The sequence below is a fragment of the Polyangiaceae bacterium genome, from assembly GCA_020633205.1.
Taxonomy (GTDB): Bacteria; Myxococcota_A; Polyangia; order Polyangiales; family Polyangiaceae; genus JAHBVY01.
The window spans coordinates 1-56,577 of sequence record JACKEB010000027.1 but is presented as its reverse complement, the minus strand read 5'-3'; the positions used below and the strand labels follow the sequence as shown (position 1 = coordinate 56,577).

Sequence of the window (56,577 nt, the reverse complement as noted above, 5' to 3'; positions counted from 1 at the left end):
CGGCCGATTGAGGTTCCGAGCGTGGGCATTGCGGGCGCGGATGACCCGATCCTCGAGCCGTTTCGCTTCCATCAAGCTGCCCGGATGTTCCGAGCTGGCTACCGGGTGCTCTACGTTCCAGGGGGACATTTTGCCCATCGGGAGCACCCTGAGGCGTTTCTAGCGGCCTTGAACCGGGCGCTGGACTGGACGCCTGGCCAGCTCGATTGATTGATCGCCTGGGTGCTTATCGAACGGCCGTTTGGTATGCTGCCCAGGTGAGGCGACGATACGGCTTTTCTGCGGTTCTCTCGGTGCTTGCCCTGAGTTCGGGCCTGGTGGCTTGTGGGGAGGACGCGCCGAGTGCCCAGGAACCGAGCGTTGACGGTGGAGGCGATGCTGGTGAGGCGGAGCTGCCTCCCAAAGCCGATCTCGTTTCCGCGGTGAACCCAATGATCGGAACTGGAGGTGTTGGGTTCGGAGTCGGTTCTGCCTATCCCGGACCCACCCTGCCGTTCGCGATGATTCACGCAGGCCCCGACACGAATACGGCGAAGTTCGATGGCTTGGGCTTCTATCACTGCGCCGGCTACCACTACGGCGATCCCTTGATTGAGGCCTTCAGCCTGACCCACGCCTACGGCACCGGCGTGGCGGACTACGGGACCTTCGGGCTCATGCCGCTGGTGCTCACGAGCGGTGCGGCGCTTGGGGCCGAGGTGAGGTCCGAGGAGGGCTACGCGAGCACGTACTCTGGTGAAGTCGCTCAGCTCGGCTACTACTCCGTCGACCTGGAAGGTGGACGCAAGGTCGAGATCACGTCCACGCGCCGCGCGGCGCTGTTTCGCTTCAGCTTTCCTGAGTCGGGTGATCCGCTAGTCTTGCTCGACGCCGAACACACGGTGGGTGACGGCAAGAGCGCTGGTGGCGACGTCCAGCTGACCGGCTCGGACATTTCCGCCCGGATGCACAACCTGGGCGATCTAAGCGATCGCTTTGGGGGCTTCGAAGTCTACATGCGGGGCACCTTCGACGTCGCTCCAAGCGAGGTCGGCGTCTGGGACGAAGCGGGCATGCACCCAGCTGAGTCAAGCGCAGCGGGTATCGATGTCGGGGGCTGGGCGCGCTTCCCGGCGGGCACACGCGAAGTCTACCTGCGGGTCGCGATCAGCTTCGTCGACGCAGAAGGCGCGCAGAAGAACCTGCAAGCCGAGCTTCCGAATTTCGACTTCGATGGCGTGCGTACCCGCGCAGTGGAGGCTTGGCAGCCGATTTTCGACGGCTACGAGGTGTACACCGCTGACGCGACTGACACCGAGACCGTCGCCACGAGCGTCTATCACACGTTCACGATGCCCAGCCTGATGAGCGACGTCGACGGTCGAGCCCGGGGTGTGGCTACGGAAGCCGAGCCGCTCGGTCCCATCATTCAGCCAAGCGAAGAGCACTACAGCGATTTCTCCTTGTGGGACACGTACCGCACGTTTCACCCATGGTTCATGCTTGCGGAGCGGCCCGAAGCCGGGCTCTTCGCGCGCTCCCTGGTGCGCCTTGGAGAACAAGGCGGAGCCATCCCGCGTTGGGCGCTGGCGAACGGCGACGTGCACAGCATGATCGGATCCCCTGGGGAAATCGTGCTCGCGGAGAGCGCGCTCAAGGGCGTCGACTTCGACCAGGCGAAGGCTTACGCGCTGTCCCGAGTATCTGCCGTAGGGAAACAACCTGGCGCTATGGGCGGACGCGGTAGCATCGAGTCGTATATGCAGTATGGCTTCGTACCGTCGGATATGAGCAGCGGCTCTGTATCCCGCACCCAGGAGTACGCCACCGCCGACGCAGCGCTCGCTCATTGGGCGGAGGCCATGGGCAAGACCGAGGACGCCAGCACCTTCGCCGCCCGTGCTGATAGTTGGCGGGCTCTATATGACGCTGACAGTGGCTTCTTCCGCGGCAAGAACAGCGATGGCAGCTGGGCCGCGATGGGCCTGCCCACGGTACAGTCGGATATGTACACCGAGGGTAACGCCTGGCAGTACTTGTGGATGATCGGCCACGATCCGGCGGGGCTCGCGGAGCAGCTCGGAGGAGAAGAAGCCGCAAAGACGCGCCTACGCGAGTTCTACGATAGTAGCCGCGAGGAAACGCCTGTGCTCGGCGTGCGCAACTACTACTGGCACGGCAACGAACCGAATATCCTCGCTCCGTGGTTGTTTGCAGCCTGGGGTGACCGCACGTCCACCCGCGACTTCGTGCATTGGGTGATCGACGAGATGTACGGCACTGGTCCCGACGGACTGGCGGGCAATGACGACGCTGGTACGTTGTCTTCTTGGCTGCTGTTCGCCAGCGTGGGCCTCTACCCGGTGAGCGGCACCGATCGCTACATCGTGGGCGCACCCCGTTTCCAGAAGGTGGTGGTCCACCGTCCGGGAGGCGACCTCACGGTGGAGGCGAGCCGCGATCCGCGTCAAGGTGCGATCACCAGCGTGACCCTCGACGGTACGCCCATCGAGGGTCCCTTCGTGACCCACGGCGCGCTCCGCGGTGAACACGTGCTGCACTTCGAGGTCGGAGACTGAGACGCCCTAGTCGTTGTTCCACGCGGGGCCGGGTGGCACGGGCGTGTTCACTTTCACACCAGTGGCGACCTGGAGCACTTGGTTCAATTGATTCGTCAGGTACTCCGTCAGGAGCTCTTCCATTGCCGACAGATCTAGGTTGCCGGCGGCGTCGGCGGCGTCGGCCTGCTCGAGAGCGCGGTAGTACCGTCTCTTGTTGGCTGTGATCTGCTCAGGTATCGTTACCTTGCCGGGCAGCAGGTAGCCGGTCCGAACACACAACACGAGATAAGATGCAGCACGCGAAGTTCTACCGTTTCCGTCCGGGAACGGATGAATCCAGTTGAGCCGCCACATCACATACGAAGCGAGATGCAACGCGGAATCGCTGTCCCAGCGATCGTTGACATAGTCGCACATCTCTTCCATCAGACCCTGAACCTCAGGCCACGCGGGGGGCGCATGAGCGGAGCCTCGGATCTCGATATCTTTCGTCCGAAGTGCGCCAGGCGAGGGCATCAATCCTTCGATCGCGACCGCGTTGAGCTTGCTTAGCGTTGAGACACGTAACCTGAAGCGTGGCGGTGGGCTAAGCGCGTCACGCACCAAACTCTTAAGCAGATCGAACTGGGCGATCGCATTCTGTGCCTCAAGTGGAGCCTTCTGCTCCTCTGTGAGTTCCTGGAACGGCTCGTCCGGCTTGAGCTTGCTCTCTCGCTCAGTCATTGCGCGGCGGCGTCTGCGCTGCTGCTTCGCTCACAATCGCCCGAGTGACGAATTGGTTCTCAATGTTGGCGTTGCCGAACGCAAAACTCTCTCGTTGTTGTGCGTGGTCCTCGGCAGTCATCGTCACGGAACGGGCGGCTTCGATGAGTTGTTCTAGTTGATCAGACATATCGGCGGCTCTCCGGAGCAGTCAGTCTGACCTGAACGAGTGAGCAAGACCACAAATCACCAATGCCACTGCTAACTGGTTGAAATTCGGATCCATTTTGGAGACTGAGACGCTACTCCGCGCCGCCCAGCGGCAGGGTCACGTCAACGAACACGACGTCGTTGGTGGCTGGCAGCTCAAAATCCTGGGTGACGATGTACACGGGGCCGTCGTCGGTGTTCGGATCTGGAGTGGCATACAGCGGGACGCTGATGCGGTATTTCCCTGCGGGAGCGCTGTGCACGTCGTGGCAGGTGCAGCCATCAGGCGCATTGGAGAAGGTGTAGACGTTGCCCGCCCAGGTGTCCTCGAGAGAGTCGTTGCTCGTCACCTCCAGGCGACTCCAGGGGCACGCGCCACAGGCGATGCAGCCCTGGTAGTTGTCGCAAGAAGCCGTGCAATCGCCTGAGCGACTCAAAGCGTTCACGTAGCCGTCGCTACAACTCGAGAGTGAATAGTTCAGGCTGCAATCCTGCTGGATGTACACAGGATAACCCGGATCCGAGTTCGTGAAGACGAAGGTCACCGGGTACGGCCCTTGTCGCATAGTTTCCACGCGGCATTCATTCGGCATCCCACCAGCGCCGCCGCTAGCCCCGCTGCCGCCGACGGCGCCGCTGCCGCCCTCTGCCCCGCTGCCACCCTGGGCACCAGTGCCGCCGGAAGCTCCGTTGCCTCCAGTGGCGCCGCTGCCTCCCGAAGCACCGCTGCCGCCAGTGCCAGCGTCACCACCGCTGCCACCCTCTCCCCCACTAAAAGAACTGCCACCGCATGCGATGGCCAGGCACGCCGACGATACGAGAATGAACACACGCTTCATGAATGACTCCAAGCTTTCGTGGTGTGGAAAAGCAAGCGGTGTGCCGGTGACACGGACTCGCAGAAAGACGCCCTTTGCGCGGACATTCGCGACGGAGTGTGCCGCCAGGTGAGCCAGATCGCGCCATTCCGATCCTAGCCCTTGTGCGGCGCCCGTTCGCTTATTTGGAGGAAGACGGAGCTTCTGTCAGCTGCGTCGCCTGGCGCATCAAGAGGGGAGAGACGAGCGCGGCGCCGAGGTTCAGCATCACGAACCAGCTGAGCGTCGTGGCGGCGATCGCCGAGACACCGTGCTCTCCCGTTGCGAAGCCGGCCAAGAGTTCCAGCGCGACGGCGTCACGAGTACCAATGGCGCCTGGAGTGAGCGGCATCGCCGCCACCATCATCAGCACGGGTACGTAGGCCAGCGCCGCCCCGGGGGGGACCCACACCCCAAAGAACGAAAACACGAGCCAGGTGCTCAAGAACAGCAGGCCCACGTGGGGTATCCGCACGGCAATGGCCTTGAGGTGTCCCCTGACACCGATTTCGACCAACGGCGCCGTCGCTTGCCAGCGTGAGAGGAAGCGCGCGCCCCACTTCAGTAGCGCGAAGTACGCCAATCCGCCGAGAGCCGCCACGCCCACTACCGGCGCGAGCCAGGGCACTTGGTCCCCGTTGAACGGAAGCGCAAGAGCACACAACAAGAGCAGCCCTGCGAGGTTGGTCCCATAGACCAGCAGGGTTGCACCGGCCACGCGCCAGAGCGGCGCCGAGTAGCGCTTGGAGATCACGTAGGTCAGCCACGCCTGCCCCAGATTGTGGTTGAGCATCGACGGGAGGTAGCTTGCCCCGCGGATAATCAGCATCTCGCGGAAACGAATCGGGCACACCGTCTTGCGGTACACGTACGTCGTGGCGTAGCTATCAGCTACCAGGCTCAGCATCTGCATCACCCAGGAGAACAGGAAAAAGACGAAGAAATTCGTCTGTCCCAGCGCCCCCTTGAGCTGCTGCCAACCCGAGCGATGCAGCACCCATCCAAGCAACACGACTGCCAACCCGAAGGGCAGCGCCGTGCGCCACCACGGCTTCTTCGCTCCGCGAAATCCTCCTGGATTGGGAGCGTCTTCGGACTCGCCGGTCGAGGCTGGAACAGATTCGGACGGACTCATTTGCGGATCACGAGCGGCTGGGCAGTCTCTATAGCGCACCTGTAAGGCCATGACCCCCACCGTCTCCCCCGGATCAGCGCAGCGCGTCGTGGTCGTGGAGTGTTAGTCGAGGAGCGCGACGCGTGCGCTTCGCGTTTCACTGAAACGTCGTGAAGCGCCTGCGCGCGGAGACGCGATCCAGCCAAATCTAGCTTGAAACAACCAAGCTGCAGCATGCGGATTTTGGGGGGAGGAGCGCCGGCTGACACCTGGTGACAAAAAGTTCGAACTGTCGGCCGTTGCAGCTTCAACGAAACCAACAGTTCAAGTACCGTCGCTCACGATGCGCACAGTTTACGCGGGGTTGGTGGTCGCGGCGTGCACGTGGTCGGGCGCTGCGCACGCAACGGAGCCGTGGTCGGACCCGGATCCAAGGGCCGATCAGGAGCGGACGGAGTTTGGTGACTACGGGCTCAAGCTTGGAGCCGAGTACCGCGCGGTCGGTCTGTACATGAACCCCGTCGATCTCAACGGCACGAAGAATCGCCGCGCGTCTTGGGCGGAGCATCGCGGGCGTTTAGACACCAGCGTTGACTACAAAGAGAAGGTTCGCTTCGTGCTCTCCATGGACCTGCTGGATGGCACGCTGTGGGGCGACAACGGCACGTTCGGCGGAAGCCCCTCCACAGTCACGGGTTCCACCGTCGCCGCATCGAATCCCAACAACGCGAAGGTCGGAGTGGGTTTCCGCGGGGGAGACGATCAGCTCGATCCCGACAACTACGGTTACGTTCTGGTCCCCAACGATGCGGTGTTCGTCCGTCATGTGTATGGCGAGTTGAATCTGCCCATCGGTCTGTTGCGCATCGGTCGTCAGCCAACCAGCGACGGTGCGAACGTCCTCGTCAACAGCGGTCGCAGCTTCGCGAACCGCTTTGGCTACGCGAATCGGGGCGACTACACCGACCGCGTCTTGTTCGCGACGAAACCCCTTGAAGGGTTCAAACCTGAGGAGCAGCGAGACCGCAGTCGCGATCGAGGGCTGTTCTTCATCACCTTCTACGATCGCGTCGTGGGTCACGACCCGCAGCTGTTTGGCGACGACTATCACTCGCTCGGCTTCGTGGTGCGCATGCTGCGTCCCGAGCCGACGCAACGGCAGTCGCTTGAGGTGCAGGCGAACTATGCGCACCGCTGGAGCAGTGAGTACGACACGAACACCAACGTGCTCGGCTTGCGCACGATCTTCAACGTCGACAAGTTCACGATTGGCTTCGAGGGCAACGGCATCCTTGGGCGCACCCGTGAAGTCAGCGAAGCGTTGGCGCTGATCAACAGTGACCCGATCATTCGCCAGCGGGTGAGTCAGTGGGGCGGTCGCGCGGTTGCACGCTGGGACGAACCGAAGTGGACCGCCTATCTGGAGTTCGACTACGCGTCGGGAGATCGCGATCCCAACCCAGGCACGGATCTCACTCAGATGCTTTTCTCCGAGGATACGAATGTCGGCCTGCTGATGTTCGAGCGGATCTTGGCGTTCGAGAGCGCCCGGACGGCAGCTGCAGGTGTCGAGCTCCTACAGCGCCTTGGTGCATCGACGTTCCCGAGTGAGCGTACGGACACCGAGGGGTCATTCACCAACGCGCTGGCAATCTTCCCGCAGTTCGACCTGAAGCCGAAGGACAACCTGCTCTTCCGCGGCGGCGTCCTGATGGCTTGGGCGCCGGACGGTCTCGTGGATCCGATTCAGTCGCTGCGTTTCCGCGATGGCGTCGCGATCGAAGACGACTTGGTGAACTACAACGGTGGTAAGCCGGGCAACTTCTATGGCGTCGAGCTCGACGGTCGCTTCCAGTGGAAGTTCGAAGAGCATTTCTACTTCGATCTAGAGAGCGCCATCCTGTTCCCCGGGGATGCGTTCTACGACGAGAATGGCCAGGCGGCGCGCAGCGTCTTGGTTCAAGGTCGCAGCACGTTCCTGTTCTAGCAGGACGCCGAAAAACTACGGAGACGGGACACCAAGCCGACGTTGCTCGGAGTCATGACGCTCTCGGTCATGCTCAGCGGCGGAGGTGCGCTCGAGCAAACTTCTCGCGTTCCCCTTGCGCGTGGTTCTGCTTTGCTCCAGACTCCGCGGGCGTGCGCACGCGCACACGTATTGACCAAGGCAAGACCATGGCCCACATCCCAACCACCCACTCGAGTTCCCACCTCGAGTCGCCCTGTTGTCGCCTGCTAGGCGCACGGGCGGTTAGCGCTACCAGCCACGCGAGTGGTTCGGCGGAGCTCCATGCGGTGTTCGTTGGAGGGCTGAGCGGGTTCGACCGAGCCGGCATGCTGACTCTCAGCCGCCGTCCGAGCTACGCCAGCCTCTGCGTGTGGCCCGTATCGCTGTAACCGCGCGCCTGCGGTTCTTCGTATTTACTTGTAATCCTCGCTAGTTGGGCGCTTCGGCGCGCCTGCTGGCGCTGGTTCTGAAGCGAAGACCCAAGTGCCGCGCGGCATTGCGCTCGAGGACCCGGGATTGCGCTCGTCAGCGCGCCCGGCTCCCGTCTCTGGCGGCGCCCGAAAGGGCGCTGCGAGGCGGAGCTTTGTCCTTACAAATTATTTCTCTGTGGAATTTATGAAAATGGAGTCTTGTCATGACTCGTATCAAACAAAGGACGCCCACCAACAAGACGAGCCCCCTGGCTCGAGCCTCGAAGACTCGGAATTTTGGCATTGTCGCTCACGTTGACGCCGGCAAGACGACGCTCACCGAGCGTATCTTGTACCAGGCTGGGCTGCTTCACCGCGTGGGTGAGGTTCACGACGGAAACACCGTTACGGATTCGGATCCCCTCGAGCGCAAGAAGGGCATCACCATCAACGCCGCTAGCGTGAGTTGCGAGTGGCGGACGCATCGTCTGCAGCTCGTGGACACCCCGGGACACGTCGACTTCGGTGCTGAGGTAGAGCTCAGCCTGCGGGTGCTCGACTCTGCCGTTGTCGTGCTCGATGCCGTTGCTGGCGTGGAGCCGCAGACGGAGAGCGTTTGGCGGCAGGCGGATCGCTATCGGCTGCCGCGACTCTGCTTCGTCAACAAGCTGGACCGCGCCGGCTCCGACTTCGAACGCGCCGTGAGCGAGCTGGAAGCACACTTCGGGGTGCGGTGCGTCGTTGTCACCAAGCCCGAGCTTTTCCCCGATGGGATCTTCGCGCTCTACAAGGTGTTGGACGATGCGTGGGTTGGTCGACCGATTGGACCCGATCACCGCCCGCCCAGCATTCACCGCGAGCGTGCCATTGAAACCCTAGCAAACTTCGACGACGAAGTGGCGCGCCTCTACCTTGAGGAAACGGAGGTGCCGGGTGAAGTGTTGCGTCGCGCCTTGCGTGACGCGACGCTCGCCGGGCACGTCGTGCCGGTGCTAGGCGGCGCGGCGTACAAGAACCTGGGTGTGCCCGAACTCTTGGACGCCATCGTCGACTACCTGCCGGCACCTGACGAACGTCCGGCAGTCGTCGGCTCGGAGCCCTCCAGCGGCGCAAGCGCCAGTCGCGAGCGCAGTGATGAGGAACCCCTCGCGGGTCTGGTGTTGAAGAAGCTCCATGATGGTTTCGGACAGCTCGCGCTGGTCCGACTCTACGCTGGGCGACTTCGCGCTGGCGACAAGCTGTGGACTTCTCAGGCACCTCGAGGCGCTCGGGTGGGACGCTTGGTGCGCGTGTTTGCGGACCGCCAAACGCCGATCGAAGTCGCTCACGCGGGTGACATCGTCGGAGTCGGTGGGCTGGAGCTCGCGCCTGGGGACACGATCTCCAGCCTCGAGGCACCCATTGAGCTGCCCCGGCCTGTGCTGCCGGAGCCGGTCGTGCGCGTCGCGCTTTCGCCCAATCAGCAGAGCGACGTCGAACGTCTCGGCGTGACGCTCGCGCGGCTCACCCAAGAGGACCCAGCCCTGCGTCTGGAAACGGACCCGGAGACGGGTCAAACGCTGCTCGCCGGCATCGGTGAGCTACACATCGAAGTCGCCGTCGAGCGCCTTCGAGAACGCTACCGTACGGAAGTCAAAGTGGGACCACCTCGTGTGGCCTACCGCGAAGCCCTCACTCAGGAGGTGCGTCATGAGTTCAAACTCTCAAAACAGTCAGGCGGACCTGGTCAGTACGCTCACGTGGTACTCCTGGTGGGACCCGCTAGCCCCGGCACTGGGCTCGATTTCGAGGACCAATCTCGCGGCGGCGTGGTGCCGAGCCAGTATGTCCCTGCGGTGCGGGCTGGCGTTGAAGCGGCGATGACCTCGGGTCCCCTGCTCGGATACCCAATTGAAGACGCTCGCGTCGTGCTCGTCGATGGCTCGAGTCACAGCAACGACTCCAACGACTTCGCGTTTCGTTTGGCAGCGCAGAAGGCGTTCCGCGAGGCCGCAAGTCTCGCGGGGCCGGTGCTGCGTGAGCCCCTCATGCGCCTCGAGGTGCTCGTCCCGGAGAGCCACTTGGGAGACGTGATCGGAGATCTGAGTCGTCGTCGCGGTCAGGTGCTCGAGCTGGGAGAGAAGAGCGGAGTGCGCTGCGTCAGCGCAGTCGCTCCCCTCGCGGAGCTCTTCGGTTACGCCGGGAGCTTGCGGTCTCTCAGTCAGGGACGTGGCAGCTTCAACATGCGTCTCGACAGCTACGCGGAGGTTCCGGCGCTGCTTGGCGAGGCCCTGAAGAGGCGCGCCGTCTGACCTAATAACTAGTCGCCCCCGGTTTTCCGATGCCAGTTCGGGAACGCCGGGGGCGGCGCCTTTTGTTTGCCCGCTTTTGTTTGTTGGTGTTACCCGGCGGAAGCAGTGCTGTCGAATAGCAACCTGCCAACGATCAAGCCTTGGGAGAGTTCCAGGGTGACGCGCTCTCGGGTGCCCTCGATCTCGCCGTCGCGTATGACCACCACGCGATAGGTGTGCGCCTCCTTCGGCTCCTCCAAGAGCCAGGCTTCCAGCCACTCGAGCAGGCGCTCCTTGCTGGTAATGGGTTGGTCGTCGATGCTGAGCAAGATGTCGCCGTCGAGGAAGCGCAAACGCTCGAGCAGGCTTTCTCGCTTGATCTTGGACAGCTTCACGCCTTTGTGACCATCGCTGTCCTCAGCATCGCTGAGCTCCACGCCTTTGAGCAGCTTCTTGCCGCGGCTTTTCAGTGCCTTGACGGTGAACCCTTCTAGAGTTGCGCTGAGGGGTGAATCCACGCGGATCCCTTCCGCGATCTCCAGGGGCACCCCGCCGCCGGTAACTCCCTGCGGCGGCGCGTTCGGCTCAGGCGCCGGACGGCTGTTCTCACCCCCCTCGGCCAACTCGAGCGCACCGCCTTTGGAGCCGGCCTGGGATTCACGCACGCCCGGATTGATAGCGATCGAGCACACTCCGCCGCCGCTCGAAAACGTCACGCGGTCCCACTCGATCTTACTGACGCGGTAGCCGCCTATCGTCTCACCTACGTGTTTTATTTCCGCGGGGCTATCATAGTCGACCGCGACGCTGGTGGTGGGGTCCTCGTCGTCGTGGGTGATCGCCCGCACCACCAAGCCTCCGCAGGGCCCACTTGGCCGATGCTTGACTGAGCCGTGGCTCCGCTTGGGAGTGGGCGGAGCCGCAGTGGGTAGGTCGACCGCGGCGCGCTGCTTCGGCTGCAGCTCCGGATTGGGCCTCGCCTCCGGATTCGGCTTCGCCTCCTTGGGCGGCCAGGATTCATCGAGAGGCGACGCAGTGTGCGAGTCGCTTGCACCACTCGCGGAGACCTTTGTCTCGGAGCTAGGCGCTTCAGCTGGGCCTTCGGGCTCTTCAGGTTGACTCCGCGCGACGTAGCCGATCAGCAAGAGCACCGGGATAGCGCCCAGACTGACCCACTTGATCACGCGATCGAATCGGGCGGGAGAGAGCGGCATGGTGACTTCCTAGCTGCGCGCGTCGGCCCTGCGACTCATGAGCCGCGCCAGGCGTACTACGCCGCACCCAGCGATGCGAAGCGTGTGCCACTGAGCACGTTGTTCGGCAAGGGTCAGGGATGGATGGCGAAAGTCCACGGGTCTACGCAGGATTCTGGTTTCGACACAGTGTCGGTCCGCAGACCTACACCGTGTCCGCGACAGGGTTGGTTTGTCAGCTTGGCGGAAAGCTCCAGCCAACCCCACTGAGAGTGACAGTTTGGCCCTCAATTCGCGGGTGACTCCGCGCATTCGCGATGTAGGCTCCCGCCACCGTGACCGCCGAGGCAATCAAGCCAGGAGTGGTGCTGGTTGCGCGTTACCGAATCGACGGGGTCGATGAAGCGGAGAACGCGTTTCAGGCCACCGATCTGAGAACGAACTCCCCAGTCGTGCTTTATCGCATCGACGATCGTGAGGCCGACGCGTTGGAGAGCGTCGTCGGGTTCCACGGTCCCGATTTGCTCGAACTCGTGGAGGTCGTGCGCCTGGGCGCCGATCACCTGGCTGCGTGTGAGCCGGCCAGCGGCGCGACCTTGAGTGACGCGGTAAGCGAACGCGGCTCCCGCTCCGCGGTCGAAGGTGTCCGCTTGATGCTGCCGATCGCTGGCACCCTCGCACACCTTCATCGCAGCAACGCGATCCACGGCTCCGTTACCCCGCAAACCGTGCTGCTCGGCAAGCGCGCTCGTCTCGCTTTTCGGCCCGGCCGCCGCGGACCATCGGCGTTTCGTTGTCCGGAGCGCAACGCGGGGGGTGGTCCTTCCGCACGCGATGATGCGTGGGCTCTCGCAGCGTGCCTCTACTACACGCTGGTGGGAGAGCCCCCAACGCGCTCGGGGATCGGCGCGCCGGATGAACTGTATCTGGCCGGAATCGAAGATCAGCAGCTGCGGGCGATTCTGTTTCAAGGTCTTGCGACGGCGCGCGTTCAGCGCGTTGCCAGCGCCGAACCGCTGCGAGCTGCCCTTGAGCAGTGGCTTGCAGCTCAAGAAGGTGGCGGCGACGCCACCGCGAATCCTCTAGGCGGGAAGCTAACCGAACAGGTCGCTCCGAGCTCCGCGCATCGGCGCCCCTCGGCCGCTGACAGCTTCGTGAGTGCGTCCACTGAACGAGCCGGGGCGGGTGTTGCGGCACCGCCGGTTCCGCCCTCCAGTTCCCCAGGGAAATCACCTTCGCTGCCAGCACCACCCCCAGCGCGTCCGCGCATGCCGTCGGACGCGGCGACTCAGGAGAGCCCGGTCTACAACCCAGCGGCTGCCCCTGCGCGACGTCCGGACTCGGTTCGCCCGCCCATGATGACCTCGCCGGGGATCGCGCCGAGCGTGCGCCCTCCGGCGCCGATGCGGCCGTCGTCGGTGCGACCTCGGCCACCCGCGGTGAGCCGCAGCCGTGGCAGTGGCGTGACGCAGATTGGTCTTGGCTCGCTCAAACCTCCGGTGCCGCCGGCTCCAGCGCCGCCTGCGCCGCCCACATCGGCGCGACCGTCCGCCAGGGGTGGCACCCTGGAGTCGCCCAAGGTTCCCCCGCCGACGCCAGCGAAGCCCGATTCCTCGGGGAAAGCACCGCCGCCACGACCCGAAGTGGGCAAGCGCAAGCTCGGCGGCACACTGGTGATGCCAGACGGCGCGAAGCCAGCGCCGCCGAAGCGCGACGTGCGGGACCTGCCTGACTTCAGCGAGGGCGCTGATGACCAGACGATTCGAGCCGATTTGAGCACTCTTCTCGCTCAGATGCCGACCGCCGATGCGGCGGATTGGATGCCCCACGACGACGCAGAGCTCGACGACGACGAGACTCAGGTGATGTCCGATCCATCGCGCTTGCGCATGATGCGGCCAGATCCTGACGCGACCAATCGTCTCCCGGCGAGTCAGCCGCCTGGTCCCGCGAGCAGCGCACCGCCTCCGATCCGCAACCTGGCGCCGCCTTCGGTGCCACCGCGCCCGGTCAGCTCCGCTCCGCCGCCCGCGCCAGCCCCAGCGGTTGCGCCACCCGTCCCTGCCGCGGCCCCGCCTGCAGTTGCACCACCCCCTCCGTCTTCAGCGGCTGCTGCTGCTCCTGCTCCCCCTCCCCCTCCTCCCAGCGCTGCCGCGCCTCCGGCGCCTCCGCCACCCCCTGCGCCTGCGTCAGCCCCAAAGGGCTTTGGTGCGACGCAACCCCTCGCCATGTCGCCGTTTGAGGAGTCGAGTGCGGGCGCTTCAGCACCGCCGCCGCTCCCCGCCGTGGCGAGCCCGTCCTCGCTCGAGCTCTCTGCGACCGCACCGGCGCAGGCAAGTCCGATGCAATCAGCTTCGGTCGTCGCATCCCCGAGTCTCGGCAACATCGTTAGCCAGGCCCCGCCCTCAACTGGCGGGGGTGCGGGCCGCTGGATCGTGATGGTCGGCGGGTTGGCGGCCTTGGCCGCAGCGCTCGTAGCAGCGTGGTTCGTTTTCGCGCGGAAACCGGCGGTGGACGCTGTGGCGGCGAATACCGCGAACTCTTCGAAGCTCGTCGCTCAAAGCGCGGTGCCTGCGCCGAGCGCCGAGCCTGTCGCCAGTGCGGAACCCGTAGCCAGCAGCGAAGCAACCGCCGCGCCTTCGGCTGAGGCAGCGCCAGCCAACGCTGAGCCGAAGGCCGAGCCAGAGCCTAATGCGGAGCCACAGCCTAATGCGCAGCCACAGCCAAAAGCCGAGCCGAAGGCCGAACCAGAACCGAAAGCCGAGCCGACGCCGGAAGCGAAGGCCGAGCCTGTGGCCGCCGGCGACGTGAGCGCTTGCGTGCAGAAGTGGCTCCCCGCGGATACATTTCGCAAGCCACCGAACGTCAGCTTCATGTGCGAGGAGCGCGATCCGCGCAAGGGCGCCCTCGAGCTAAAGAAGCGCATCATCGTTGGAGCGGGCGGCAAGACCACCCAGGTCATGCGCCTGGTCGCTCGCTTGGGCTGGTACGAGATGGCGACGTACGCCACATTGCGCGACGCGTGTTGCAGCGCTCCCGAGCCGGTCTACCTTCCAAAGGCCGCCCCGCACTGTAAGGCGATGCCTGACGTGATTGCGGAGCTATCCAAGGCTGTGCGCGATCAGAGCGGGCTAGAGGGCGCGCTGGACGCGTTCGCCAAGAACGCGATGTGCGAGGCGGGCGCCGGCAAGGCTGGCGCCTACTGGATGCGCCGCGCGCCCGGGGGACAGGAGCGCGGCACCTTCGAGGCTTGGGTCAAAGCGCTCAGGCGCTAGCTTTCGCTGCTCGACTTTTTGGTGCCGCCGAGCTCTTCCCAGCTCACATCGGCGCAGCAGCGGAAGCCGATGGAGTAGTCGTGATACTCGAAGCCGTGCCCTGTGGTGCGGTAGTCACAGCCCTGTCCGTTCTGGAAGGTGTCCATGAAGAAGCCTCCGCGGAACGTGCCTTCGGCGTCAGCGACCCACTCGTGGAGGTTCCCCACCATGTCGTAGACGCCGTAGTCGTTGGTGCAGCCTTCCATGCTGCCGGTCTCCACGGTGGTGTGATCAAACAGTAGGAGCCGCTTGTCGTTCATGAACGACGGGTGCCACATCTTGATCGAGTCGTCGCTCGTAGGCGCCTTCTTCCACAGCCTGGGCACTGGGTGGTTGTCCAGCACCTTGAAGCGGTCGTTGCAGACGTTGGCCTTGCGAGTGTTGCCGTACGGATATCGCGTTAGCTTGGGTCCACGGCAAGCGGTGACCCACTCGTCGGCGGAGCACAGTCGCTTGCCGGCTGCGGCGCACACCACTGCGGCTTGCTCTCCGCTGATGTAGCCTTGAGGTCGCCGGCCCTTCACGCTCACCGCGACCATTTCGCGCTCGCGTCCGTCGATTTCCTCGTTGTGTGGCCAAGGCGTGCGCCCCTGCTTGGTCACGCGCTCCAGGGTGCCTTCCCAGCGATCCACGCAGTACGCGGCCTTGGTTCGCGTTACTAGTGCCATTTCCGCTGGGCAATTAGCTTGCCATGCGGGGGTCATCAGCATCGCCTCAGGTTCCGGCTTCACAGGCGTCGAACCGCTATCCACGGCAGGCTTCTGAGTATTCGTTGCTGAACTCTGCAGGGTTTGGGGGGGAGGGGCTCCAGGTGCCTCCGGGGTGCCGCTATTTTCGGCTGCAGCGCCTCCCGGCGCAGCAGGTCCCGCCGCAGCGCCTCCCGCTGCAGCGCAGCCAGCTGTGCCAAGACTCAATAGGAAGCCACTGAGGGCAGCCGGAGTCAGCCACTCGCTGAGTCGCTTCACTCCCAGCGCTCCTTGACTTCGATACCACGAGCGCGCACTGCGCTGAGAAACGGGCCGAGCGGCACGCAGAGCTCGCCCGGCAACACACCACGCTTCTCGATGGCGCCTGCGGCAAGCATGTAAGCGATCGCCGCTGCTGGATAGGCCGTGGTGCGTGCCATCGCGCTATGCCCCGTCTCGGCGTTATGGTGGTCGATGACCTCGTAGATCAAGCGGCGCTGTTCGCCGTCTTTCAGGCCCTCCACCGTCACGCGGACCAGCACCACGTCCGTGTCGTCGTCCATCAAGTGCCGCTCCAGCATGTCCTCCACGAACTTGCGCGGTTCGACGCCGTTCACTGGCTCTTCAGAGAACAAGCCGATCGACTGCATGCCAGCAAACGCAGCGCAGTGGCCGGGGTAGCGAATCGTCTTGTAGTTCAGGTTGCGCACCTTGCCACGCAGGGTCTTCGGCAGCGTCGAGCAGCCCCCCGAGGTGTTGAATGCTTCGAGTTCGCCGAAGGGCTCAGGAAAGCTGAGGCTCTCCACGTCGATCAGGGACGGAACGCGCTCGAGTTTGCCGTCTCGCAACACCTCGGCTGGTTCGAGGTATTCGTTGGTCAGGCCGCGTACGGAGAACACCAGTTTGTAGTTCAGTGGCGGCTTCGGGTGAGCCGGAAGGCCGCCGACCCTCAAGCGGAGGGTCTCGACGGAGTCGAAGTGCTCCACTCCCAACGCTCCAAACAGGCAGGCCATGCCTGGAGCCAGGCCGGTGTCTGGCACGACGCAAATCCCCGCACGTTCCGCCTCTTGGCTCATCGCCATCTGGCGCTCGACGACGAACAGGTTTCCGCCGAGGTCGCACATATGCGCTCCCGCCAGGATGCAGGCGCGGGTCACCGCCTCGTTGAAGCGGTAGTCGGCGGACGACAACACGACGGACGCCCCCTCGATGACCGGCACCAGCTCGGTTCCCTGCGGTCCAACTGAATCGAGATCGAAGGTCTGGCCCTCGATGCGCGCGGCGCGGCCTGCCTTCTGGCCGTCGCTGAGCAATGCTTCCAGTTCCTTGCCAGCGCGGGTCAGGAGATTCGCGTCGCGATCCACGAGCTTGACCGTTGTCATCCCCGGTTGGCGAGCCAGATCCCACGCAGCGGCTCTACCCATACGACCAGCACCCAGAACGACGGCTTTCATGCGCCCGTTGCTAGCAGCTCGCTTGGGCGATGGCGAGCCCGCTGAGCCGCCCGCCGACTGCAGCCAAGAAACGCCCCCTGCGTCACGCCGCATCCTCATGAACAATGCGCAAGGAAGCGGCCGCTCGAGTAGTCTCCAGGCCATGAGCGATCGTCCGATGCACACCGTTCCAGGGTTGTTTAGCAAGCTTCAGGCGCTCTACGCGGAGGGCGAGGCTCTGATCGAGCAGGGGGAACCCCAAGCCGCGGTCGACCGCTTCACCGAGATCATCGCCTTGGATGACCACTTCCGGCAGCGCTACATCACCGCCTACGCGCAGCGCGCGTTTGCCTATCATCGCATGGGTTGCCTCGCGGAAGCGATTTCTGACTACTCCAAGGCCATCGAGATGGAGCCGCCCGTCAATCAGGCTCAGTACTACTTTCAGCGGGGTATGGCCGAGGCCGCTCTGGGCCAGAACGAAGAGGCGCTGCGGGACTACAACGCCTCGATCGAGCTGCATCAAGGGCATCCTGGTCCCTACCACCTGCGGGGGAAGCTCCTAGCGGATGCGTTTGGGCGCTTCGATGAGGCGATCGCTGACTTCGATCGCCTGCTGGAGCTGAACCCGAATCCCGACGGATACCAGTACCGGGGGCTTTGCAAGGTTCAGGTGGGTGCGCACTCGGAAGCGATCCAGGACTTGGAGCAGTCCCTCGCGATGCACCCAGGCAACCACTACGTCGAGTACTTGCTCGCCTGTTGTGCCGCGGTGCTCGGCAACACTGAAGAGATGTATCGGCGCATGAGTAACGCGCTCACTGGCGACGACTGCTATCGCGAGTACTTCAGAGAAGATGATGAGTTTTCAAACTATCGGGCTGACGCTCGCTTTCAGCAGCTGGTTGGCTGATATCGCGCCCATCGCTCCTCCAGGCATGAACCCCGGCGCTTTCGTTGCCGGTGGCGGCGGCGACGGCGGTGGTGCTGGAGGCAAGGGCGGGAAGAACGGTATCGGCGAAGAAGACGTAGGAACCGGAGACGGGGACGACCACGCGAACGGCGATGGTAACTGCGGCGGCGCCACCGGAGCGAACTGTTAAATCCACGAGGATAATCTAGCTGCGGGTGACCGGGTCGAGCTATCCACCGGCAGAGTGTTTACCGTTCCCGTCGTTGACCTCTTCGTTCCCGGCCCGCTGTCCTTCGTATTTGAGCGGCAGTACAGAAGCGCTCTTGCCCCAACTGCGCCGCAGAACTGGAGCGCTTTGCAGAGCGGAACCAGATGAGGGTGGAGTATTCATCGGACGAAGACGACGACGACAGCGATCGTCTGGTGATCGATCACCGGCCAGGTCATTCGGAATCTAACCGGCCAGAATATAGTAGTAGAACGACGGCTGAGGTTCGGGCGGCAGCAGCAGCACGTCGTGCCGCCGCAGGGAGCTAGAACGGATCATGAAGGCACGGAGTATGAAGGAGGCGTCCGCCAATGCGGACAAGGTCACCGAGCTAGATCTTGGTGCCAAGGACATCAAGCGTCTGCCCGCGGGTTTGCGGAAGCTGACCAGGTCATCTCGCGAACTGCGACGTTGAAGCGTTTGGCGTTGGTCAACTTGACGTTAAGCGAACTACCGGAGTGGCTCAGAGGTCTTGAGCTCGATTCAATCCGGCTCAGTGATCTACCCTTGCGGGAGCTGTCTGGGTGGCTATTCGAAAAGGACCAGCGCGAGTTCACCCTTCAGGATATGGACGAGCTAGGTATCCCTGGGCCAATGGGTTCGGTTTGACGGACGTGTTGGCCTACCGTGAGTGGTGTACCGAGCAGGGGGAGCTGAGGGTCAAGGGTGGTGCGGCAGATCTGTACCCATGGCAGAGCTCCGAAGCCCTGCTGATGCTGCCAGCGTTGACTGAGCGGCCGGGTCGAGACGAGGTTGCCGGGTTTCGCTTGGTGTTCCGCTTCACGTAGGGCGGATCCCCGCTACCGATACCGCTTCGACCCCGGCGCGCTCCCTCGATCCTCGGTATTTTTCGCCGGGATTTGGGGGGGAGGCGCGCCGTCACTGCACTGCAGTCCGCCCGGGACGAAGAAGCAGCATACTGCCGATCTGAGCAGCCTTGCGGCGACCCTTTGCGGCAGCCAATCTCCCGCCCATGAAAACGACTCCTCAGGACAATGGGCATCTGTCGACGCTGATCGTGCCCAACGTGATTGATGGGCAGGAACGCGAGTCCAGCCACACGTACGCCAGCCGCAGCCCCTCCCAGCGGGATGACGTGGTCACCCTCGCACCGCTCTCCAGCAAGGAAGAGGTGCGCGAAGCTTGCCAGAAGTCTCGCGCCGCGCAGCGCGCTTGGGCGCGTACACCGGCTCCTGGCCGCGCGCAGATCATCGGGCGCCTGGGTCAGCTTTTGCGTGAGGAAAAAGAGAGTCTCTCTCGCTTCGTGAGCCGTGAAATGGGCAAGCCGATTCGTGAGGCTCGCGGCAGTGTGCAAGAGGCGATCGACACCTGCGACTTTTTCCAGAGCGAGGGTCGCCGCCTCTATGGTCAGACGGTGCCAAGCGAGCTTCCGAACAAGGAGCTCTTCACGTATCGGCGCCCGGTCGGGGTGGTCGGCGTGATCACCGCGGGCAACTTCCCCATCGCGGTCCCCAGCTGGAAGATCGTGCCGGCATTGCTTTGCGGAAACAGTGTCGTCTGGAAGCCTAGTGACGATGCGCCGGGCGTGGGTGCCCTGTTTGCGGACCTCTGGTACCGCGCTGGCCTGCCCCGGGGGGTGCTGAGCGTGGTCCACGGTGGTGGCAAGGACAGCGCTGGTCAGTTCTTGATCGAGATGATGGATGAGCAGCTGCTCGACAAGATCTCCTTCACCGGCTCCACCGAAGTTGGGCGCTTGGTGGGCGAGGCGTGCGGACGCAACTTGAAGCGCCCGTCCCTCGAGCTTGGCGGCAAGAACCCGTTGGTCATCTTGGCGGACGCCGACATCGAGCTGGCCGTGGAAGGCGCGCTGTGGTCGAGCTTTGGTACCGCAGGGCAACGCTGCACGAGCTGCGGGAACATCATCGTCGACCGCAAGGTGATGCCCCAGGTTCGCGACCTGCTAGTGAAGAAGGCTTCCGCGCTCAAGATCGGCGACCCCCTGGACGAGTCGATCGCCTACGGACCCTTCATCAACGAGCGCTTCCTCGAGCGCTGGGTCGCCCAGCGCTCCGTGGGTATCGAGGACGGCGCCAACCTGCTGCTCGATGGCAAGCGCATCACCCCTGGGAACGAGCCCGCGAACTTCGCTGGCAACGCGGAAAAGGGCCTCTACGCCACTCCGCGCATCTTTGACCATGTGAAGATGAACATGCGTGTGGCCCAGGAAGAGTGCTTTGGCCCGACGGTGAACTTGGTCGAGGTCGACGGCATCGATGAGGCAATCGAAGCGGCGAACGGCACGCAGTATGGGCTCTCGAGCGCCATCTACACCCGCGACGCGCGCGCGATGCTGCGCTTCAAGGAGGAGATCAGCGCGGGTATGACCAGCGTGAACAACTCCACCACCGGCGCGGAGGCGCACTTGCCCTTCGGCGGCAACGGCGCCAGCGGCAACGGCACGCGCGAGAGCGGCATCTGGGTGATCGAGGCGTACACCCGGTGGCACTCGGTGAACGTGGATCTCGCGGGCAAGCTACAGCTTGCACAGATGGACCTGGAAGAGGCAGCGCCGCCGCCGAAGCCCGACTGGTCCACGCTGGTGAGCTGAGCTACAGACTCTAGCGAAGCACGAGCCGGCCAGCGTTTCCTCGCGAAAACGCTGGCCGCAGTGATTTGGCTACTCGAGGGCGCGCTTGGCTAGATCGTGTGCCTGCCCCAGCGCTTCCTTGGCCTTCTCCAACTCGTGAGCCATCATTCCGTCGAACGCCGCGTGCTCGCCGACTTCCTTCACGACGTGTGCCACGCGAGCCGCCCGGCTCAGCTCGCCCGCGCCATGCGCTGCGCTGCCGGAGCCCAGCGCCATGCCGATGCCCGCCGCGACGGCGGACTCCAGGACTTCTAGCGCTGTGTGGACTACCTGGTGGTCGAACTCCTTGTTGGCGGCGGCGTACTGACTCGCGAGGTCGCGGAAGTCGGCTACCTGCTTGTCGACCCCCTTGGCTGCGGACTCGGCCCGCTTCTGCGCCGCGTTGGCGGCGAGCGTGTCTGGAGGTGCCTTGGAGAGCGCGCCGGCCATCTCCTCGTACGCCACCTGGATCGCGTTCAGAGTGCTGACGACCTTGAGGTAGGCAACGTCCGTGCGTCGCTGGAGATCCGTGACCTGCCCAGTGAGATACTGACCGGTGACGTGGACGTCGTGGGCGAAGCGATCGAAGGGCTCTGTACTTGGCTTCTCGGCGGTAGCGAGGCCTTCCTTGAAGGCTTTAGGTACCAGTAGCAGCGCCTTCGTGCCGCCCAGGTAGGCTTCTGCCCCGCGGGTGATGTGGGACAGCTGACGCCAGGCGTTGGCGATCTTCGCCCGCTCGGATGCAGCGCGTTTCGCCAAAGACTGGGCGCGCGCTATGGGTGCTTGCGCCTGAGACTTCACGGACTTCGGTGCGACGAAGGCGACTGGGAGCTTCAGCTCGGCCCGCTCCTGACGGATGGCCTCGCCGAGGGGCGTGCCGGCCTTGACCATTCCGGTGATGTCCTTGAGCTGTTCCTGACTGAAGCCTCGGAGTTCGCGGATCAGCCGGCAGCCGCGATCGTAAAGCTCCTTGCCGGAGTGGCGGGCGATGCCTTGCTCCACAAGTTGCCGCACGGCAGCACTCTCGTGCTTCAGATGATACTGCTGTAGTAGCTGCGTCGCCCGCTCGGGATGACTTGCGAGGGTCTTCTGTACGAATGCTTGGGTAGCTGCCAGCGTCTTGCCTTTGCCGGCGCGCGCCGCGAGCGGGCTCTGGGGTTGTCGCTGAGCGGCAGACTGACGGGCCTCCGCCTGCTGCCGAAGCTGATCCGCGCTGGGTTTCGAGGAACGCGCCCCTTCGCTGTGGGTTTCGTCGCGCGGCGCGTGGCGGCGTGTTCTGGCTTCGTTGACGTTCATGGCGGGCTCTTCGGGTCGCTCCGCCGCCAGTTGCTCGCTTCGTTGTTGGTCCGCACGGCCGCGACCGAACGTGCGAGAAGTTGTGGCTTGTTCGCCCCTCCCAGGCGCGAGTTCCATCGGGATTGACGATGGATTGCTCGGCTTCTACTCCTGAGGCGTGATTGACGTCGCTCAAGCGGTCGCTGAGTTCTCCCAGCTGTTTCCCGCGGTGTACCTGCGATTTCACCGCAGGAACCGCAAGCGCCCGCCGGTTGGGCCACAGGCCTGGGCGGCGCTCCAGCATTTGCAATGGACGGGCCCGGTGACCATCGGGGAAGCGACCAAGCACCTCCACCGCGCGCAGTCGGTGGTCAGTGAAATCGTGGAGGCGCTCGAGGCGAAGGGGCTCGTCACGCGCATGGATGACGTGCGGGACCGGCGTCGCAAGCTGATCTGGCTGACCGATGCTGGGCTCGAGCTGATCGAACGGCAGCAGGAGGTGCTGTCCCGCGAGTTGCTCAGTGAGGCCTTCGAGCGCCTCAGCCAGAAAGAACGCGCAGCGCTGCTGTCAGGGATGCGTGCTCTGAGCGAGGTCAAGTTGACCCCTCACCCCCAAATCCAGGAGGAAAAATAAGTCATGAACAAACTTCCGTGTGAGAGCTGTGGCATGCCGATCGAGTCAGGTCCGTACTGCCAGCATTGTGTGGACGAGCAAGGTGAGTTGCAGGATTTCGATGAGCGGCTGGAGCGTATGATCGGCTGGCAACAGCGACAGCAGCCAGCGCTTAGCCGGGAGGAAGCCGAGGCGGCCACGTTGCAGTACATGGCGCGTATGCCCGCATGGAAAGACCACCCGCGGGTCAAATCAGCGCGATCTTGAGTGACAGCTGACGGTGAGCGCGCCACCGTTGAGTCGACGCCTGGCTGGCCCAAGTTGAGTTGCCACAGGGAAAATGAGCGGCGTGCCAGGTGGGGAGAGGCAGGGCTCTGCTCGACGAAAGACCGGCGAATGTAGTCGGAAAGGAGCGCGTGTGGGAGCCCCGTTCTGTTCCCTTCGGGTGCTTGGCGCGGTGGTCAGGCACTGTGGGCGCGGTCGGCAGGTAAATGCGGTTTCTGCAGTTCAAGACCAACCGGGGCGACGAGGTCCGGAGTGTTTCGACACGCGTTCTTCACAAGGGGTCAGCCGAGGTCAGCTTACCTAGCCGGGCCTCGCCTCGCGGAAACGACCGGGCGTCGCTGATTGAGACATTTCAGATCTGAAGGACATCCCGCCCTCCAGATCTGAAGGACGAAAATTGTCACCCCCCACTTGGGAGACACATTTCGAGGGGTTGCCTCCGAAGGGACTTGGCACGATAGCTGCTTTGTTGGCGGCGACGGTTCCAGGCGCCCTCTGCCCAGACACCTCCTGGGCCGTCGCTCTCTCCTGTTCGAGTTCCAGCCGCCGACCCCCATATGAGTGACAAGCCCTCCGTGCCCCAGAGTGGACCCCGCCCCACCCGCCGCCCGCGGGTCCTGATCGCCGACGCCGACGTCGTCGCGAGGGGCTGGCTCAAGCCCATCGTGGCGCATCTGGACGCGGAAATCGTCGAGGTTGGCACCGGGCTCGAGCTGCAGCTGATGCTGACCCGCAAAGGTCCGTTCGATCTGGTGATCACCAACGCGAGATTGCCTGCCCCGAGCGGGCTCCAGGTGCTTGCGACGGTGCGGGCCGCTGGCTCCTCCACCCCGTTCATCGTCGTGACCTCTTTTCAGCAGAATGTGCTGAGGGTGTTCGTTAGCGACGCTGAGGGCACGGTGCTCTCCAGCCGGGTCGTGGACGCCGACAACCTGGGTGTGCTTGCCCGCAACCTGATCAGCGTGACCACGAACGGCTCCGACGGCGCCCGGAAGTTTGGCTGAACCAGCCGACCGCCCGCAGCTCTGTTAAGCTGTTCGGGATGGAGCCGAAGACGCAGGTCGAGATTCAGCTCGGCCACATGTGCAACAACCGTTGCGTCTTCTGTGTTTCAGGGCAGCAGACTGCCTTCGGGCGCGCGCGCCCGCTGCCCTTCGAGCCGCTGTTGACGAGTGTGCGCGAGGCCTACGCGAAGGGTCATCGCAAGCTGACGTTGCTTGGAGGAGAGCCGACTCTCCAGCCAGCGTTCAAGGACGTGGTGGCTGAAGCGGTGCAGCTTGGTTTCGAGGAAGTGGTGATCTTCACCAACGGGGTGAAGACCGCCCGCGAGGCATTCCTTGAGGAGATACTCGCGCTGGCTCCGCGGCGCGGCTTCTTCACTTGGCGTATCAGCATCCAGGGGGCGAACCAGCGGAGCCACGAGGGGACCACGCGCAAGCCGGGCTCGTTCACGCGCATCTTACGCACCATGGACAGCCTGAAGGCGCGTGGGGAACGCATCACGGTGAATATGTGCGTGGTGGGCTCGAACTTCGCGTCGGTGGACGAATTCCCCGCGCTGATTTCGCGCTACGGCGTGAAGCAGTTGCACCTCGACATGGTGCGCCCGATGGATGCGGGCGAGCGCACCGACGAAGAGTTCGCCGAGATGATGCCGAACTACCGCGAGATGGTGCCGCCGTTGACGCGTCTGTGTCGCGGCGTTCCGGCGGAGTTCGATCTGAACATCGGCAACTTTCCGTTCTGTTTCGCGCCGGAGCTGGCTCCCTGGATCCACCATGACGGCGAGGCGACGGAAACCATCGCGGTCGACGGTGAACAGGACTTGAGTCGTCCTTGGAACAAGTACTTCGTCAAGCGGCGCGACAAGTTCAAGCCGCCGCAGTGTGCGCAGTGTGCGTTCGAGCCGCGCTGCAGCGGGATCTTCCAGAAGTACGCGGAGCTCCACGGCACGGACGAGGTGGTGGCCGTGCCGACTGAGCGGCTACCTTCCCTCGACCCTGGACGTCGAGTCTTCTGGGCGCACCTGACCGACGTCGCGCGGCACTTGTCGTCTCTGAGAGACGGCGACGAGCAGCCCATGGTCTGGCTGTTTGGGGACAACGAGTTGCGCGTACGCTGGGCGTTGCCGCAAGGAAACGGTGAGTTGCTGTTGGCGCTGCGTCCTCCCGGCGGCGGCGTGGCCAGCACCGATGTGTTCAGCCTGCACGTGCTCGAGCTGCCGGCGGATTACGAGGTGGCGCAGCGTCTTTTAGAGCGCGTTTGGGAGTGCGCGAGTGAGAGTCAGCGGGTGCTTTACCCTTGCGGCCAGGATGCGCTGTCACGTGTCTCCCGTTTGCTTGGGGCTCGACTGACCCGCTTGCGGGCTGCAGCCCCGTTCAGTGGGCTGATGTGGGTCGCCACGCGCATCGTTGGCACCACCCGCGCAGAGGTCTCGTTCCGGGCGGATGATGGCGGAGAGGCGCTGCTCTGGCTCGATGAGGCTGATGGACGCGCAACCGGTGGCTATCAGCTACGCGGAGCGCCGACCCCAAATCTTCGGGATGGTCTGCGTGAAGTGCTGGGTTGCCTGAGTGCTAGACAGGCTCGCGAACCAACGCCGCTTAAAGTGGCTCCGTAGTCTGCCGTTCATGGGTTTGGTCGTTCAGCTTCGCTGGGCGAGGGAGCCATGGAGCAGCAGGACGAAGCAGACGAGATCGTTCAGGAGTTTCTCACCGAGAGCTTCGAGGGACTGGACCAGCTAGACCGCGAGCTGGTTGAGCTTGAAGAAGGAGGGGAGCCAACCTCTCGCCTCGCGTCCATCTTCCGGACGATTCACAGCATGAAGGGCACGGCGGGCTTCCTTGGCTACGAACGCCTGGAGAAGGTCGCTCACGCCGGGGAGACGCTGCTCGCGAAGCTCAGAGACGGGAAGCTCACTCTCAACAAGCCCATCGCCGACTCCTTGCTCCAGATGGTCGATGCGGTTCGGGACCTGCTGACTCAGGTCCAAGAATCCGGCGCCGAAACGGGGGGTGACTTCGACCAGCTCGTTGAACGTCTGCTGGCTCTGGCCGAGGGGAAGGCCGTCGACGCCAAGCCAGCCGCGGCCACGCCAGCCGCGGTCATGCCAGCGGTGAAGCCCGAGCTGATTGAGGAGCTGGTGCCCGACGGCCTGCTACCTCGCGCCACGACGTCGGCTCCGGTCCCAACGCCTGTCCAGAGCCAGCCCGCGGAACCCAAGCCTAGTGAACTCAAACCGAGTGAACCCAAGGCGCCCGCTGGCCGCACAGCGCCTGCTGTCATCGAAGCCAGCGTGCGCGTTGACGTCGGGCTTTTGGACCGCCTGATGAACTTGGTGGGTGAGCTCGTCCTCGCGCGCAACCAATTACTGACTTTCGCTGCGGGTGCTGATGATCCTTCTTTCCTTGCGGCAACGCAAGCGATCAATCACATCACCAGCGAGCTCCAGGAAGGCATCATGAAGACCCGCATGCAGCCGATCGGCAGCATCTGGGGACGCCTTCCGCGGGTCGTGCGCGACCTGGCGAGTGAGCTTGGCAAGCAGATCAAGCTCGATACGTCGGGAGCGGAGACCGAGCTCGACCGCACGATCATCGAAGCGATTCGCGATCCGCTCACCCACATCTTGCGCAACGCGGCCGACCACGGTGTGGAGATGCCTGACGATCGCGTGGCGAAGGGCAAACCCAGTCAGGGCACGATCCGTCTGCGCGCCTACCACGAGAGCGGCAAGGTCAACGTGGAGGTATCGGACGACGGGGCGGGGATCAACGTGGATCGCATTCGCGAACGCGCCATCGAACGCGGCATCATCACCCGCGACGCCGCCAAGCTGATGAACGATAGCAAGCTTGCAGGCCTGATCTTCGAGCCGGGGTTCTCCACGGCGCAGCAGGTAACGAACGTCTCTGGTCGCGGCGTAGGGATGGACGTCGTGAAGACGAACATCGAGCGCATCGGCGGGCGCGCTGAGGTGCTCCCCGGAGAAGGGGGCGGCACCACCGTGCGCCTGAAGATACCGCTCACCCTGGCCATCGTTTCCGCGCTGATCGTGAACGCCTCGAATCAGCGCTTCGCCATTCCGCAGGTGAACCTGGTCGAGCTGGTGTGGCTGGACCCAAACCAGATGGCCACGCAGGTCGACGAGGTCCGAGGCGAGTACCTATATCGGCTCCGCGGAAACCTCATCCCGCTCGTTCATCTGGGGCGCGTGCTCAACCTGCCGAGCGTGGAGCGCGACCCGGCGCTTGGGATGCACATCCTCGTGCTGCAGGCGGACGGGCGGAGATTTGGTTTGGTCGTGGACGACGTGCTCGACAACGAGGAGATCGTCGTCAAACCGTTGGGCCCTGAGCTGAAGTCCCTGCGCGTGTATGCAGGTGCGACCATTCGCGGCGACGGCCGGGTAGCGCTGATCCTCGATGTTTTGGGTTTGGCTCACGAGGCGCACGTGGTGCTCGAGTCCCAGCTGCGCGGGCGCGATGCCCTGCGACGCACCACCGGCCCCACCACCGCCGCGCGCGAGTCGGTGCTGCTCTGCCGAGCTCAGCAGGAGCGAGTGGCTATCCCGCTCCACATGGTCACGCGCCTCGAGGAGATCGATCAGCACGTAGTGGAGCGTGCAGCTGGCGCTGAGGTGGTTCAATACCACGGGGAAATAATGCCGCTCGTTCGCCTGGGCAAGCTGCTCGGCCAAGACGTGACGGCGGGGCACGGACCGATTCAGGTCGTGGTCTACTCCGAAGAAGAATCAAGCGTTGGCCTGGTTGTCGATGAAGTCGAGGACATCATCGACGAGGAAGGCATGTCCGTGCGGAAGGGTAAGCCGGGTTCGTTGTTCGATAGCGCCGTCGTGCGGGGCAAGGTCACGGACCTGCTAGATCTGCGCGCGCTGGCCGACGCGGGAGCCGAGACGCCATTCGCCGCAGTGGGGAGCTTCTGAATGGGACAGCTTTGCACGTTCTACCTCGATGGCTCCCGCTTCTGCATCGATGTGGCCATGGTCCAGGAGGTGTTGAAGCCTCAGCCCATGACCGAGGTCCCCCTGGCCTCAGCTCGCATTCAGGGGCTCATCAACTTACGCGGTCGCATCGTCTCGGCGATCAACCTGCGCAAGTGCTTTGGAATGGATCCGGGAGGAACTGATTCTCGTGACATGAACGTCGTCGTTCGCGTTGGGGAGTCGGTCGTTAGCCTGATCGTGGACCAAATCGGTGATGTAGTGGAGGTCGACGAGCAGCAATTCGAGCGTGTACCCGACACATTGAACGCAAAGTTCTGCGACCTCGTACAGCAAATCTGCAAGCTGCCCAATGACCTCTTGTTGGTACTGGACCCAGCGCGCGTGGTGGCGGGGATGGAATGACGAAGATGAGCACTACGACTCAAAGGAAACCGAGGGCCAAGAGCACCAAAGCCAGCGCAGAGGTCGAGCCTACGAGTGAGACGAAGATCAGCGTGTTTCCCCTCCAGCGTACGGCTCCGGAGTCGGCGCCGTCGGAGCTCGACGCTGTGCCCGTGCAGCTCATGCGGCTCACTCCGGAGCTCTCCACCAGCTATCTCAACGCAAGGTCGAGGCGCTGTGTGCGACGCGTGGACGCGCTGCTTGACGTCGCTGAAGAGGAGCTGTTTCGCGCCATCATTGAGCGCTACCACGAGGATCCAGCGGAGTGCTTCAGAAGGCTGCAAGACCCAGGGGAGCCCGCGTGTGAGTTCGTCTTGGTCGTAGAGCAAGAAGAGTGGGTGTGTAGCGTTAGCCGGCTGCCTGCGGAGTTCATCGTGGCGTGGCATGCGCGCACTCCCCAGCGAGACCTCGCGGAGCGCAGCAATCGGTTGAAGTCCGTGGTCGAGCACGCGCCGATACCGATGCTGCTCTGTTCGCCTGACTTGGTGGTCGAGTCGTTGAATGGCGCGGCGCGGGCTGGCTGGCTTGGCTTGACTCAAGGCACCGGGTTGACCTTCGACGAAGCTCCTGGCGCCTCACTCGATCGGGCGCTCGGCGCGTTGAGTGTTGATGTCAGGTCGCTAACGCTGCTCTCAGAGCTGCCGACCTCACGCGAGGTCACGTTGGGAGACCAACGCTACTCACTGCGTTTCACTCCCGTGCGAGACGGCGAGAGCTGGGTGGGTACGAGCGTGACGTGGGAGTCGAAGGGTGATGCTGTTTCCGTGGAGCAACGGATTTCCGAAGCTGTGGCGGCGGAACGCGCCGTGACTCGTCAACTCAGGGCCGACCTGGACACGATGGTCGGCGCCTTGAGCCGGGTAGCCGCTGGGGAGCTAGGCCTCGCCCTTCCTCACTTCGAAGAAGCAGCAGTTCAGCGCGTTGTGGACGCTGTAAATCACCTCGTCGCGGGCATGCGGCGGAGCGTCAACAGCTTGGAGTCGACAGCGGACACACTGGCGGCATCGGCAGATCAGTTGACCAACGTTGGGGAGCGTATGTTGAGCGGCGCCCACAACACTCGTGAGCGCAGTGAGGCCGCCTCGATTCGATCTCAAGACGTGCATGAGCACGTGCTCTCCGTCGCGACCAGCGCAGAAGAGATGGCTGCGAGCGCGCGCGAGATCGCCATCAGCGCGTCCAAGGCAGCGTCGGTTGCGACCCACGCAGTGGGTGTTGCGGAGTCCACGAGCACCACCGTGAATGAGCTTGCTGAGAGCAGCGAGGCGATCGGCAAGGTGGTCAAGGTCATCAACTCGATCGCAGAGCAGACGAACCTATTGGCACTCAACGCGACGATCGAAGCGGCTCGCGCCGGGGACGCCGGAAAGGGCTTCGCCGTGGTAGCGAATGAGGTGAAGGACCTCGCCAAAGAGACAGCCAAGGCGACGCTCGAGATCGGCGATCGCATCGAGGCGATCCAGTCCAACACTCAGCGCGTCGCTCGCGCGATCAGCGAAATCGGAAACGTGGTGAACCAAATCCACAACTTCCAAGCCACCATCGCAACGGCAGTCGAACAGCAGCACGCGGTCACCACAGAGATCAGCCAGCGTGCCCTGGGTGCCGCGGAATCCAGCGCTGACATCGCCGAAAACACTCGCAGCGTGCAGCACGCAGCATCGTCGACGGCGTCCAGTGCGCAGGAGACCCAAGTTGCCGCGCGAGCGGTCGCCTCAACTGCCTTCGAACTGAAGCGCATCGTCTCGAACTTCCGAGCCTGATCATGAGCCCGGCACCTCAGTCGTTGCGCTTGCTCGTCGCCGATCGCTCGGTGGCGCTGCGGCGATTGATCGCTGCCGAGCTGGACGGCGTGCCAGGCATCGAGGTCCTGAACATCGCCGCGACCGCGGAGCTGGCGATCGAACAAGTGGTGTCAACTACGCCCGACGTGCTGCTCTTGGACGTCAGGATGGGGGCCACGGAGGTGGTCGAGTCGCTGCGAGCGACAGCGGCCTTTCCCGCCGTGGTGCTGCTTGCAGACAGCGCGCCAGCAGATGTTGCTGCTTCATTGGAAGCGATTGAAGCGGGCGCCGCAGACGTCGTTACGAAGCTTCCTGCGGGAACCCTGGAGGCCGAGCTGAAGCGCTGGGTGCGTAGTACCCTCGCACCGCGTGTGCTGGAGGTGCGTCGAGTTCAGCCAGAGCACGGTGCGATAGACTCGCTGTTCACCGGGCGAGCGCGGCCGAAGCACACGGCTCCCACGCCCATTCTGGTCCCAGCGGGAGGCGAGGTCGAACGCGTGTCCCCCAGACGCTCAATCAACCTCGTAGCGATCGGTGCGTCTACCGGAGGCCCCAAGGCCCTCGCCCAGATCATTCCCGCGCTGCCCCTGGCATTCCCGACGCCAATCGTCGTGGTCCAGCACATGCCGGCCGCGTTCACGGGATTGCTAGCTTCGCGCCTCGCCACGGTTTCGAATCTGGAGGTGGTTGAGGCTAGCTCTGGACAGAAGCTCAGGCCAGGTTGTGTCTATATTGCCCCAGGGAATCGGCACCTGCTGGTGGTTGGTAGTGCAGACCAGCCGTCCATCGAGCTCTCCGACGCACCGCCGGAGAACTCTTGTCGCCCCTCGGTGGACGTGATGTTCCGTTCGGTGGCCAATGTCTATCGTGGTAGGGCGCTGGGCGTCGTGCTGACCGGCATGGGTCAAGACGGATTGCTCGGCGCTGAGGCGTTGCGAAAGCGCGGCTCGGAAGTGCTGGCTCAGGATGAAGCGAGCAGCATCGTCTGGGGCATGCCGGGGTTGGTGGTGAAGCGCGGACTGGCGGAACGTCAGGTGCCGCTCTTTCGTATGGCACAAGAGATCTGCGACGAGGTGCTCGGTCGTCCGCGCAGCTCGGCGGTGGGGTTGCCATGTCACTGACCGACCCGGACTTCGCGTTCGTACGCGATCTCGTGAAGAGGGAGAGCGCGATCGTGCTCGGCGCCGACAAGGACTACCTTGTCAAGGCACGCCTGACGTCGCTCGCCAGGGTCCAAGGCTTCGGCTCCCTCGAGCGCTTCATGTATGAAGTGAAGAACTCCGCTTCCGCCGAGCTGCGTTTCCGTGTGGTAGAAGCGCTGACCACCAACGAGACCAGCTTTTTCAGGGATCAAACCCCCTTTGACCTGCTGCGCGACGAGTTGTTGCCCTCCCTCCTGAGGGCGCGCCAGCAGGAGCGGAAGCTTCGGATCTGGTCGGCGGGCTGCTCCTCCGGCCAAGAGCTCTACTCTGTCGCGATGCTGCTGCACCGTGCGTTTCCACAACTCGAGAGCTGGAACGTCGAGCTCTTGGGAACAGACCTGAACGCTGAGATGGTGCGTCGCGCGGAGAGCGGTGTCTACAACGGCCTGGAGGTCAGTCGAGGGATTCCGTCCGAGTATCGAACCTACCTCTCTGCCTGTGGACGCGACTTCGAGATCGACGCGCAACTTCGGCGCCGGGTGCGCTTCATGCAGCTCAATCTGATTGAGCCCTGGCCGGACTTGGGGCTGTTCGATGTGATCCTGCTACGAAACGTGCTGATCTACTTCGATGTGAACAGCAAGGCTGAGGTCTTGTCGCGCATCGAGGGGCAGCTCAGGTCACCCGGCTACCTGTTTCTTGGCGGAACCGAGACTACGCTCAACGTGCATTGCGGCTTCGAGCGAGTGCAGGCCGAGCGCGCCAACTGCTACCGACTGCGAGAGGCACCATGATTAATGAGCAACAAATCAGCGACGTAACGCTGGAAGTGTGGAGCACCATGCTCGAGGGGGAACCTGCCCCGGCGGAGCTAGCGCCGGCGGAGAGTTACGTATCTGCCAGCGTGAGTATCAGTGGTGCGTGGCATGGCACCGTGCTCATCAACTGTTCGACTGATCTGGCGTCCAGCGTGGCTTGCTCGATGTTCGAGCTCGAGCGGGAGGACCTGGACGACGAGCTGATTTCCGATGCCATCGGAGAGCTGGCCAACATGATCGGCGGAGCGCTGAAGTGTCTAATTCCGGGTTCCTGCACGCTCTCCATGCCAACGGTGATCAAGCACCTTCGAGTCGACGACATTCGCTATCCCAATCAAACGCCGGGCGCGACCCGCGCCTTCACTGTCGGCGGGCAAGCGCTGCGAGTGGTCGTGTTGCGAGGCGAAGGTCAGCCGGTCTCCGCGGTGGCGTAAAGTATCCTCCGGATTGGTCGTTCTCACTCTTGGAGCATGGCGAGACCTGAACCCACCGGCATCGAGCGCACTTTCAACGAATCAGATCTGATCGTTTCGAAGACCGATCTGAATGGGCGCATCACCTACGTGAATCGGACCTTCTGCGAGGTCTCTGGGTACTCGGAGGCAGAAGCGCTAGGGCAACCTCATAGTTTGATTCGGCACCCTGCAATGCCTCGCGCCGCATTCGCCTTGATGTGGGACACGTTGCGCGCCGGCAAAGAGTTCTTCGGCTACGTGGTGAACCTTTGCAAGAACGGCGATCACTACTGGGTGCTGGCTCACGTCACCCCTTCCTTCGACTCCCAGGGGGAAGTCATCGGCTACCATTCGACCCGCCGCGTCCCCGATCGTCACGCGGTTGTGCTGATCGAAGCCATCTACGCTGACCTCCTAGCGAAGGAACAAGGTGCCGAAAGCAAAGCCGCTGCGGTGGACGCTTCCCTCGAGCTCTTCCACGCCACGTTGGCTCAGAAAGGCGTCGCGTACGACGAGTTCGTGCTGACGATTTGACTATGGCGATTGCACTCGACCAAGACCTGAATCCTAGCGTCGAGCCGCGACGCCCGTCCCGTGCGCCAAAGGGTGCTGCGGAACAGGAGTTGCGCAATGAGCTCGAACTCTACAAGCGATGGTTCGGCATCATCGCGGAGATCTGTGAAAGCGCCGCGGCGGGCGATCTCGAGCCCAGAGTGTTGCGCTGCGATGAAGCCGGAGCCATTGGTCGGGCGGCAGGTGCCGTCAACCATCTGCTCGACGTGACCGAGTCATTCATCCGGGACACCAAGGCAACGCTAGAGTACGCCGGGATGGGGAAGTTTTTCCGTAAGGTACCGCAACGAGGGTATCCAGGGGCGTTTCACGTCTCCGCGCAGATCATCAATGCAGCGACGGTCGCCATGCACGAGCAGGCGGAGGCGCTCAAGCACGCGGACGCGCGACGCCTGCAACTCGCCGACGAATTCGAGAGCCAGATCCAAAGCGTGATTTCCAGTGTGGCGACCTCATCTACCCAGATGCAGTCCACCGCGGAGTCGCTCGCAGCCCTCGCGGCGACGACGACTGAGGAGTCGCGCTCCGTGGCCTCCGCGGCTGACGAGACCGCGCTCAGCGTGCAGACCGTGGCGTCGGCTATCGAACAACTCAGCGCATGCGCAACGGAAATTGGTCGCCAAGTTCAAGACGCTGAAGGCATTGTGCGCGACGCCGTCAAGGGTGCCGACGATGGGTCAGCCGTGGTCGGTGGCCTAGCCAAGGCGAGCTCCGAAGTGGGCGACGCGATCGCCTTGATCGCGCACGTCGCGAAGCAAACCAACATGCTGGCACTGAATGCGACGATTGAAGCCGCACGTGCGGGCGAAGTCGGCAAGGGCTTTGCAGTCGTCGCGAGCGAGGTGAAGAGCCTCGCGCGTCAAACCAGCTCCGCCACCGAGAGCATTTCCGGTCTGATTCAGTCGATCCAGCAGGCCACCGGAGAAGGTGTCGCCGCCGTTGGGAACATCGATGCGACGATTCGTGGCCTCGATGTCATCACCAACGTGATCGCCAACAGCGTGCGGGAGCAGCGGGCGGCGACTCAGGAGATCAGCGTCAACCTGCAGCAGGCTGCGATCGGCACCCAGGAAGTTTCGCGTTCCGTGATTGTGGTCAGCCAGACTGCGGACGAGACCAGCACCGCGGCGACGGCACTGCTAAAAGCTGCGGAGGCGCTGTCCTCCCAGTCGGACACGCTGCTCGACGCAACCCGAAGCTTCTTGACCGCTGTCAGAGATCCCCGCGGATAGGCTTCCAAGGCGTCTGCAATCGGAGCTGGTGCTAGTGGCCAACGCCAAACAACGCCAGGCTCACACAGGCGATCAACGTCGCGTACTCTAGGCGGTTGCCTGGTATCTTTGCGGAAATCTTGCGGAGCCGGCGCCCGATGAAGTTGCCACTCAGGATGGCGACGGCAGCGACGAAGCTCAGCCAGGCCAGGTGGGGCGTGAACAGCCCGCCAGCGCCGTAGCCGATGATGCGTCCAAAGTGCATCGCCACTGCACAGGCAGATACGCTGGCGACGTAGGTCTCCCCGGCGAGGCCTAGCGCGAGCAAGAGCGGCGCAACCAAGAGCCCCGCGCCACCAGCGGCGCCGTTTAGCGCGCCCACGAAGCCTCCGGCGGGCACCATCGTCCAGGCGCGAGGCTTGAGTTTCACCCAGCCGAGCGCGCGAGCGATCGCGAGCAGCGTCATCAACACCAGGAGCCAACGCGTCAGGGTCGGTGGCGCGACGCTCACGAGCAGCCCTCCGACGAGGCTGCCAGGGATGGCTGCCAGCGCGAACGGCCCGATCACGCTCCAAGCCACGCTGCGTCGAAACAGGTACAGTCGGTGGACGTTTCCAAGCAGCAGCGCTGGCGCGGTGCAGGCGAGCGCCTCTGCGGGGCTCCACACCAACGACAGCACCAGCAACAGCAGCATGCCGCCGCCCATGCCGCTCAGTGTCGTGAGCACTCCCGCGAAGGTTCCCATGGCGAGCAACAAGAGCAGCGTCTCCATGCCTTGGATCTGCGCCTCGGACGTACTTTCGTCCAATCGATACTTCGTGCGGTTTCCATCGACAGAGCCTATGGTGGTCCAATGCTCGACGACCTGAAGCATCTGTTGCTGGTGGTGGAACACGGCACCTTCACGGCGGCCGCGCAGCACGCGCACCTCAGTCAGCCAGCGTTTAGCGCCTCAATCCAGCGGCTCGAGCTGCACTTCGGCGCTCAGCTCTTGCTGCGCGGGCGGCGGGGCGCGTCGCTCACCGCTGCCGGGCGCGCGCTCCTGCCTCGCGCACAGCTGGCGCTCAACGCGCTGAGCGACGGCAAGCGCGCCATCGCCGAGCTCGAGTCTCTCGCGCGAGGCGAGGTGCGCATCGGCGCAGGCGCGACCGCCGCCACGTATCTGCTCCCCCCCCTCTTGGCGCACTACCGCAAGTCTTACCCTGGCGTACGCATCGTGATGCGCGAACTCAGCACTCCGGCGCTCGAGGCGCAGCTGGCCCAAGGCCAGCTCGACCTGTGCGTGGTGAGCGGTCCCGACGGCGAAACGTGGCAGTGGGACGAGTTCATCCTGATCGCCGCTCCAGGATCCGAGTGGGATATGCAGCAGCAGGACGTGCCGTTCATCACGTTTGGTCAAGGCACCACCACCCGCTCGGTGCTCGAAGAGTATTTTCCGCGCGCGGAAATCGTGATGGAGCTGGGGAGCATCGCGGCGGCGAAGGGTCACGTACGCGAAGGCATGGGTGTGGCCCTCATCAGTCGGGCTGCGGTGGGGAGGGATTTGAGCCAGGGGCACCTGGTTGAGCTCCCTCACCCCCAAACCCCGATCCCCAGGGAACTGACGCTGCTCCACCGTGGGATCGAGAGCTTGCCGCCTGCGGCGCGCGCGTTGCGTGAGCTGATGCTGGCGTGGCCCTGTGCAGAGCCGCCAGCCCGCAAGCGCAGCACCAGGCCGCGAAAGAAGCGCCTAAAGTAGCTCGGAGAGCTCGCGGATGGCCTGCGGGGTCTGAGCGTCCTTCATCAGCAGTGGGAGCCGCACGCGGTCGGCTTCCAGCTTTTCCAGGCGCTCGAGGCTGTCCGCCTGCACACGCTCGCGGATGGCACGCCGCACGCCGCCGCTGATGGCTTCGTCTCCGGGCTTGCTGCGATCCAGGTCGTGATCGCCGAGCAGCGTCTCGCGCTCAGCTTCGCTGAAGAGCTCGTCGATCACGCCGTTGATTACCAGGCGACACACCGGCAACTTGAGCTCCGACTCCAAGGCCTCGAAGAGCTCGATGGTCTCGTTCGTCGGCATGTCCTCCGGCAGCGTCACGACGACGACGCCGCTCTGCTTCGGGTCCTGGAACATCGTCCAGGCGCGCTCTGCGTCTCGCCGAAGAATTCCGGGCGGAACCACCTCGGTGATCACCTTGGGCACCCGCAGCATATCCAAGCCATGGCCCGTGGCGGGTGCGTCGAACAGCACCACATCGAAGCGCTGCTCTCCGTTCGGTAGCTCCTCGATCGAGTGGTACCAGGCTTTGCCCAGCATCGACCACTCCTGCAAGCCCGGCACGCCCTTGAAGAAGCCCCGCGTGTAGCGGTTGTCGAACACCGCCTTGTACGCGGTGCGGCTCTTCAGGATCATCAAGCCATACTCCTGCATGGCTTTTTCCGCGGTGATTTTCACCGCCCACACGTTCTCCCCGACGGAGGCGATGTCTTCGCCGATTGGTGGGACGCCGAGCAGGGACGAGATGCGCTCCTTCGCGTCGCAAATCCCGATCAGCACACGCTTGCCCTCCCGGGCGAGCTTGAGCGCCAGGGCGGCGGTCACGGTGGTCTTGCCGACGCCACCTTTGCCGGTGATGAACAGGAAGCGTTGTTGGGCGCGAGCGAACGAGGTCATGGGGGAGCGAGCCGTGTTCCAGCCGACAGTGCTTTTTCGCCGCCATCGCGGGCCGCGGGGAGCGCGGGGGAGCTCGGGTTGGGCTGGAACCGCAGATTAGCGGCAGTTTGTAGGGAATCGTTGCCCTCGCTGCAAGCTGAGTTAGGAATGCGGCCATGAAGCTTGGGCTGATCCAGATGAACCCGACCGTGGGCGCGGTGGAGGCCAACGTGACCGAGCTCTTGGAGCAGGCTCGGCGCGCGGCGGATCAGGGGGCGAGCCTCGCCCTGGCTTCGGAGCTGGTGGTGCCGGGCTACCCGCCGCGGGACCTGCTGGATCGCCCCGCCTTTCGGCGTGCGGTGGCCCAAGCGACCCGCAGGTTGATCGCCGAAGCGCCGAAGCAGCTCACGCTGATCTTTGGCACCCTGGGCGCGGGGGACGAGCTGCGAGGTCTGGAGGAGTCAGACTCTCAGGGGCTGCTCGGCAACGACGCGGTGGTGTGTCGCGGGGGTGAGGAGATCTTGCGTACTCGCAAGTGCCTGCTGCCGACCTACGACGTCTTTGACGAGGCTCGCTACTTTGCCCCAGGCGATCGCATCCGCGTGCTCGAGCACGCAGGGAAGCGTTTTGCGATCACGGTGTGTGAAGACGCCTGGGCCGAGTCGGAGTTTCCGATGCGACGCTATCGGCAGAACCCGCTCTTGGGTCTCGACGCCAGCAGCGCCGACTACATCTTGAACCTCTCGGCGAGCCCTTTCACGGTGCCCAAGGTCGCTGAGCGCGTCGCTGTCTTCTCAAGCCTCGCGAAGACCCACGGTCTACCGGTGATTATCGCCAACCAAGTTGGCGGCAACGACGAGCTGATCTTTGACGGGCGGAGCGCGATCTACAACGCGAGCGGTCAAGTCTCTCACCGCGTGCCTGCGTTCGAGAGCTGTCTTGAGGTGATTGATCTCGAAGCGTGCCTTGCTGGCGAGGTGGAACACGAGACTAGCTCCGTGGAGGAGCTCGCCTACGGTGGCCTAGTGATCGGTGTTCGAGATTACGCGCGGAAATGTGGCTTCAAGCGCGCGGTGCTTGGCTTGAGTGGCGGCATCGACTCGGCGCTCACCGCGGTGATCGCCGCTGACGCCTTGGGCAGCAAGAACGTCATCGGCGTCGCCATGCCGACCCGCTACAGCTCTGAGGGCTCTGTCAGCGACGCTCGACAGCTGGCCCAGAACCTGGGCATCGAGTTTCATCTAGTCGACATCGACCCGATTTTTGCTAGCTATATCGACCAGTTGCAGCCTGAGCTGGATGGCCTGGCTGCGCCCTCTCCGAAAGACGTGACGCTGGAGAATATTCAGGCGCGTATCCGTGGGGCAACTGTGATGGCGTTCTCGAATCGCTCGGGTGCCCTGGTGCTGACCACCGGCAACAAGAGTGAGGTCGCGGTCGGGTACTGCACGCTCTACGGGGATATGGTCGGCGGACTTGCCGTGATCAACGACGTGCCGAAGACTCTGGTGTATCGGCTCTCTCGCTACGTGAATCGCTCGTCGGAGCGCATTCCCCTGGCGAGCATCACGAAGCCTCCGTCCGCCGAGCTCCGACCGAACCAGCTCGATCAAGACTCACTGCCCGAGTACGACGTCTTGGACCGCATCCTGGAGCTCAGCGTGGAGCAGGGTAAGAGCCGCGAACAGATCTTGGCGCAGGGGCTCGATGCTGACAGCGTCGACCGCGTGCTGTGGCTCTTGCGCACCAACGAATACAAGCGCCGCCAAGCGGCCCCCGGCTTGATCATCACGCGCAAAGCCTTTGGGATGGGGCGTCGCATGCCGATCGCTCAAGGCTTCAAAGAGTAGCGATCGCTGGCGCTGGTGCACGCCCTGGGATAAGCCATACCGGTGATTCGGACTGCATTTCGCTCCCTCGCCTGGCTCTGCCTGACCACGGGCGTGCTCAGCACTGCTTGCAACGAAGACAAGGCGTCGGGCTCAGTCGCCAGCGCCAAGGCAAGCGCGGTGGCGCCGAGCGCTACCGCCGTCCCGCTGACTCAGTCTCGAGGCAACGAGCTGACGGGCTTTGAAGTTGCCCCAGGGAAATTCGCGATACCCGTTGGGCCGCGCCTGATCCTCGAACCGGGCAAGGGTGCGGGGCCCGTGCGCTTTGGCGCTACGGTGGAGACGATAGAACGTCAGATGGGATTCAAGTGCCAGGACCTGTCGGCGACCTTCTGCGGGATGACCACCGCTGCCATCGATTTCTTGTTGAAGGACGGTAAGGTCAACGAGATCCACGTGCATCGCATCCAGCGCCCTTCCTCACCCGCCCGTGATGGTGCTCGACGCGTCTACGGTGTGTTCAACGGGCGGTTGATCAAAGACATCAGCATGGGCCAGTTCCGCGGACTGGTGGACGAGGCGCTTGGCAAGCCGTTGCGCGTTGACAAGATCACCGAGGAGAACGCATTCGGCACCTACGAGATCGCGCACTACGCGGGAGTTAGCCTCGAGTTCGATCACCTCAAGAACAACAACAACGTGCTTGGCGGCGTGATTCTGCGGCCCTTCGACGCACCGTTGCCCCCCGTGGCCACCAAGCCGCTCTCCGTTCCACCCGAGATCCCAGCATCAGCCAATCTCGCGGCGTCAGCCGCGCCTGCGAAGCCGGCCCCTCCGCCGTCGAATCGCCCCGCGCCGCGATAACCGCGCGGATCCCCTGAGCGATATTCAGCTTTTCTTGGGGGAGAGGGAAGAACCGCAGGCCCACGAACGTCGGCGTTCAAATTACTGCACAACTCGACCATCGCTCCCGCCGACATGCGCGACGTGTCGACGCCGCCGTCTCGTCATCGTGCACCCAACTCGCGGGACACCACCCTGTCAGGCTCCGACAGCGTGTTCGAGCAGCGGACTGAGCCCGTCTTGCCCGCGCGCTCCCTAGCGGGCAGCCGTGCGGATCTCGTTGACTGTGACGCGCCTACGCCCGCTCGCCCCCCGCTCGTGCCTCTTGAGGCTCAAGGGAGGCCCCGCTTGTTGCCTCCCTACGAGGACGACACGCTGGAGCAACCTGCGCTGAGCTTCCCGGCGCCGCTGAGCTTTCCGGCGCCGCTGAGCTTTCCGGCGCCGCTGCCCCAGGTTCCGAAGGACAGCGGTCCGCCGAGCACCGAGCGGATGCTCGGCGGACCGCCGCCGAGCACCCGTCGCGAGACCGCTGGGCCTCCCCCACTTCCGACACGGCGACCCGTGCGATCGAGTGAACGACCAAATCCCCCGCGGCGACCGAAGAACGCCGCTGGCGGCGCGACGACATTGGCCCTCGGCAGTCCACCTGAGACTCGCACTGGGAGCTCAGGCGGTCCCCCAGCGCTGACTAGCGCGCCGCGTGCTTCGTCGACGGCGAGGCTTCCTGCGCAAGTCCGCCCTGTCGTCACCGAGCCGCCGGCTGCTTCCCGGCGCTCAAGTGATCCTGGCGTGGACGAGGGGATTGAGCCGCCGCCACCGGCGCAGCGCCGGCCGCCTGCAGAGCTGAGCCGACGGATCATCTTGTTCGCCGGTGGTGCAGCGCCAAAAAAATCCACGAGGAAAAATTTCTCAGGAATGCGGCAGGGAAACCTGGGTTGGATGGTGTTTGGGATCGCAAGCTTCACCTTCGCGTGCCTGACTCTTGCGGCGCTTGCCGGAGCGCTCGTAGGTGGCCGTTTAGCAGAGAAACGTCTGCCTCCCTCGGCCATCCCAAGTGCAGCGCCCATCGCCCTCGAAGCGCGCATCGAGAGCTGCGTTGGCTGCACACAACCCGCTTCCGCGTCATCAGCCATGGCGCCCGCCTCGGCGTCGGCGCACGCAGAGGCGAGACCTGCAGGGAACCGACGTGCGATGGCGCCGGCGCAGCCGAGCCAGGTTCCGGAACCCACTGAGACACTTCCTCCGATTGAAGTGCCTCGCGGGTTGCCCGAAGCAGGGTTGTAATCGTCGGCCGCCCCCAGACGCGTCATAGCCGCGCGAATCATTCCGCGCGGCTATGTTGCTTGTGCTCTTGCCAGGCCTCAGTCGCGGCGGCGACGTCGCAGGCCCAAGCCGAGCATACCGAGCAGCATGAGGCCGCCCACCGTCCCCGAGCCGTGGCCCGAGTTCGCGACGGACAACGTACAGGTTGCGCTGGTGGACGAGCCCTTGTCGTTGCTCGAACCACCAGTAGTGGAGTTCGTGCCGCCCTGGCTCGTGGCACCGGAGCCGCCTGCGCCGCTCCCAGCTGCGCCGCTCCCAGCTGCGCCGCTGCCTGCGCTGCCGCCCACACCGCCGCCAGCGCTGCCGCCGCTGCCTGCACTGCCCGCACTGCCACCTGAGCCGCCGTTGCCCGCGCTGCCAGCGCTGCCGCCACTCCCGGCGCTGCCGCCGGTTCCTCCGTTACCACCCGAGCTGATGTTGCACTCCGTGGCGCAACTCGTTGCAAGGCAGCTGTCCCACGCGTTGAGCGCCGCGTTGTTTGCGCAAGTCGTGGCGTCCGCGTTGGGATCGGTCACGCAGGTCGTGCACTCCGAGTCGTCTGCGCAGTCGGCACCTTCCTGGCAGCAGTTGGCCTCGTGGCAGCTGGTACAGGTGTCGTCCTGGAACTGGAAGCCACAGGCAGGGCCAGCGCATTCCTGCGCGCACTCGGTGGCGCAGGTGGTGCAAGTGCAGTCGATGATCGCGTTGTATAGCGCGATGCCGCCTGGGTTGTTGTTGGCGCACGTCTGGTAGCAAGCGCTGTCGCTGCACCCGTTGAAGCAGGTGACCAGGTCGTAGCACGCGCTGTCGTTGATGCAGGCGTCGATAGCGCTAGAGCAAGCACCGGACTGAGCAACTTGCTGACAGACGTCACACGTCTGGGCGACCTGCTCGTTGATGAAGTTCGTGATGAAGCTCTCGTGGTAGCTGACGCGAACGCTGAAGCCCGTCCCGGAGCAAGTCACGCCGTTGCCATTACTCACCGAGGAGTGCACCGCGATGACCTGCTGGGTACCGCTGGCGGGAGAGAGAACCGGCCCGCCGCTGTCACCGGAGCAAATCCCGCCGCCGTTCAGGCTGTACTGGATGATGGCCGTGTTTACGCCGTTCAGGTTCTTCGTGATGTTGTAGCGGCGCGTGTTGTTGCTGCCGTCGCCGATGATGCCATAGCCGACGCTCTGCACGCCCATTCCGTTGGTCACGGAGGTGTTGAAGCCGATGTCCAGTGTCGGCGTCGAAGCATCGACGCCAGCGATACGGATCATGCCGACGTCGTTCTGGGTGTTGCCGCCGCCGTACGCTGGGTGCTGCTGATAGCTGAGTACGCCGTAGACCTTGCTGGGACTGGCGTAGTTGTCACCCTGGCGCACCTCAACGGGCGGGTGCGCCGAATCAACGCAATGGGCGGCGGTCAGCACGTAGCCAATGCCGCGAGCCACGTCCTTGGCGACGATCGTGCCACTGCAGGCCGAGTCCTGAGAGAGTATGCTGACGACCGCCTGGTGTGTGGTGTCCAGGTTGCCGTTGATGATCTCGGAGTCCTGAGTTCCCGTGTGAGAACTACCTCCGTCCGCAGACGAGCAAGCGACGCTTCCAAGCAACAACAGAGCGCAAGAACTGAGAGCCAACAGTCGCACAGGGGACCTCCAGGGGGATTCGAGCCAAGTAGGGCGCTGAACCATCGCTTCGTGGTGGCTCAGGTCGGAGCCTTCACTGGCGCGTGTCATACGCCGATCGGCGCTGGGATGTTCCCTCGACACGCTGCGTTGAAAATCAGCAGTTTCGAGCGGTTGGATGAGGGAGCACCGCCAAGCGTTCATGCATCGTACGCCCCAGCTTAGGGACGCGCACCCTTTCCCCAGGACCGGCACGTAGAAGTCGACGGCTGACGGGGGAAGTTTCTCGTGCCGCCGAAATCGCCCCTGGGGCCGTTGTATCAAGCTGTCTCGCGCCGGGTGCAGCCGTCTCTAGTTGGGACGCGCCTCGGAGATTCCCATATGGAAAAGAGGCCTGGTGCGAGCTTTGACTACTCGCGGCGTCGACGGTCTCGCAGCAAGAGCTTCTGTATCGAGCGCTGTCCCTCTGCCGTCTCCACGAGCGTCCAGCTATCGTGTTCGAGTCGTGCCTCGGTGAGGTCGAGCAGCAAGGACGCGGCGCGCTCGGCGGTGATCAGCTCGGCGCTGCGGCCTGGCAGCTCGACCACGGCGCGCCGCGCGCGCAGTCCCTCGAGCGTCTTGAGCACCTTCTCGAGCACCAGTCGATACACCCGCTCGTCGAACTCGTCAGCGGCGCCAACTCCGAAGAACACCAGTTTGTCGAACGGGAGCTTGGGCTTCCCCGGGATCAGCAGCACGTCTCCCAGCTCGCCGTCCGCGAAACCTGACGAGATCAGCTTGGATATCCGTCCGGAAAGTCGCCAGTCGATGAGACCCGCCACACCTTGAGGCGGTCGCTCACCCTTGACCAGGCCAGCCACCAGCACCTCCGTGCCAGAGAGATCCAGACGGCGCAGGTTGGGAGCGACGAAACGCAGGTCCACGAAGCCTCGGCTCAGCTCTCGCCGGTGGGTTCGTCTCGGCGACCCAAGTCACTGGCGATGCGGTCGAGCACGCCGTTGACGAAGGCGCCGCTGTCGCTGGTGCCGTAGCGCTTTGCGAGCTCCACTGCTTCATCGATGATCACCGCACGCGGCGTGTGAGGCATGTGGATCAACTCCCAGGCGCTCAGGCGCAGCACGTTGCGATCCACCCGCGCCATGCGCTCAAGGCGCCAGTTGGTGCTGGCTTGGCGGATGGCCTCGTCGGTTGCCTCGAGATCCTTGGCGACGCCGCGCAAGAGCTCGTCCGCGTACTCGCGTCCTTCAGCATCGCCGGGCAGCTCACGCCAGAATCGGTGGGTCACCGTGTCTGCTGGTTCTCCGCTCATCTCGAGCGCGAACAGCATTTGCAGCGCGGCTTCGCGCCCGCTCGTCCTCGCGCCCATCTCACAGCCCTGCAGCGGATAGCGCGTCGTTCAGACTCACCATCTCGATGGCTGCGAGCGCTGCCTCGGCGCCCTTGTTGCCAGCCTTGGTGCCGGCTCGCTCGATGGCCTGCTCGATGCTGTCCGTGGTCAGGACACCAAACGCGATCGGAATGTCGCTCGCCAGGGACGCCTGAGCGACGCCTTTGCTGACCTCGCCCGCGACGTAGTCGAAATGGGGCGTTCCCCCGCGGATCACAGCGCCCACGGCGATGACGGCGTCGACCTTCTTGCCCTTGGCGATGCGCTTGCACGCGAGTGGGATCTCCCAAGCGCCGGGTACCTTCACCACGCTGATCTTCCCGGCGTCCGCGCCGTGGCGCACCAGCGTGTCGATGGCGCCTTGCACCAGCTGCTCGGTGATGAAGCTATTGAAACGCCCTGCGACGATGGCAAAGCGCGCGCTCGAGGCGACTTGCAGCTGGCCCTCGACGTGGGTGGGCGTGCTGGCAGTGCTAGGAGCTGTCTTGGAACGGGAGGCCATGGGGGTCACCTTCTGGGTTGTGAAGCGGAGCTCAGGGCTCGCTGTGCATGGATAGCAGCGGAACGCGCTCGGTGATATCCAAGCCGTAGCCGCTGATGCCGGCGATCTTGCGCGGGCTATTGGTCAACAAACGGATCTGGCGTAGCCCGAGCTCGCGCAGCACCTGAGCGCCCAGGCCGTACTCTCGCAAGATGCCGCGGGGAGCGTCTTCTTTGAGGGCATCGGTCGCAAACGGCGAGCTCTGGCGTTGCAGCGTTCGACGCAGGGCGCGCAGCTCGTCGCGCATGCGGCTCTTTGGCGGCAAGTAGACCACCACGCCGAGCCCGGCGTCTTCGATCGCGGCGATCGCCTCCTCGAGGTTCTTGCCGCCATCGCTCTGGGTGGAGACGAAGGTGTCGGCGAGCACCGCGCCCGAGTGCATGCGACACAGCACGGGCTCCTTGGCTTCCGACGGATCGCCCTTGACCAGCGCGAGGAGTTCTCGCCCCTCGACGCTCGCTTCGTAGACAATCACTCGCCACTGACTCGAGGTTTGGTCGAGGGTCACGCTCAGCTCGTCGACGCGCCGGATCAAACGCTCCGTCTGCAGGCGATAGCTGATCAGATCAGCGATCGAGAGCAAGCTCAGTCCGTGGGTTTGGGCGAACGCTTCAAGCTCCCCAACGGAGGCCAGATTGCCGTCCTCTCCCAGGATGTCGCACAGCACCCCGGCGGGCACTCTACCCGCGAGGCGCGCCAGATCGACAGCGGCTTCGGTCTTCCCGCTGCGCAGCAGCACCCCGCCTGGGCGCGCGCGCAGAGGGAACACATGTCCCGGAGTGACCACATCTCCGGCTTCTGCTTCCGGGTTGATGGCAGCCAAGACGGTGCGCGCTCGATCTGCCGCGCTTATCCCCGTGGTAACGCCAATGGCGGCTTCGATGCTGACCGTGAAGGCCCCCGGAGAATCGTCGATCTTCGGGCGCTGCATCATCGGGAGCTCGAGGCGCGCGATCTGCTCCGGAGTCATTGCGAGGCAGACCAGGCCGCGGCCATGGGTCGCCATGAAGTTGATGTCGTCGGGCGTGGTCTGATCGGCGGCTTGGAGTAGCGCGCCGGCGGTGCCGTGAGCCTGTTCGTCGACCAAGATGACTTGCTTGCCAGCGCGTAGGGCCTCGATGGCCTTGCCGGTGCGCTCGAGCGTCGCGCGTTGTTCGCGTAGGCTTGCAGGGGAGGGGGAGTCAGGGGCCACGGTATATCCTTGGGGAAATTTACTGGTGAAGGCTCAGAGCTTCAGCCCTGCGCGCTCCAGGGTCTGAAGCAGACTCGTTTCGTCCTTGCCGGGGGCTCGAACGTCAGCGCTCTGAGCCATGGCGGCGCTAGACTCGAGGTAGCGCACGACGTAGCGAGCCAACAGGTCCACCTCCAGGTTCACTTCGCTGCCGGGCGATAGCTTTCCCAGGGTGGTGACGCTCAAGGTATGCGGAATCAGCATTACCTCGAATCCGTGGGGATTCGAATCGGGGACCAATCGATTGACGGTGAGCGATACGCCGTCCAGGGTCACGGAGCCCTTGGCGGCGATCAGGGGCATCAGCGCGGCGGGTGCAGAGAACACGTGGGCAATCGACTCCCCCGCAGCGGTCTTGCTCTCGAGTTTTGCCAGGCCATCTACGTGACCACTCACCAGGTGCCCGCCGAGGCGGCCGCCCAGCTGCAGGCTGCGCTCGAGGTTGACGCTGCCTCCGAGTTGGACGTTGCCGAGGCTCGTCTTGTCGACGGTTTCCTGGCTGACGTCGGCAGCGAAGCCGCCCGGTGCGCCGCCTTTGGGCGATTGGAAGTGCGTGACCGTGAGGCACGCACCCGACACCGCGATCGACTCACCCTCTTCGTAGCTGGCGAAGGGAGCTTCGATCCACAGCTCGAAGCCTGGACCACGGCGCTCACGACGCTTCAGGCTGCCAACGGCTTCGACGAGGCCCGTAAACATGGGCGGCGGGCATAGCACTTCATGCCAAGCTGGGCAGATGGAACCGCGCTCACTCGAGCCGGTAGCGATGCTGGTTTGAGCTGCGGAGCGCTGGACCTCCCCCCAAAAAGCCCTGGTTGATTTCTTGGGGGTGAGGACAACTGTTGAAAAACATTAACAAATATACGTCCATGCTGGCGCTTGCGGGCGGCCCTGAAAGTCGCCACGATGGGCGGGTGATGCACGGGCTTCGGCGGTTGTTTCGCGTCGTACTGCCAGTTGGTGGTGCGCTGCTTGGCGCTGGGGCGCTGAGCGGGTGTGGTGCGTCGTTCGAGTCGATCTACGAGAGCGAGGTGCGCTTCGAGCATTGCTACCGGCTCGACCTCGAGCCGCGGTCTGCGCCGACCCATCGCCTGTTCTGCTGGCAGGAGTGGCTCGAGACCTACGCCGTGGATCAATCTCGCGACCGCCTGGAATATGCGGAGCGTCGCGTGCTCGCCCTGCGAAACGGTGATATCAGCCGCCCCACGCTGCTGATCGGCGGAACCCCCACTCGTAGCGGTGCTTTCGAGCTCCCCGCCGACACGACGGTTGCTCCGCCTTCAGTCGTGCCCGCTGGCACCGCCAGCCAGCCAGTCGATGCCCCCCAAACCTGTCAAACCGCGTGCTCCGATGCGCTGAATGCGTGCCGCTCTTTGTGCGAAGGCGCCTGTGATCGTTGCGTCGAGGAGTACCGAGACTGCAGCGAGCGTTGTGTCAAACAGCCCGCTCCGGACGAGGAAGAAGCTCCCGAAAAGAAGTGAGTCCAATCGCCAGACTGCGCTGGACTAGCGAGCGCGTGAAGCGCCCCGCTCAACCCCCACTGCCCCGAGTACCCATTCGCCTACATTGCCTGACTCATTCGCCCAAGAATACGGCGTTTTGTTGCCGCTTTCGTGGCGTGGCTGTACCGGATTAGAGACCCCCAATGAACGTTGAACACCCCCTCCTCGGTTCGATGAGCTCCGCCTTGGCCACTCCGCTCCCGCGAGTGCTGCGCCCGAAGCGCGCCCTCCCGGCGGACAGTGTGCGCCCAACGCGCGCGGAGGTGAACCTGGCGAACTTGCGCCACAACCTGCGAGTCGTGCAGCGCCACGCGGGCAGTTCACAAGTCTGGGCGGTGCTGAAGGCAGATGGCTATGGCCACGGTGCAAAGGCGATCGCACGCACCTTGGAGCGCGCAGGCGTCAAAGGCATCTGCGTCGCGTTGCTCGAAGAAGGCGTGGAGCTCCGCGAAGCCGGCATCAAGCTGCCGATTCTGGTGATGGGCGGCTACTACGGTCGCGCCTATGGCGAACTCTTGCGGCACGACCTGATCCCGGTGGTCAGCGATCTTGATCAGGCCGAGGCACTGGCTGAAGAGGTGCGCTTCACTGGCAGCGAAGCGGCGCGCGTGCATTTGAAGGTAGATACCGGGATGGCGCGCCTGGGTGCGCTTCCGAAAGACGTGCGGAAAATCGCCGAAGTGTTGAGCCTGCGTCCAGAGCTCAAGCTGCACGGCTTGATGACCCACTTCGCCTGCGCTGACTCCGGCGACCCGGAATCCATCGCCGCTCAGCTCGAGCTGTTCGAAGCTGCCAGCAAAGAACTCGCCAGCTTGGGCCTGGTGCCTGAAGTTCGCCATGCGGCGAACAGCGCGGCGCTCTTGTCTCACTCTCCAAGTTGCCTCGATATCGTACGTCCGGGTATCGCGCTGTTCGGCGTTGCGCCGGGGCAAGTGGCTTGCCCGGAGCTGCGACCGGTGATGTCGGTCAAGAGCGAGCTGATCAGTGTTCGTGAGATTTCCGCGGGGCAAGGTGTCGGCTACGGTTGGACCTGGAAGGCCCAGCGTACGACGCGCATCGCGACCGTCCCTATGGGCTACGCGGACGGGCTGAGCCGCGGGCTCTCCAACAAGGGTCATGTGCTGGTGCGCGGTAAGCGTGCACCCGTGGTCGGGGTGGTCAGCATGGATATGACCATGATCGACGTGACCGACATCGAGGGCGTCGAGCTCGGTGATGAAGCCGTGTTGATGGGTCCGCAGAAAGGCATCCTTGGTGAGGATTGCATTTCCGCAGCGGAAATTGCTCAGCACCTTGGTACCATCCCTTGGGAGGTGCTGACCGCAGTCTCCCGTCGCGTGCCCCGCTTCTACCGCGAGCCCTGAGCGTCCCGCTACGCGCTCTCTGCTGAACGAGCCAGCGGTACCTGCGCCGAGACCCAGCGGTACCTGCGCCGAGACCAGCGACCTGGGTCAACTACCCTCGGCCTCTTGGGTAACACCAGAGCACGCAAAAAGCTGGGGCCTGGTCGAAATCCAGGTTGGCGTCTCTCGCGAGCCGTTATCCTGGTGTGATGTTGGGGGAGTCTACCAAGGGCTTGGGGAACCAGGGGGCAGCGCAACCACAGGGCAAGGGCGATTCACTCCCTGACTTGCCGAGAGTTGCCTCGGGGAAACATTCGACCTGGAGCGGTGCGCTTCTCGCGCTGGCGCTCTTGAGCGTGGCGCTCTTGGCCTGCAAGAACAAGAAGGCGGGTGGCGGCTGTACCAGCGACGCGGAGTGCACTCCTGGTCAGAACTGCGTGAGCGGCGGCTGCGTGACGCCCGCCGCGCCCGTCTTGCCCCCAGAGCCGACCCCAGCGACCACCGCCTCCGCCAAGCCTGAGGAGACCAAGCAGTGCGCCCTCATCGCCATCAGTATCTCTGGCCCCGCCGGCTCGGCCTCCATCGGTCGTGAGTGTGACGTGGAGGTCATCGATGACGGGGAGACGCTGAAGAGCGACTGCTCGATGGCGAGCTTCTTTACTCCCAAGGGAGGTGGTGCCGCGCGGCAATTGAAGGGGGGCCGCTTCAGCTTCGACCTCAAGCGGCGCAGCGAAGAAGACGGCAAGATCAAATACGGCGGCACTGCGTCGGAGAGCGGCGTGACTCGCACTGTGTTCCTGACGTTCACCAAGAAATACGACTTCGCCAACGGTCAGCTGAACGCGGGCGCCAATCGCTACACCCTGACGTTCCGTCCTTGCAAGAAGAAGTAGCCGGCGAGTAGCTGACCCCGTTCGGTGTCTGTGTGCATATCCACGGGGATACGGCTGCCGAGATGGCTCACGCTGTAGGGCCTCGCCGCGTTGGCTTGCGGTCCGAACGCAGCCTGCGGCCTGCGCCTCACCGCAGTGTCGCGGTGGGCCAGCAGACCTAGGCCTTGGGTCGCGGTGGTGCTTGCTACTTTGGGTCGATGGAACCACCTTGATGGATCACGCCGATAATTTCAGCGTGGTAATGTAAGAAAGACGATAGCCGTGCTGCAAGCGGCCATCTTCGCAGGTACTCTAGTAGGTATGCTGGAGAAGACTGTCGGGGTGGGTTGCGGAAAGAATGCAAGACGTGCTGGCATGCTGGAGCGAGCCGCACGTTTCCTTGGGGCGACGGCGCTGCTTGCGGGCGTGCTGTCGCCTCTCCTCGCGTGCAAGCAAAAGCAGGAAGGCGCCTGCGCGGCGGCAACCGACTGCCCCGTAGGGCAGGTTTGCACGAACGGCGCCTGCGTGGTGGCCGCGGCGCCGGAGCCGGCACCTGCCCCTGCGCCCGCTCCCAAGGCGGAGCCCAAGGTGCCCGAGAAGACTTGCGCTCTCGTGGCGATCAGCGGAGAGGACAGGATCCAGACCGTTAGTGCCGCGAGGAAGTGCGACATCGAGATCTCCGACGGCGGAGACACGCTCAAGTCGACGTGTTCTCTCCTGCTGCACGCGACGGACAAGCGCACGGGCAAGTCCAAGTCTCATGGTGGGGGCACGGTGATCATCAACCTCGAGAAGTCAGCTCAAGACGGCAAGCTGACGACCTACAAGGGCACGTCGCGCCCGGTCAAAGGCGGCGCGTCCAGCTCCGTTTTGCTCAAGTTCAGCAAGCTCTATGACACGGCGAACGGGCAGATCAGCAAGGGCGGTTCTCCGATGACTTTCACGTTCAGACCCTGCAAGTAGCAGGTGAAGCACACAGCGGCGCTACTGGTCCCCGGTCGTCGCGATGCAGTTGGACAGCGTCGACCTTGTGCAGGTCGCTGCCCGGGCCCACCCCAGTTCCCGGTGGGAGGCTCCCCGCTGGGCAACTGTCAGTCGTCCATACTTCTTCGATGGACGGGACGCTGCTTCCTGCTCCCGTGCCGCCGCTCCCGCCCGTGTTGGTACCCGCACTACCTCCGGTGCCAGCGCCGCCTGAACTGGTGCCGCCTGCAGCGTTGGCGCCGCTCCCTCCGGCTCCAGCTGTCTGACTTCCTCCGCCAGCGCCGCCAGCAGAGGCGCCGCCGTTCGCGCCTGAACTCGAGTCGCTTCCGCACGCCACCAGCAGCGGAACAGTCGCCAGGCACGCGCCTGCAAGGATGCTCAGTGCCGGGTGGCGTGTGACCCGTGTGAGAACCAGGGTGCGACGTGCGCGGCTTTCGCTGTGAGGCTTTGGCATCGACTCTCGAGCGTACGCGCTGGAGTGTGTTCCTAACTCCAAATGTTTCTTATTCGAGCGCGAAACATCGGGACCGTCGGAAACGCCGCGAAGCGCGGAAACAACAGCTCTCCTGACCAACCAATCCTTACCTTTCAGCGGCTTCGTCACTCGAGCGCTCGGTTCGGCCGCCCTTGAAGCACCCGGCGCTGCGACAACGCTGTGAGCGGAAGCCGCGGGGCGGTATGCTTCAAGGTCATGTTGGGGGGATCTGCGGAAATGGGCCGTCAATCGCACACGCGCAAGAGTCCGTTGTTGGGTACCACGCAGCAGAGCCCGCTGCGTCGCAGTGCCAGATTGCTCGGCGCAGTGTCACTCCTCGCCGCCGTGCTCGTGCCCCTGCTTGCATGCAAGCAGAAGGACGGTGCGTGCAGCGTCGCGACCGATTGTCCAGTGGGCCAGGCCTGCGTGAGCGGCGCGTGCGTCGCTGCGGCAGCGCCGGAGCCCACGGTTACGGAAGCGCCGAAGCCCGTGGAGACGGCGCCGCCCGTGCCGAGCAAGACTTGCGCGTTGATTGCGCTGAGCGGTGTCTCGAGTCGCGGCTACCTCAGTGCCGCGCGGGAATGCGACGTTGACATCGAAGACGACGGAGACACCCTGAAGTCGAGCTGCGCCCTCGCGATGTTCGTCACTCCAAAGGGAGGCAGGCCCATCTCCCAAGGCGGTGGGCGCATGACGTTCAAGCTCGAAAAGAAGTCATCCGACGGTGACGTGACCGTGTACAAGGGCACGGGTACCGACAGCTCTTCATTCCCCGTCATGCTCAAGTTCAGCAAGCTCTATGACACGGCGAACGGGCAGATCAGCATCAGCGGCAAGGCCATCACCCTGACCTTTCGTCCCTGCAAGAAGAAGGACTAGCGTGCTCTTCAACCCGCCGCCGCCTCTCGCGGCGCTCTGTCTGGCGAGCTAGTCCGCGCACTGCGTCTTGGAGAAGGTGTTGAGCTCGCGCCATAGCACGTGAGCGATCCGGCTCCCCATGAAGGCCGCGCCACTCTCGGTGAAGTGGTAGAGGTCACCACCAGCCAGGCCGTGGCGGTAGAAAGTTGCCATTGAGGCGTCCCCGCCCATTGCCTCGCGGAAATCCCAGAACGCGACCTGGTTCTCCTCTGCGGCGACCTTCAGTTGCTCGCTGACCTTGACGATTGACGGCTTGGAGTGTTTGGCGCCCTTGTTTTTCACCTGATCCGGCGGGCTCATCACCAAGAAGGCGACGTTTGGGTTGGCCTTGCGGTGGAGCGCGATGATCTCGCCCAGCGCCCTTGCGTTGTCCCCGGCGCGAAAGAGATTGGTACCTAGCAGGAACATCACGAGGTCGTAGCTTCGGTGATGGAGCATCTCTTCTGTCGTCTTCGGCTCGAGCTCCGCAAGGGCGTAATAACCCACGCCACCGATCCCCAAGCTGTCCACGACGACGCCCTCGTCGCGTTCCATCACCACGCCGAAGAGGCGGATCTCCCGCTTGCTCTTGGCCACGACTTGCAGCTTGTGAGCGGCGTCGGGCAGCGCGATCTCGGCGTAGCCCGTCGCCGGGCCTTCGCCCTGAGTGCTGACTACCTTCTGCTCCTTGCCATCGGACATCAGCGCAAAGTCGCCGCCCTTGCTTGCTAGGAGGTAGTAAGCCCCAAAGCGCGTGATCGTCTTACCAACCGGGGAGTCACCAGTTGCTGTCGCAAACTTGCCCATGGCGCCCGGCGATCGAGTCGCCGCAGCAATCCCTGCGGAACCATAGAGCCGACGTTTGTCGCGGAGTGTCGTCGGACAGTAGAACCGCCACTCGCCCACCCAGTCGTGGTGCACGTCGATGTGTTGGTACCAACGCCAAGGTTTTCCTACCGCCACGTAGCCATGCCCGCCGTCTCCGTGCTGGAGCTGCAGGATGCGGCGCAGCTCGCCGCTCAGGAAGTCGAGGGTCAGGTTGCTGTCGCCGTAGAACGCGATGCGCAAAGGGCGTCCAAGCTCGCCCTTCTGCATCTTAATTGCCTGACGGAAAAAGCCCTGAAGTCGTTCAGGATGCTCGATCGCCGGCAGCGGTGGGTTCACCGCTGCGGTGCGGGGCTCCGGGACGTCGAAGCTGAGCGGCGAGCAGCTCTTGCCTTCCGGCGCCGTCGCCAGGGCTGAGGGCTCAGCGTCGCTCTTGTCAGTCGTGTTGTGCTGAGTGGTCTCGACGGGGTCTACGGGCTCCACGGTAGACCGGGGCGTACCGCCGCCGCAGCCCGAGCAAAGCAAGATCAGGGCGAAGCCGAGGCGAGATACGGTGTCAACGTAGGCCACGGCGCCATGGTAGTGCACGGCGCCGCTGACTGAGCAAGTCTCAGGCCCGCTTGCGTGCTGGGAGGGCCGGTACCGGTCCTCGTGCGCCCGTCCGTGGCGCCTCGCTGAAGCTCACGTCGATGACTTGCTTGCCGCTCGCACGGCTCGAGGGTCGCGCGCTTGGGCGACCCGCCGGGCCACTCGGGCGTTGAGGCGCTGCTTGGCTCGGCCGTGGATCCGGATGCAAGCTACCGCGTCGCTCTTCGCCCCGTGGCTGCTCGACTTCCCTCGGACATATTTCCGCGCGGTTCCTTCCGCCGTTCTTCGCGCGGTACAACGCGGCGTCGGCTCGGTCGATCCAGGTCGCTGGTGTGTCACCGCGCTGGAGCCAAGCAAGTCCAACGGACACCGTGGGACGAATGGGGCTCGAGCTGGCGGGGATCGCTACTTGACGTACCGCCTCCAGTACTCGCGTCGTCAGCCGCTCGGCGCCGGCCTCATCGCAGTCCAGCACCAGAATGGAGAACTCCTCCCCCCCATACCTGGCGACGAAATCCTCTTTGCGCAGGAAGCAGCGCTGCAAGGTGTTGGCGACCTCGCGTAGCGTGTTGTCGCCCATCACGTGGCCGTGGTTGTCATTGATCGCTTTGAAGTGATCGATGTCCACCATCATCACGCACGGTGGCTTCCCGAGCAGCATTCCAAGGTCCACCATGCGCTCGAGCTGCGCGTCGAGCGCCGCGCGGTTGTATAGCTTCGTGAGTGGATCTCGCGCGGCGGATTCCCGCGCGGAAGAGAGCTCGTTTTGCAGCTTTCTCAGCTGCTCGCTCAAGATTTGCACGTGTTGCTCATGACGAGCCTCTCGACGCTCGAGGGCGCGGCTTGTCAGTTCCACCATGCGCGCCGCCTGTTCTCGTAGCTGCTCGACATCGTTGCTCTCCGCTGCTTGGGAGAGCCTCGCGCACTGCACGCGCAGCCCGCTGTCGTCGTCTTGATCCTCGGTCATTCCTCGAGTCACGCAGCGGGCGAAGCTCTGCACCGCCTCCCGGAGGTCGCCGACGGCGCGGCGCACGTAGTCCGACTCTTCCCGGCGATGCTCCGTGACGAAGCGGCGCAACCCGCCCCAGTCGCGCCCCTTCTCCTCGCCTCGACCCCCGATCAACACGCGACTCGACCAGTCTTCGAACAGCTCCCGCACGTCGCGTGCTTCGAGGCGGTCGGTGTCGAATGCGTGTTCCCCGAACACGCGCAACACCAGACCCAAGCTATCCAGCGCTTCGTCCCCGTTCTCGCGCTTTGATCGGGTGCCTCCCGCTTGAGCCGGGGGATCCTTTTTCCAAAACATGCGTCGCCTCCGCTGGAGGGAACGGCACCCCTGCGTGGTTCTGGAGCGTTTGCACACAACTCGCGTGAGGATTGTGAGCTCGAGCAACCCAGAAGCAGGCGATAGTCAGGGGATGGCGCTGGCAGATCGACGTTGCGACGCATGCCACGGGGGGATCCCACCCCTCGCGGAAGACCGTGTTGCCGAGCTACTTCCCGAGCTCGACGGTTGGGCCCTCGGCGAGACTGGGAAGAGCATCCACAAGTGGTTCGTCTTCAAGAACTTCCACCAGACCATGGCCTTCGTGAATGCCGTGGCGTGGATCGCCCATCTGGAGGATCACCATCCGGACTTGCTGGTCCGCTATTCTCGCTGCGAAGTGACGTACTTCACCCACGCGATTTCGGGCCTGAGCGAAAACGACTTCATCTGCGCGGCGAAGATTGACCGCCTGTTCAGCGATGACTCCGCTGGAGTGAAGAGCGGGGGAAGATGGTGAGCGGACTCATGGATCGCATCAGTCAGACGCGCCGCCCAGCAGGAAAGCCACGTGGATATCAGCGTTGGCGGCATCTGCTGTTCGTCCACTGGCGAGTGCCTGTCTCCGAGTTGCGTCGCGTCGTGCCTGAGAGTCTGGAAATTGACACCTTCGAGGGTGACGCGTTCGTTGGTTTGGTACCCTTCGAAATGCAGGGCGTGCGCCCCGCCTGGGCGCCCGAGGCGTTCGCCTTCAACTTCCTGGAGACCAACATGCGGACCTACGTCCACGTGGCTGGTCGTGACCCAGGGGTGTACTTCTTCTCCCTCGAAGCAGCGTCTCGAATTGCGGTTACGGCCGCGCGGGTTGGCTGGAGCCTGCCCTATCACTACGCGAACATGGCGATGGATGTCCGCGGATCAGAGGTCGACTACGAGACGACACGCACCTCGGATCCTGCCGCGAGGCTCAAGACTCACTATCGCATCACTCAGGAACTCGGCGCGTCTCAGCCCGACACGCTGGAGTTCTTCCTGTTCGAGCGCTACCTGCTGCACACGGAGCGAGGCGGGCAGGTGTGGACAGGGCAAGTACACCACACGCCGTATCCCGTGCACCTCGCGGAACTCGAAAGCTTCGAGGAGGGGCTCGTCCAAGCCGCCGGCCTATCGGAGCCGGGGTGCGCGCCGGAACTCAGCCACTACTCGCCTGGAGTCGACGTGGAGATCTTCGACTTGGCCCCCAGACGCAGCTAACCCCCAAACCCAGAATATCCGAGCGGATATCACGTTGGATCTACGTGATACGCGGCAAGGTCGTCCGGATCGGGGGGTGAGGCGCAGCGCGGCCCGCGCTAACTAGCCACTAACCAAGCAGGTTCATTGCCATGTTTGGCAGCTGGTTGGCCTGACTCAAGACAGAGACACCCGCCTGGGTGAGCACCTGGTTGCGCGCCATCATCGACGTCTCTTCGGCGACGTCTACATCGCGGATACGTGAGTTGGCTGCGCTCATGTTGAGCCGCATCGTCGAGATCGCGCTCGTGGCTACTTCCAGGCGATTCATCGTCGCGCCGTAGTTGCTGCGCGCAGTGGACAGGCTCGTGAGGGTGGTGTCGATGCGACTCAGCATGTTCTGAGCGCTGCCAGCCGTCGCACCAGCCAACGTACTGGTCGCTGCGAGCAACGCGGTCAGCGCGAGGCCACCGAACGTCACCTGGAGTTGATCCGAGGCCGTGTTGTTCAAACCCACCTGGAACGTGATCGTGCTCGCGGTGGTGCCCACCAGCTGCTTGCCGTTGAACTTCGATGAGTCCTGGATGCGGCTCACCTCGGACTTCAGCGCCTGAAACTCGGTGTCCAGGTAGCTGCGGTCTTGCGCGGTGAGCGTGCCGTTTGCACCCTGCACCGCGAGCTCGCGCATGCGATGCATGATGTTGCTCATCTCGCCTACTGCAGCTTCCGCGGTCTGCACCATGCTGATGGCGTCGTTCGCGTTGCGTTCGGCTACCGTGAATGAGCGTACCTGACCGGTCAGGCTCTCGCTGATCGCCAGCCCTGAGGCGTCGTCAGCGGCAGAGTTGATGCGATAGCCGCTCGATAGGCGGTTGAAGCTCTTGGAGAGTGATTCGTGAGAGCGAGCTAGATTGCGTTGCGCTTCCATGGAAGCGACGTTGGTTCGTGTGACGAGCATGTGGATCTCCGAGGCGAGGGCCGCGCGCCGTCAGTGGGCGCATACGGAGCCTTTCCATGGTCCATGCCAACTCTGATCGGGCTCGGAAATATTAGCAAATTCAATCCTTTATGTGCGTGCCTTGGACGCCGCGGGCGAGCAATGAGTGTCCAACGCGTTGACGTTCGTCAGCTGGATGACGCACCAAAAG

At 64.0% G+C, this 56,577-nt stretch carries 54 protein-coding genes (1 of these 54 only partly in view); 33 read left to right on the top strand and 21 right to left on the bottom strand.

Going from position 1 to position 56,577, the window contains the following annotated elements:
- Both H6718_36130 and H6718_36125 read left to right on the top strand, forming a co-directional pair.
- On the top strand, positions 1-210 hold the 3' end of the coding sequence (locus H6718_36130; protein ID MCB9590890.1) for an alpha/beta hydrolase. Its footprint begins 768 nt before the window's first position; 210 of the gene's 978 nt are visible here — the last part of the coding sequence; the start codon falls outside the window, past its left edge; its stop codon occupies positions 208-210.
- 47 nt (positions 211-257) lie between these two features.
- Entirely contained in the window at positions 258-2,558 is a 2,301-nt protein-coding gene (locus H6718_36125) for a glycoside hydrolase family 92 protein (protein ID MCB9590889.1), read from the top strand.
- Between the two features lie 6 nt (positions 2,559-2,564).
- Here the strand turns inward: H6718_36125 and H6718_36120 are convergent, their stop codons facing one another.
- From H6718_36120 to H6718_36105, 4 genes are all read right to left on the bottom strand, one after another.
- Positions 2,565-3,263: a Fic family protein gene (locus tag H6718_36120; protein ID MCB9590888.1), complete on the bottom strand. Its 699-nt coding sequence runs from the start codon at positions 3,261-3,263 to the stop codon at positions 2,565-2,567.
- Positions 3,256-3,432 (bottom strand): hypothetical protein, encoded by a 177-nt coding sequence (locus tag H6718_36115; GenBank protein ID MCB9590887.1) that lies wholly within the window; start codon positions 3,430-3,432, stop codon positions 3,256-3,258. The genes H6718_36120 and H6718_36115 overlap by 8 nt, the downstream gene beginning before the upstream one ends.
- A gap of 112 nt (positions 3,433-3,544) precedes the next feature.
- Positions 3,545-4,291, bottom strand: a complete 747-nt coding sequence (locus H6718_36110) for a hypothetical protein (GenBank protein ID MCB9590886.1) — start codon at positions 4,289-4,291, stop codon at positions 3,545-3,547.
- A gap of 160 nt (positions 4,292-4,451) precedes the next feature.
- The gene (locus H6718_36105) at positions 4,452-5,444 is read right to left on the bottom strand and encodes a flippase-like domain-containing protein (GenBank protein MCB9590885.1); all 993 of its coding nucleotides are present in this window, start codon (positions 5,442-5,444) and stop codon (positions 4,452-4,454) included.
- A gap of 322 nt (positions 5,445-5,766) precedes the next feature.
- Between H6718_36105 and H6718_36100 the strand changes: the two genes are divergently transcribed.
- The 3 genes from H6718_36100 to H6718_36090 all read left to right on the top strand — a co-directional run bounded on the left by H6718_36100 (position 5,767) and on the right by H6718_36090 (position 10,132).
- A complete protein-coding gene (locus H6718_36100) occupies positions 5,767-7,410 on the top strand; it encodes a hypothetical protein (GenBank protein MCB9590884.1) in 1,644 nt (547 codons plus the stop codon).
- A 188-nt stretch (positions 7,411-7,598) separates the two neighbouring features.
- Positions 7,599-7,820 (top strand): hypothetical protein, encoded by a 222-nt coding sequence (locus H6718_36095; GenBank protein ID MCB9590883.1) that lies wholly within the window; start codon positions 7,599-7,601, stop codon positions 7,818-7,820.
- 245 nt (positions 7,821-8,065) lie between these two features.
- Positions 8,066-10,132, top strand: a complete 2,067-nt coding sequence (locus H6718_36090) for an elongation factor G (GenBank protein ID MCB9590882.1) — start codon at positions 8,066-8,068, stop codon at positions 10,130-10,132.
- An 89-nt stretch (positions 10,133-10,221) separates the two neighbouring features.
- On the opposite strand, the gene H6718_36085 is transcribed toward H6718_36090, so the two are convergent.
- On the bottom strand, positions 10,222-11,325 hold the full coding sequence (locus tag H6718_36085; GenBank protein MCB9590881.1) for a hypothetical protein: 1,104 nt from the start codon (positions 11,323-11,325) through the stop codon (positions 10,222-10,224).
- Between the two features lie 314 nt (positions 11,326-11,639).
- Here H6718_36085 and H6718_36080 point away from each other — a divergent pair, with 314 nt between their 5' ends.
- Positions 11,640-14,579 (top strand): hypothetical protein, encoded by a 2,940-nt coding sequence (locus H6718_36080; protein ID MCB9590880.1) that lies wholly within the window; start codon positions 11,640-11,642, stop codon positions 14,577-14,579.
- Here H6718_36080 and H6718_36075 read toward each other — a convergent pair.
- Together H6718_36075 and H6718_36070 are read right to left on the bottom strand one after the other, a co-directional pair.
- On the bottom strand, positions 14,576-15,583 hold the full coding sequence (locus H6718_36075) for an SUMF1/EgtB/PvdO family nonheme iron enzyme (GenBank protein ID MCB9590879.1): 1,008 nt from the start codon (positions 15,581-15,583) through the stop codon (positions 14,576-14,578). The genes H6718_36080 and H6718_36075 overlap by 4 nt on opposite strands.
- Positions 15,580-16,758, bottom strand: a complete 1,179-nt coding sequence (locus H6718_36070; GenBank protein MCB9590878.1) for a saccharopine dehydrogenase NADP-binding domain-containing protein — start codon at positions 16,756-16,758, stop codon at positions 15,580-15,582. The genes H6718_36075 and H6718_36070 overlap by 4 nt, the downstream gene beginning before the upstream one ends.
- Positions 16,759-16,900: 142 nt before the next feature.
- On the opposite strand from H6718_36070, the gene H6718_36065 reads away from it, so the two are divergent.
- From H6718_36065 to H6718_36045, 5 genes are all read left to right on the top strand, one after another.
- Complete coding sequence (locus H6718_36065; GenBank protein ID MCB9590877.1) at positions 16,901-17,650, top strand: tetratricopeptide repeat protein; 750 nt, start codon at positions 16,901-16,903, stop codon at positions 17,648-17,650.
- Positions 17,598-17,840, top strand: coding sequence for a hypothetical protein (locus H6718_36060; GenBank protein ID MCB9590876.1), 243 nt, complete (start codon positions 17,598-17,600; stop codon positions 17,838-17,840). Before H6718_36065 ends, H6718_36060 begins: the two co-directional genes overlap by 53 nt.
- A 355-nt stretch (positions 17,841-18,195) precedes the next feature.
- Positions 18,196-18,333, top strand: a complete 138-nt coding sequence (locus H6718_36055; protein MCB9590875.1) for a hypothetical protein — start codon at positions 18,196-18,198, stop codon at positions 18,331-18,333.
- 190 nt (positions 18,334-18,523) lie between these two features.
- Positions 18,524-18,706, top strand: a complete 183-nt coding sequence (locus tag H6718_36050; GenBank protein MCB9590874.1) for a hypothetical protein — start codon at positions 18,524-18,526, stop codon at positions 18,704-18,706.
- A gap of 185 nt (positions 18,707-18,891) precedes the next feature.
- Positions 18,892-20,487: an aldehyde dehydrogenase family protein gene (locus H6718_36045; protein MCB9590873.1), complete on the top strand. Its 1,596-nt coding sequence runs from the start codon at positions 18,892-18,894 to the stop codon at positions 20,485-20,487.
- 69 nt (positions 20,488-20,556) lie between these two features.
- Here H6718_36045 and H6718_36040 read toward each other — a convergent pair whose 3' ends face one another.
- Positions 20,557-21,801 carry a hypothetical protein gene (locus H6718_36040; GenBank protein ID MCB9590872.1) on the bottom strand — a complete coding sequence of 415 codons (1,245 nt, stop codon included), beginning with the start codon at positions 21,799-21,801 and terminating at the stop codon, positions 20,557-20,559.
- Between the two features lie 157 nt (positions 21,802-21,958).
- On the opposite strand from H6718_36040, the gene H6718_36035 reads away from it, so the two are divergent.
- From H6718_36035 to H6718_35980, 12 genes are all read left to right on the top strand, one after another.
- Positions 21,959-22,414, top strand: coding sequence for a winged helix-turn-helix transcriptional regulator (locus tag H6718_36035; protein MCB9590871.1), 456 nt, complete (start codon positions 21,959-21,961; stop codon positions 22,412-22,414).
- 3 nt (positions 22,415-22,417) lie between these two features.
- Positions 22,418-22,660, top strand: coding sequence for a hypothetical protein (locus H6718_36030; protein MCB9590870.1), 243 nt, complete (start codon positions 22,418-22,420; stop codon positions 22,658-22,660).
- A 575-nt stretch (positions 22,661-23,235) separates the two neighbouring features.
- Entirely contained in the window at positions 23,236-23,682 is a 447-nt protein-coding gene (locus H6718_36025; protein ID MCB9590869.1) for a response regulator, read from the top strand.
- Positions 23,683-23,720: 38 nt separating this feature from the next.
- Positions 23,721-25,298, top strand: coding sequence for a radical SAM protein (locus tag H6718_36020; GenBank protein MCB9590868.1), 1,578 nt, complete (start codon positions 23,721-23,723; stop codon positions 25,296-25,298).
- 48 nt (positions 25,299-25,346) lie between these two features.
- Positions 25,347-27,623, top strand: a complete 2,277-nt coding sequence (locus H6718_36015; GenBank protein ID MCB9590867.1) for a chemotaxis protein CheW — start codon at positions 25,347-25,349, stop codon at positions 27,621-27,623.
- Entirely contained in the window at positions 27,624-28,046 is a 423-nt protein-coding gene (locus H6718_36010; GenBank protein ID MCB9590866.1) for a chemotaxis protein CheW, read from the top strand.
- Positions 28,047-28,051: 5 nt separating this feature from the next.
- Positions 28,052-29,848, top strand: a complete 1,797-nt coding sequence (locus tag H6718_36005; protein ID MCB9590865.1) for a methyl-accepting chemotaxis protein — start codon at positions 28,052-28,054, stop codon at positions 29,846-29,848.
- Positions 29,849-29,850: 2 nt separating this feature from the next.
- On the top strand, positions 29,851-30,990 hold the full coding sequence (cheB, locus tag H6718_36000) for a chemotaxis-specific protein-glutamate methyltransferase CheB (GenBank protein ID MCB9590864.1): 1,140 nt from the start codon (positions 29,851-29,853) through the stop codon (positions 30,988-30,990).
- Positions 30,981-31,805 (top strand): protein-glutamate O-methyltransferase CheR, encoded by an 825-nt coding sequence (locus H6718_35995; protein MCB9590863.1) that lies wholly within the window; start codon positions 30,981-30,983, stop codon positions 31,803-31,805. The genes cheB and H6718_35995 overlap by 10 nt, the downstream gene beginning before the upstream one ends.
- Positions 31,802-32,263 carry a chemotaxis protein CheX gene (locus H6718_35990; protein ID MCB9590862.1) on the top strand — a complete coding sequence of 154 codons (462 nt, stop codon included), beginning with the start codon at positions 31,802-31,804 and terminating at the stop codon, positions 32,261-32,263. Before H6718_35995 ends, H6718_35990 begins: the two co-directional genes overlap by 4 nt.
- 36 nt (positions 32,264-32,299) lie before the next feature.
- The gene (locus H6718_35985) at positions 32,300-32,818 is read left to right on the top strand and encodes a PAS domain-containing protein (protein ID MCB9590861.1); all 519 of its coding nucleotides are present in this window, start codon (positions 32,300-32,302) and stop codon (positions 32,816-32,818) included.
- A gap of 2 nt (positions 32,819-32,820) precedes the next feature.
- Complete coding sequence (locus H6718_35980) at positions 32,821-34,089, top strand: methyl-accepting chemotaxis protein (GenBank protein MCB9590860.1); 1,269 nt, start codon at positions 32,821-32,823, stop codon at positions 34,087-34,089.
- A gap of 31 nt (positions 34,090-34,120) precedes the next feature.
- On the opposite strand, the gene H6718_35975 is transcribed toward H6718_35980, so the two are convergent.
- A complete protein-coding gene (locus H6718_35975; protein ID MCB9590859.1) occupies positions 34,121-34,876 on the bottom strand; it encodes a TSUP family transporter in 756 nt (251 codons plus the stop codon).
- A 45-nt stretch (positions 34,877-34,921) separates the two neighbouring features.
- Here H6718_35975 and H6718_35970 point away from each other — a divergent pair, with 45 nt between their 5' ends.
- On the top strand, positions 34,922-35,806 hold the full coding sequence (locus H6718_35970) for a LysR family transcriptional regulator (GenBank protein MCB9590858.1): 885 nt from the start codon (positions 34,922-34,924) through the stop codon (positions 35,804-35,806).
- Here H6718_35970 and H6718_35965 read toward each other — a convergent pair.
- Positions 35,798-36,718, bottom strand: coding sequence for an ArsA family ATPase (locus tag H6718_35965; protein ID MCB9590857.1), 921 nt, complete (start codon positions 36,716-36,718; stop codon positions 35,798-35,800). The genes H6718_35970 and H6718_35965 overlap by 9 nt on opposite strands.
- Before the next feature lie 155 nt (positions 36,719-36,873).
- On the opposite strand from H6718_35965, the gene H6718_35960 reads away from it, so the two are divergent.
- Both H6718_35960 and H6718_35955 read left to right on the top strand, forming a co-directional pair.
- The gene (locus H6718_35960) at positions 36,874-38,547 is read left to right on the top strand and encodes an NAD+ synthase (GenBank protein ID MCB9590856.1); all 1,674 of its coding nucleotides are present in this window, start codon (positions 36,874-36,876) and stop codon (positions 38,545-38,547) included.
- Between the two features lie 42 nt (positions 38,548-38,589).
- Positions 38,590-39,390 (top strand): hypothetical protein, encoded by an 801-nt coding sequence (locus tag H6718_35955; protein ID MCB9590855.1) that lies wholly within the window; start codon positions 38,590-38,592, stop codon positions 39,388-39,390.
- 338 nt (positions 39,391-39,728) lie between these two features.
- On the opposite strand, the gene H6718_35950 is transcribed toward H6718_35955, so the two are convergent.
- The 7 genes from H6718_35950 to H6718_35920 form a co-directional block, all read right to left on the bottom strand.
- Entirely contained in the window at positions 39,729-40,694 is a 966-nt protein-coding gene (locus H6718_35950) for a hypothetical protein (protein ID MCB9590854.1), read from the bottom strand.
- A 36-nt stretch (positions 40,695-40,730) separates the two neighbouring features.
- Positions 40,731-42,308, bottom strand: a complete 1,578-nt coding sequence (locus H6718_35945) for a hypothetical protein (protein MCB9590853.1) — start codon at positions 42,306-42,308, stop codon at positions 40,731-40,733.
- 389 nt (positions 42,309-42,697) lie between these two features.
- Positions 42,698-43,210: a leucyl aminopeptidase gene (locus H6718_35940; protein MCB9590852.1), complete on the bottom strand. Its 513-nt coding sequence runs from the start codon at positions 43,208-43,210 to the stop codon at positions 42,698-42,700.
- Positions 43,211-43,221: 11 nt separating this feature from the next.
- Entirely contained in the window at positions 43,222-43,653 is a 432-nt protein-coding gene (gene nusB, locus H6718_35935) for a transcription antitermination factor NusB (GenBank protein ID MCB9590851.1), read from the bottom strand.
- Position 43,654: 1 nt separating this feature from the next.
- Complete coding sequence (locus tag H6718_35930; protein ID MCB9590850.1) at positions 43,655-44,176, bottom strand: 6,7-dimethyl-8-ribityllumazine synthase; 522 nt, start codon at positions 44,174-44,176, stop codon at positions 43,655-43,657.
- A 31-nt stretch (positions 44,177-44,207) separates the two neighbouring features.
- Positions 44,208-45,407 carry a 3,4-dihydroxy-2-butanone-4-phosphate synthase gene (ribB, locus tag H6718_35925; protein ID MCB9590849.1) on the bottom strand — a complete coding sequence of 400 codons (1,200 nt, stop codon included), beginning with the start codon at positions 45,405-45,407 and terminating at the stop codon, positions 44,208-44,210.
- A 33-nt stretch (positions 45,408-45,440) separates the two neighbouring features.
- Positions 45,441-46,145: a riboflavin synthase gene (locus tag H6718_35920; protein ID MCB9590848.1), complete on the bottom strand. Its 705-nt coding sequence runs from the start codon at positions 46,143-46,145 to the stop codon at positions 45,441-45,443.
- A gap of 143 nt (positions 46,146-46,288) precedes the next feature.
- Here H6718_35920 and H6718_35915 point away from each other — a divergent pair, with 143 nt between their 5' ends.
- From H6718_35915 to H6718_35900, 4 genes are all read left to right on the top strand, one after another.
- Positions 46,289-46,927 (top strand): hypothetical protein, encoded by a 639-nt coding sequence (locus H6718_35915; protein ID MCB9590847.1) that lies wholly within the window; start codon positions 46,289-46,291, stop codon positions 46,925-46,927.
- A gap of 263 nt (positions 46,928-47,190) precedes the next feature.
- A complete protein-coding gene (gene alr, locus H6718_35910; GenBank protein MCB9590846.1) occupies positions 47,191-48,312 on the top strand; it encodes an alanine racemase in 1,122 nt (373 codons plus the stop codon).
- A 188-nt stretch (positions 48,313-48,500) separates the two neighbouring features.
- On the top strand, positions 48,501-49,184 hold the full coding sequence (locus H6718_35905; GenBank protein ID MCB9590845.1) for a hypothetical protein: 684 nt from the start codon (positions 48,501-48,503) through the stop codon (positions 49,182-49,184).
- Between the two features lie 300 nt (positions 49,185-49,484).
- The gene (locus H6718_35900; protein MCB9590844.1) at positions 49,485-50,126 is read left to right on the top strand and encodes a hypothetical protein; all 642 of its coding nucleotides are present in this window, start codon (positions 49,485-49,487) and stop codon (positions 50,124-50,126) included.
- On the opposite strand, the gene H6718_35895 is transcribed toward H6718_35900, so the two are convergent.
- Positions 50,110-50,601, bottom strand: a complete 492-nt coding sequence (locus H6718_35895; protein ID MCB9590843.1) for a hypothetical protein — start codon at positions 50,599-50,601, stop codon at positions 50,110-50,112. The genes H6718_35900 and H6718_35895 overlap by 17 nt on opposite strands.
- A gap of 348 nt (positions 50,602-50,949) precedes the next feature.
- Between H6718_35895 and H6718_35890 the strand changes: the two genes are divergently transcribed.
- Positions 50,950-51,501, top strand: a complete 552-nt coding sequence (locus H6718_35890; protein MCB9590842.1) for a hypothetical protein — start codon at positions 50,950-50,952, stop codon at positions 51,499-51,501.
- A 48-nt stretch (positions 51,502-51,549) separates the two neighbouring features.
- Here the strand turns inward: H6718_35890 and H6718_35885 are convergent, their stop codons facing one another.
- Positions 51,550-52,914 carry a hypothetical protein gene (locus tag H6718_35885; protein ID MCB9590841.1) on the bottom strand — a complete coding sequence of 455 codons (1,365 nt, stop codon included), beginning with the start codon at positions 52,912-52,914 and terminating at the stop codon, positions 51,550-51,552.
- A 40-nt stretch (positions 52,915-52,954) separates the two neighbouring features.
- A complete protein-coding gene (locus tag H6718_35880; GenBank protein MCB9590840.1) occupies positions 52,955-54,238 on the bottom strand; it encodes a GGDEF domain-containing protein in 1,284 nt (427 codons plus the stop codon).
- A 112-nt stretch (positions 54,239-54,350) separates the two neighbouring features.
- Between H6718_35880 and H6718_35875 the strand changes: the two genes are divergently transcribed.
- Together H6718_35875 and H6718_35870 are read left to right on the top strand one after the other, a co-directional pair.
- Positions 54,351-54,716: a 4a-hydroxytetrahydrobiopterin dehydratase gene (locus tag H6718_35875; protein ID MCB9590839.1), complete on the top strand. Its 366-nt coding sequence runs from the start codon at positions 54,351-54,353 to the stop codon at positions 54,714-54,716.
- Positions 54,717-54,724: 8 nt separating this feature from the next.
- Entirely contained in the window at positions 54,725-55,450 is a 726-nt protein-coding gene (locus H6718_35870; GenBank protein MCB9590838.1) for a DUF2071 domain-containing protein, read from the top strand.
- A gap of 109 nt (positions 55,451-55,559) precedes the next feature.
- Here the strand turns inward: H6718_35870 and H6718_35865 are convergent, their stop codons facing one another.
- The gene (locus H6718_35865; GenBank protein ID MCB9590837.1) at positions 55,560-56,387 is read right to left on the bottom strand and encodes a flagellin FliC; all 828 of its coding nucleotides are present in this window, start codon (positions 56,385-56,387) and stop codon (positions 55,560-55,562) included.
- Between the last annotated feature and the right edge of the window lie 190 nt (positions 56,388-56,577).

What these genes read in the sequence shown, in the direction of transcription:
- nusB (MCB9590851.1), bottom strand. Translation starts at nt 43,653, where the DNA reads ATGGGCGCGAGGACGAGCGGGCGCGAAGCCGCGCTGCAAATGCTGTTC.
- H6718_35865 (MCB9590837.1), bottom strand. Translation starts at nt 56,387, where the DNA reads ATGCTCGTCACACGAACCAACGTCGCTTCCATGGAAGCGCAACGCAAT.
- cheB (MCB9590864.1), top strand. Translation starts at nt 29,851, where the DNA reads ATGAGCCCGGCACCTCAGTCGTTGCGCTTGCTCGTCGCCGATCGCTCG.
- H6718_36010 (MCB9590866.1), top strand. Translation starts at nt 27,624, where the DNA reads ATGGGACAGCTTTGCACGTTCTACCTCGATGGCTCCCGCTTCTGCATC.
- H6718_36100 (MCB9590884.1), top strand. Translation starts at nt 5,767, where the DNA reads ATGCGCACAGTTTACGCGGGGTTGGTGGTCGCGGCGTGCACGTGGTCG.
- H6718_35875 (MCB9590839.1), top strand. Translation starts at nt 54,351, where the DNA reads ATGGCGCTGGCAGATCGACGTTGCGACGCATGCCACGGGGGGATCCCA.
- H6718_36060 (MCB9590876.1), top strand. Translation starts at nt 17,598, where the DNA reads ATGAGTTTTCAAACTATCGGGCTGACGCTCGCTTTCAGCAGCTGGTTG.
- H6718_35895 (MCB9590843.1), bottom strand. Translation starts at nt 50,601, where the DNA reads ATGCCAAAGCCTCACAGCGAAAGCCGCGCACGTCGCACCCTGGTTCTC.
- H6718_35960 (MCB9590856.1), top strand. Translation starts at nt 36,874, where the DNA reads ATGAAGCTTGGGCTGATCCAGATGAACCCGACCGTGGGCGCGGTGGAG.
- H6718_36065 (MCB9590877.1), top strand. Translation starts at nt 16,901, where the DNA reads ATGAGCGATCGTCCGATGCACACCGTTCCAGGGTTGTTTAGCAAGCTT.
- H6718_35870 (MCB9590838.1), top strand. Translation starts at nt 54,725, where the DNA reads ATGGATCGCATCAGTCAGACGCGCCGCCCAGCAGGAAAGCCACGTGGA.
- H6718_35930 (MCB9590850.1), bottom strand. Translation starts at nt 44,176, where the DNA reads ATGGCCTCCCGTTCCAAGACAGCTCCTAGCACTGCCAGCACGCCCACC.
- H6718_36085 (MCB9590881.1), bottom strand. Translation starts at nt 11,325, where the DNA reads ATGCCGCTCTCTCCCGCCCGATTCGATCGCGTGATCAAGTGGGTCAGT.
- H6718_36015 (MCB9590867.1), top strand. Translation starts at nt 25,347, where the DNA reads ATGGAGCAGCAGGACGAAGCAGACGAGATCGTTCAGGAGTTTCTCACC.
- H6718_36055 (MCB9590875.1), top strand. Translation starts at nt 18,196, where the DNA reads ATGAAGGCACGGAGTATGAAGGAGGCGTCCGCCAATGCGGACAAGGTC.
- H6718_36045 (MCB9590873.1), top strand. Translation starts at nt 18,892, where the DNA reads ATGAAAACGACTCCTCAGGACAATGGGCATCTGTCGACGCTGATCGTG.
- H6718_36020 (MCB9590868.1), top strand. Translation starts at nt 23,721, where the DNA reads ATGGAGCCGAAGACGCAGGTCGAGATTCAGCTCGGCCACATGTGCAAC.
- H6718_36095 (MCB9590883.1), top strand. Translation starts at nt 7,599, where the DNA reads ATGGCCCACATCCCAACCACCCACTCGAGTTCCCACCTCGAGTCGCCC.
- H6718_35880 (MCB9590840.1), bottom strand. Translation starts at nt 54,238, where the DNA reads ATGTTTTGGAAAAAGGATCCCCCGGCTCAAGCGGGAGGCACCCGATCA.
- H6718_35970 (MCB9590858.1), top strand. Translation starts at nt 34,922, where the DNA reads ATGCTCGACGACCTGAAGCATCTGTTGCTGGTGGTGGAACACGGCACC.
- H6718_35995 (MCB9590863.1), top strand. Translation starts at nt 30,981, where the DNA reads ATGTCACTGACCGACCCGGACTTCGCGTTCGTACGCGATCTCGTGAAG.
- H6718_35980 (MCB9590860.1), top strand. Translation starts at nt 32,821, where the DNA reads ATGGCGATTGCACTCGACCAAGACCTGAATCCTAGCGTCGAGCCGCGA.
- H6718_36105 (MCB9590885.1), bottom strand. Translation starts at nt 5,444, where the DNA reads ATGAGTCCGTCCGAATCTGTTCCAGCCTCGACCGGCGAGTCCGAAGAC.
- H6718_35905 (MCB9590845.1), top strand. Translation starts at nt 48,501, where the DNA reads ATGTTGGGGGAGTCTACCAAGGGCTTGGGGAACCAGGGGGCAGCGCAA.
- H6718_36030 (MCB9590870.1), top strand. Translation starts at nt 22,418, where the DNA reads ATGAACAAACTTCCGTGTGAGAGCTGTGGCATGCCGATCGAGTCAGGT.
- H6718_35950 (MCB9590854.1), bottom strand. Translation starts at nt 40,694, where the DNA reads ATGATTCGCGCGGCTATGACGCGTCTGGGGGCGGCCGACGATTACAAC.
- H6718_36025 (MCB9590869.1), top strand. Translation starts at nt 23,236, where the DNA reads ATGAGTGACAAGCCCTCCGTGCCCCAGAGTGGACCCCGCCCCACCCGC.
- H6718_36110 (MCB9590886.1), bottom strand. Translation starts at nt 4,291, where the DNA reads ATGAAGCGTGTGTTCATTCTCGTATCGTCGGCGTGCCTGGCCATCGCA.
- H6718_36090 (MCB9590882.1), top strand. Translation starts at nt 8,066, where the DNA reads ATGACTCGTATCAAACAAAGGACGCCCACCAACAAGACGAGCCCCCTG.
- H6718_36005 (MCB9590865.1), top strand. Translation starts at nt 28,052, where the DNA reads ATGAGCACTACGACTCAAAGGAAACCGAGGGCCAAGAGCACCAAAGCC.
- H6718_36070 (MCB9590878.1), bottom strand. Translation starts at nt 16,758, where the DNA reads ATGAAAGCCGTCGTTCTGGGTGCTGGTCGTATGGGTAGAGCCGCTGCG.
- H6718_35990 (MCB9590862.1), top strand. Translation starts at nt 31,802, where the DNA reads ATGATTAATGAGCAACAAATCAGCGACGTAACGCTGGAAGTGTGGAGC.
- H6718_35900 (MCB9590844.1), top strand. Translation starts at nt 49,485, where the DNA reads ATGCTGGAGAAGACTGTCGGGGTGGGTTGCGGAAAGAATGCAAGACGT.
- H6718_36115 (MCB9590887.1), bottom strand. Translation starts at nt 3,432, where the DNA reads ATGTCTGATCAACTAGAACAACTCATCGAAGCCGCCCGTTCCGTGACG.
- H6718_35965 (MCB9590857.1), bottom strand. Translation starts at nt 36,718, where the DNA reads ATGACCTCGTTCGCTCGCGCCCAACAACGCTTCCTGTTCATCACCGGC.
- H6718_35985 (MCB9590861.1), top strand. Translation starts at nt 32,300, where the DNA reads ATGGCGAGACCTGAACCCACCGGCATCGAGCGCACTTTCAACGAATCA.
- H6718_36120 (MCB9590888.1), bottom strand. Translation starts at nt 3,263, where the DNA reads ATGACTGAGCGAGAGAGCAAGCTCAAGCCGGACGAGCCGTTCCAGGAA.
- H6718_36040 (MCB9590872.1), bottom strand. Translation starts at nt 21,801, where the DNA reads ATGAACGTCAACGAAGCCAGAACACGCCGCCACGCGCCGCGCGACGAA.
- H6718_35920 (MCB9590848.1), bottom strand. Translation starts at nt 46,145, where the DNA reads ATGTTTACGGGCCTCGTCGAAGCCGTTGGCAGCCTGAAGCGTCGTGAG.